We start from the raw sequence: 57132 nt of genomic DNA on the forward strand, positions 1-57132 counted from the left end.
CCGGGAGGGTGGCGGAAGGCGAGGCGGGACGCGAGCCGCTCCCGAAGCGGGACGAGGAGCGTGTCGCCCGCGAGCGAGAGCCCGCCGCCGACGACGACGAGCGCCGGGTCGAGCAGGAGCGTGTAGGTGGCCAGGGCGGCCGCCAGCGCCTCCACGGCCTCGTCCCACACGGACGTGGCCTGCGTGTCACCTGCCTCCACCCGGCGGACGACCGCCGCGGCCGAGGACTCCCCGCAACGGGAGGCGATCGCCGAGGCGGAGGCGTACGCGCCGAGACAGCCGCGCTGCCCGCACCCGCAGGGCAGGCCGTCCGGCCAGACCGGAATGTGCCCGATCTGCCCCGCCCAGCCGGACGCGCCACCGTACAGAGAGCCGGAGAGGACGATCGCGCCCGCGATGCCGGTGCCTATGGGGAGGTAGAGGACGTGTCCTCCACCCTCGCACTCACGTCCAGCGCCCCCGCCCTCAGGCTGGTCACCCTCGCGCTCACGTCCAGCGCCTTCGGCTTCGCGCTCGGCAGCACCGGCGAACGCGAGTTCGGCTTCTCCGGCCGAGCGGACATCGTGGCCGAGCGCCAGCGGCAGGTCTCCCCCGCTGAAGGCTTCGGCGGGGACGTCGCGCCAGCCGAAGGCGGCGGAGAAGATCGCGTGCGTCGGCGTGACCAGCCCGGGAACGGCCAGCCCGACCGCTACGGGAGTGAGGAGGCCCGCCGCGTGGGGCCGGGGCCGGGAGAGGTCGGCGATGAAGGACGAGATGGCGGCGATCACCCGATCCGGCCCCTCGGCGCGAGGGGTGGGGCGGCGTTCGGAGTAGAGGATGGTGCCGTCTGACGTGACGAGCCCGCCTTTGATGCTCGTCCCACCGACATCAACCGCCACAAAGCACTCCATCCTCCTATACTCCCCCAGATCCGACAGCAGGAGACCGTCGCTGCGACACCAGCGGCCGACATCCGACGACTCCGGCTGCCGGGCGCGACGCCCAGCGCCGCCCCGCGCACTGCTCGTCGGCGCGCCGCCATCCGGCAGGTCCGGCGACCCCACGCCGCCCTCCGGCAGTCCCGGGAACCCCACGCCGCCCTCCGGCAGTCCCGGCGACCCACCCCGCCATCCGGCGCTTCCGGGCGGAAATTCGGTTGGGCGCGTGGGGGTGCTGCCTGGATGATGTCCGGCATGGAGCCGCGCCGTCTCACCCTGGACGATCTCGATGCCTGCACGAAGCTCGCCGAGGACCGCCAGTGGCCGCCCGAGCGGCACAAGTGGACGCTGCTGTTCGAGGTCGGCGAGGTGTACGGCGTCGACGCGGCCGACGGCGACGGGCTGGCCGCGACGAACGTCCTGACCCGGTACGGCGACGACCACGCCGTGGTCAGCATGGTCCTCACCGCCTCCCGGTACGGCAGGCAGGGGCTGGCGCGCGGGCTCATGGAGCACGTGCTCGACCAGGCGTCCGGCCGTGTCGTGTCGCTGCACGCCACCGAGAACGGCCGCCCGCTCTACGAGCGGCTCGGCTTCCGGACGGTGGGACGGGTCGCCAAGCACACCGGCGTCTTCGAGGGCCGTCCTTCCGGCAGCACGCGCCCGGCCACCGTCGAGGACCTCGACGCCGTCCTCGCCCTGGACGCCGAGGTGTTCGACACCGACAGGTCGGCGCTGCTGCGGCGGATGTTCTCCTTCGGCGAGCGGGTGCGCGTCGCCGAGGGCGGGTTCGGGCACTGCTGGCGCAACGACGGCAACGTAGTGATCGGCCCGGTGGTGGCGCAGGACGAGCGGACCGCCAGGGCGCTCATCGGGGACCTGGCTCTGGACGTCGGCGGCGAGGTCCGCCTGGACCTGGACCTGGCGAAGGAGAGCCTGGTCGGCTGGGCGGGCGAGCACGGTATCGGCGCCCCGTGGCCGGTCTCGCTGATGGTCCGCGACGGCGAACTGCCCGGCGACCGCACCCGGCAGTTCCTGCCGTTCATGCAGGCCCTTGGATGATCACTGAACGGCGCAGCAACTCCCAGGGGCCCGGGTTCACCTGACGAGCGTGGGGCTGCCTCAAGCGGTTCCCCGATTGATCTCGTGAGCGTGGGGCCGCGCGGGTCCGCCTCAAGCGGTTGACCTGGTGAGCGGGCTCTCGTAGGGTCACCGCCAGAATGTCGTTCGGTCGAGGAGCGGCCATGACCTCAACGCACATCGACGTCAGCACCGTCGACCTCGACGCGCTCGGCGCCTGGATGGACGCCCAGGGCCTGCCAGGAGGCCCCGTCACCGGCGTCGCCCCGGTCCCCGGCGGCACCCAGAACGTCATGGTGAGGTTCGAGCGCGGCGGCGTCCCGTACATCCTGCGCAGGCCGCCGCTGCACGCGCGGCAGCAGAGCAACGAGGTGCTGCGCCGCGAGGCGCGGCTGCTCGCGGCGTTGCGCGACACGCCGGTGCCCGTCCCGAGGCTGGTGGCGGCGCAGACGGCCGAGGAACCGGTGTTCTACCTGATGGAGCCCGTCGACGGGTTCAACCCCTCGACCGGGCTGCCCGAGCCGCACGCGTCCGACCCGGCCATCCAGCACCGCATGGGGCTGGAGGCGGCCGCCGCGCTGGCCCAGCTGGGACGGGTCGCGCCCGAAACGCTGCCCGGCTTCGGCCGTCCGGAGGGCTTCCTGGAGCGGCAGGTGCCGCGCTGGCTGCGGGAGCTCGACTCGTACGGGCGGCTCGACGGCTACCCGGGCCCGGACATCCCGCACCTGGACGACACGGCCGCCTGGCTGGAGCGGAACCGTCCAGGGAGCTTCACGCCGGGCGTCATGCACGGCGACTACCACTTCGCGAACCTGATGTTCGCCCACGACGGTCCGAGGGTGGCGGCGATCGTCGACTGGGAGATGTGCACGATCGGCGACCCGCTGCTGGACCTGGGCTGGCTCCTGGCCACCTGGCCGTCGAACGCCGAGCACGTGCCGGGGCTGCCGTCGCCGGCGGAGCTGGTCGCCTACTACGCGGCGCTGTCGGAGCGCGACCTGTCGGCGGTCGACTGGTACGCCGTGCTGGCCTGTTTCAAGCTCGGCATCGTGCTGGAGGGCACGCACGCGCGGGCCTGCGCGGGCAAGGCCCCCAAGGAGATCGGCGACGTCCTGCACGCCACCACCCTGACCCTCTTCGCCAGAGCGCACGAGATCACGCACGGGCGCCTCGAACATCCCTGACGCACTCCCCGGCTGCCGGGTACGCCATATCCCCCAATGCGCCATTTTTCAGAAAACGATCACACAAATCCCTTCGAGACGTACAATTGCGCGCAATTGCAGCCCAATGTTCGGGGAAGGATCGTCATGCGCATGCGGTTCCTCGGCTCCACGTCTGAGGCGGGCGCCTGCCCCACCCTGTACGAGACCGACCGCGGCACCATCGTCGTGCAGGGTCTCCAGGTCACCGACCCCGAGGCGCTCGCGGACCTCCGGGACGTCCTCGACGGCGAGGCGGCGGTCGAGGTCCCCCGCGAGCTCATCACCGAGATCGCCCGCCGGGTCCTGCTGGACGCCCAGTAAGCGCTTTCTCCGCGCCGGGCCCGCCACCTACCGCGATCAATTGATCACGATTGCGTGACTGGGCCTGGCATGATCCTCTCCAGCGGGTCTAGCCTCTTTCGGCGTGACGTCCTTTCAGCAGGCGCGCATCGACCTCGGCAGCCAGTTACGCCAGTTGCGCGAGGCCGCCCACCTGTCCGGCAAGGAGCTGGCCGAACGACTGCACTGGCAGCCGTCCAAGGTCTCGCGCCTGGAGAACGCCAGGCAGACGGCCACCGAGGACGACGTCGTGGTGTGGGCGCAGGCCGTCCAGGCCGCTCCGGAGACGACGGACGAGCTGATCAGTCAGGCGATCACGCTGCTGGAGCGGCACGACGACTGGAAGCAGCGGCACCGCAGCGGCCTGGCCGCGCTCCAGGAGGACATCCGCGACCTGGAGGCCCGCACGAAGCTGTTCCGCGTGTTCGAGCCGGGCATCGTGGTGGGGCTGCTGCAGACGACCGAGTACGCGCGGCACGTGTTCCGCAAGGTCAAGCGGCTCTACAGCGCGGCCGACCAGATCGACGCGGCCGTCCGGGTGCGGATGCAGCGCCAGGAGATCCTCTACGACCGCAGCCGCACGTTCCGGTTCGTCGTGTTCGAGTCGGCGCTGCACACCCGGCTCGCGCCCGCCGACGTCATGCGCGGCCAGCTCGACCGGCTGCTCGCCGTCAGCACGCTGCCGAACGTGGAGTTCGGCGTGATCCCGTTCGACGCCGAGCTGCCGTCGTCGCCGATCAACGGGTTCTGGATCTACAACGACGCCATGGTCGGCGTGGCCACCATGACGAAGGACCTGGTCCTGCGCGATCCGGACGACGTCGCGCTCTACGTGCGCGCGTTCGACGACTACGCCAAGGTCGCGGCGTTCGACGAAGCCGGACGAGATGTCATCATCCGTATACTTCACGGCCACGGACGACAACCCTCACATTAATCCCCGCAATTGCTTGCCGCCCGCCCCAAGATCGTGCAATTCTGTCGCGAGACGTTGCGGAGGTGACGCATGATGCTGGATACGGCGCTCTGCCTCAAGCAGTTCGCATGGCACGCAGGTCGTCACGCTGACCTGTCGGTTCAGAGTCTGGCCCTGGCCTCAGACCCGGCCTACGTGGCGGTCCGCAACCGGTTTTCGGCCACACTGGCGGAGACGGTGACGTGCTCCGAAGAGGGGGCGTTCGTCACGTCCTGGGGCTATCGGCTCGGCAGCACCGACGACGTCGAGGCCGCCGCCGCCCGCCTCGCCTTCCTCCTCGCCGCGCTGCCCGCCTGACCCCGCGCACGCCCACCCGGCCCTCGGCTTGACGGACGGGTTCGCGCCTCAGGAGAAGGCGGTGACCGGGACTCCCGCCTCCTGGGCCGCGGCGGTTCTGGCGTGGGTGAGCAGGCGGCCGCGGGTCAGCACGTTGGGGTGCAGGGTGTAGCGGATGATCAGGCCGTCGAGCATGGCGTCGATGCGCTCCGCCGAGCCGGGCGGGTCCTCGCAGGTGAACTCCCCCGCTTCGGCGCCCGAGGCGAGGACCTGCGCCAGCGCCTCCAGCCAGGCCGTCTCCAGCTCCAGCATGATCGCGTTCACCGCCGGTTCGCGCAGCGCGGTGTTCCAGGCGTCGATCCACAGCAGCCAGCTCTGGTCGGAGCGCGACTCGGGGATGTAGTAGCGCAGCACCCGGTCCAGCCGCTCGACCGCCGTGCCGGGGCCGCCGGCCAGCTCGGCGAGCCGGGCGCTCTCGATGTCGAGAGTGGCCTTCAGCATGGCGACGATGAGCTCGTCCTTCGTCGCGAAGTGGTAGTGGATCAGCCCGCCGCTGACGTTGATCGACTTGGCGATGTCGGCGATCCGGGTGTGGGCCAGGCCCTTCTCCAGCACTACCTTGCGGGTGGCTTCGAGCAGTTCGGCTCTGCGCTGGTCTGCCTGCTCGGCCCTGGTCCTACTCGACACCGCCCAAGCTTATCCGCCTTCAGCAGCCCGCCTTGTAGAGGACCTGCTGAATCTCCGGGCTGTCCACGTTGTCCCTGGTGACGATCGTGGCGTCCGTCGGGATCGAGGGGGTGACCTGCCGGCCCTTGACGGCCGCCACCGCCTGCTCGACGCCCTTGGCGCCGATGTCACCGGGGCGCTGGGCGATCAGCGCCTGGACGACGCCGTCCTTGAGCTGCTTGACCTGGGCCGGGCCCGCGTCGAAGCCGACCATCTTGACCTGGCCCAGCTTGCCCGCCTGCTGCAGCGCCGAGCCGGCGCCGGTGGCCGAGTTGAGGTTGGTGGCGAAGACTCCGGCGAGGTCCGGGTCCTTGGCCAGGGCCGCATTGACGATCTTGCTGGCTTCTCCGACGTCGTTGTGCGAGTACTGGACGCCGAGGTACGAGATGTTCGGGTGGCCGGCCTTGATCTCCTGCTCGAAGCCCTTGATGCGGGCGTCCACCGTGCTGACGCCGGGGTCCGTCGAGATGACCAGGGCCTTGCCCTTGTCGCCGATCTGCTCGGCCAGGGCCTTGGCCGCCGCCGCGCCGCCCTTGAGGTTGTCGGTGCTGATCCGGGACAGGCCGATGCTCTGGTCCTCGACCACCGTGTCCACCAGGATGATCTTGATGCCCTGCTGCTTGGCCTGCGTCAGCGGGGCGATCATGGCCTTGACGTCCGTCGGGGCGATGAGCAACGCGTCGGGCTTGCCTGCGACGACCGAGTTGACGATCGGCGTCTGCAGCGTCGGGTCGAACTTCTGCGGCCCCTGGACGTCGAGCTGCACCCCCAGCTCCTTGGCCTTCGCCTTCGCGCCGCAGGCCATGGTCTCGTAGAACTCCTCACCCGCCAGGCCCTGGACGAGCGCGACCCTGGTCTGGCCACCGCCCCCTCCCCCCGACGCCTGGCCGCAGGCGGCGACCGTCAGCAGCAGCGTTCCCAGTGCCAGTGCCTTGCGCATGGTGCCTCCTCAAGTGTCGCGTCTGCCACGCTGCCGCTGGTCGGCGTAGACGGCGGCGACGAGCACGGCGCCCACCACCACCTGCTGCCAGAACGGCCGCACGCCGAGGATCTGGAACCCGTTCTGCAGCACGACCGGGATGAACACCCCGATGACGGTCCCGACGACGGTGCCGACACCGCCGAACAGGGACGTGCCGCCGATCACCACCGCCGCGATGGCCTGCAGGTTGTCGGTCGAGTGCGCGGACACGCCGGTGATGCCGTACTTGGCCAGCGACAGGTATCCGGCGAGCCCCGCGAGCAGCCCCGCCAGCCCGTACACCCTGACCAGGTGCCGGTTGACGGCGACACCGCCGCGGCGGGCCGCCTCGGCGTTCGACCCGATCGCGTACGTGTGGCGGCCGAAGCGGGTCGCCGCCAGCACGGCGCCGAGCACGGCGACGATGGCCGCGCAGATCCACACGATGAGCGGCACGCCGAGCGCGCGCGCCAGTCCCAGGCCCAGGTTGAGCTCGGTGGGCGCGCGCAGGTCGACGCCGCCGGTCAGCAGCAGCGCGCCGCCGAGTGACATGCCGAGCGTGCCCAGCGTCACGATCAGCGCCGGAATGCGCCCCAGGGCGACCAGCGTGCCGTTGACGACACCCCAGGCCAGCCCGGCGAGGACGGCGACGGCCGCGCCGAGCGGCAGCGAGCCGGTGGCGTCCATGGTCCTGGCGGCGGCCACGGCGGAGAACACCAGCACGCCGCCGACCGACAGGTCGATGCCGGCCGTGATGATCACGTACGTCATGCCGGTGGCGAGCAGCAGCAGGATGGCCGCGTCGCTGACCAGGTTCAGCAGGTTGAAGGGGGTCGCGAAGCTGCCGGGCCGTAACGCCGAGAACGCCGCCAGCAGGGCCGCGAGGACGACGGCGATCCAGAACACCTGCGCCCCAGCCAGCCGCCTCACTCGCCGCTCCCCTGCGCTCCCGCCCCGGACTCCCCGGGCGGCCGTTCCGGTAGGCCGGGTTCCGGGTCGGCCTGCGTACGGATCTCGGGCGGCCGTTCCGGTGGGCCGGGTTCGGGGTCGGCCTGCGTGCGGATCTCGGGCGGCCGTTCCGGTAGGCCGGGTTGCTGTTCGAGTGCGCCGGTCATGGCTCCGACCAGGTCCTCCATCGAGGCGGTCGCGGTGGCGAAGCGTGCCACCCGGCGGCCCAGGCGCAGCACCTCGACACGGTCCGAGACCGCTTTCACGTCCTGCATGTTGTGGCTGACCAGGACCACGGCGACGCCGGAGTCCCGCACGACGCGGATGAGGTCGAGGACCCGCTGGGTCTGCACCACGCCGAGCGCGGCGGTCGGCTCGTCCATGAAGACGACGCGGCGGGCCCAGGTGACCGCGCGGGCGACCGCGACCCCCTGCCGCTGACCGCCCGACAGCGCCGACACCGGCGCCGTCTGCGACTTCAGCCGGACGCCGAGCCGCTCGCACGCCTCGCGCGTGCGGCGGCGCATGGTCGCGTTGTCGAGCAGCCCGAGCAGCCCGAGCAGCCCTGGCAGGCCGGGCCTGAGCAACTCCCTGCCGAGGAAGAAGTTGGCGGCGGGGGTCAGGTGCGGGCACAGGGCGAGGTCCTGGTAGACGGTCTCGATCCCGGCGTTCCTGGCCTCCTCGACCGAGCCGAACGCGATCGGCCGGCCGTCGATCGCGAGCTGCCCGCCGTCGGGCCGCTCGACGCCTGAGAGGATCTTCGCCAGCGTGGACTTGCCCGCGCCGTTGTCGCCGATCAGGGCGACCACCTCGCCGGGCGGCAGCGTGAAGTCCGCGCCGCGCAGCGCCTCGACGTGGCCGTAGTTCTTGACGATTCCGCGGGCTTCGAGCAGCGGTGCGCCCATAGACCCATCAAGAGCGGGGCTGACATCGTTGTCAACCCCGCGATCTAGCCGGCCGAGCAGTCGTAGAGGCCGTCCTGGCCGTCCACGGCCTTGCAGTTGGCCTGAACCCAGGCCGTGACCTCGGTGTTTCCTCTGCCCGGCCCGCCCCTGCCGGCGCCCGGCAGGACGTAGCGGAGGCTGCCGGACGCGACAAGCTTCTTCAGCCGGTCCACGGTCATGGCGGGGTCGCCGCCGGTGAAGCCGCCCATGGCGATGACGGGTTCGCCGGTGGACAGGATGATCGACGACGCTTCCTGGGCGCTGCTCACCGCGACGAGCCAGGTGGCCTTGCCCTGGTTGGCCGTCAGGTAGGAGACGAGCGCGTCGCTGACCCGCCGTCCGGGGCCGCCGCCCATGGGGAACGAACGGCGGTCCTGTCCGGGAGGCCGGCCCAGGGCGCCGGGTCGCTCGTCGCCCATGGGCGGGAGTCCGGCCTGTGCCGGACGCATCTGGCCGCCCGGCCCGGACCCCATCCGTCCCGTGACCGGGCCGGCGGTCGGGTTGGCGCCGTTGACCTGCGACTGGAGCGGCGTGACCGCGTACGCGGCGGGCCCGGCGAGGGCGGCGAACACCGTGGCGACCAGGGCCGCCGTGGCGATCCTGACGGCGACGTCCGTCCGCAGCCTGGCCAGCAGCAGCCCTGCCGCCGCCAGCGCCGTCGCCGCGAGCACCGCCCACGCCAGCCACGGCACGAACTCGGGCGTCCGGCGCAGCACCGCGAACGACCACCCGCCGGTGACCGCGACCCCCAGCGGCAGCGCCCATGCCCAGGCCCGCGACCGGCGGTACAGCTGCCACATGAGCACGCCGCCCATCCCGGTCACGGCCGCGACCGCCGGGGTCATGGCGGTCGTGTAGTACGGGTGGAAGGTGCCGCTGGAGAAGCTGAAGACGACGACGTGCACGACCAGCCACCCGCCCCACACCAGCCACGCCCCACCGGGCACGCTCGCCGGGCCCCTCCCCAGGCGCGGCAGCAGCAGGGCGAGCACCAGCGCCAGCGCGCAGAACGGCAGCAGCCAGGAGATCTGACCCGCCATCGTGTCGTTGAACAGCCGCCCCGCGCCCGACTCGCCGCCGAACGAGGCGCCGCCACCACCACCGGGGCCGCCGCCCTGGCCGAAGATCCGGCCGAGGCCGTTGTAGCCGATGACCAGGTCCCGGACGGAGTTGTCGGTGGAACCGCCGACGTACGGGCGGGAGTCCGCGGGCCAGAGGTCCACGGCCACCATCCACCAGGCGCTCGACACCGCCATCACGACGCCCGCCGCCACCAGGTGCGCCAGCCGCCTCCCCAGGGGGTGCCGGGCGCAGAACAGGTAGGCGACGGCGAAGGCGGGCACGACCAGGTACGCCTGGAGCATCTTGGCGTTGAAGGCCAGGCCCACGAACAGCGCGCACCACAGCAGCGCGCGCAGCCGCCCGGTGAGCAGCGACTCCAGGCAGAACCAGGCGGCCAGGGTCAGCAGCAGGACGAGGATCGGGTCGGGGTTGTTGTCGCGGTTGATCGCCACGGTGATCGGCGTCAGCGTCATCACCACGGCCGCGACCAGCGCGGCGGCGTGCGCCCGCGCTACCGTCCCGTTGACGGTCCGGGTGCCCGCCTCCGGGAAGGTCCGTGGTCCCGTCCCCCGGGAGGCGGCAGGACGCTCCATGGCGCGGCGGACGGCGGAGAAGACCAGCGCCACGGCGGCCACGCCGGCGAGGGCCTGCGGGAGCAGCATGCTCCACGTCCCGAAGCCGAAGATCCGCGCCGACAGGCCCATCACCCAGAGCGCCAGCGGCGGCTTGTCGACCGTGATGAACGAGCCGGCGTCGAGCGCGCCGAAGAACAGCGCCTTCCAGCTCTCGGTGCCCGAGCGGACGGCGGCGGCGTAGTACTCGTTGGCGTTGCCGCTCAGCGCCCAGGTGTAGAGGACGAAGGCGGCGACGAGCACCGCCCACAGCGCGGGACGCGACCAGCGCGGGTCTCCGGAGGGGCCGAGGAGGAACCGGCGCCCGATGGGGGTGACGGTCATCGGGACGTCCTCCGGTTCGGGTGGAACACCCACACCCGGAGCAGGAGGAACCGGACGAGGGTCGCCAGCGCGTTGGCGACGATGACGGCGAACAGCTCGACGCCGTGCGAGACGCCGTCGGGCAGCAAGGCCAGCCCACCGGAGGTGAGCGCCAGCCCGACGAGGAACGCGATCAGCCCCTCGACCTGGTGCCGCACGGCCCCTTGCGGGCCGGTCACGCCGAAGGTGAAGCGCCGGTTGGCCGCGGTGTTGGCGACGGCCGTGCTGAGCAGCGCGATCGCGTTCGCGACGAGCACCGGGGTGACCTGCCGCAGCAGCGAGAACAGCAGCAGGTAGGCGAGCGTGCTGATCACGCCGACGACGGCGAACCTGGGCAGCTGCCTGGCCATGCCGCGCGGCAGCTGGGCCTGCTGGACCCTGGCCGGGACGGGCAGGCGGGCGGCGCCCGACACGGTCCTGCGGGCGACCCTGGCCAGGCCGCGCAGGTCGTCCAGCGCGGTCTGGACGATGTCCACCCGGCTGTCGGGATCGTCCACCCAGTCGACGGGCACCTCGTGGATGCGCAGCCCGTGCCGCTCGGCGAGCAGCAGCAGCTCGGTGTCGAAGAACCACTGCTCGTCCTCGACGGCGGGCAGCAGCGCCTGCGCGATCTCGGTGCGCACGGCCTTGAACCCGCACTGCGCGTCGGAGAAGCGCGCGCCCATGAGCGAGCGGAGCAGCAGGTTGTAGGTGCGGGAGACGAACGCGCGCTTCGGCCCGCGCACCACGCGGGACGCCCGGGCGAGGCGGGTGCCGATGGCCAGGTCGCTGTGGCCCGACAGCAGGGGCGCGACCAGGGGCAGGAAGGCGTCGAGGTCGGTCGACAGGTCCACGTCCATGTAGCTGACGACGTCCGCGTCGCTGCCGGACCAGACGCGGCGCAGGGCCCGGCCGCGCCCCTTGTCGTCCAGGTGCACGGCGCGGACGTGCGGTAGTTCGGCGGCCAGTTCGCCCGCGAGCTGCCAGGTGTTGTCGGTGCTGGCGTTGTCGGCGATGGTGATCCGGAAGCCGTACGGGAACGTGCTGGTGAGGTAGTGGTGCAGCCGGCCGATGCTGTCGCGCAGGGCCCGCTGCTCGTTGTGGACCGGGACGACCACCTCGACCAGGCGCGTCCTCACTGTAGTTTCCATGCCCCTTAGCTCACGGCTTGGGCATTTAATGCGACTTATCCGATTCTGAGCGTGGCGTGAGATTTCCCGGCAGCAGGATGCTCGCGATCGCGCCGCCGTCCGGGGCGTTGGCCAGCCGGACCGTCCCCCCTGCCTCGGCCACGGCCTGCGCCACGATCGCCAGGCCCAGCCCCGAACCGGGCAGGCCGCGCGCCGACGGGGAGCGCCAGAAGCGCTCGAAGACGTGCGGCAGCTCCTCCTCGGGGATTCCCGGGCCGTGGTCGCGCACGGTCAGCTCGCCACCGCGCAGCACCACCTCGACCTGGCCGCCCGGGCTGAACTTGGCGGCGTTGTCGACGAGGTTGAGCACGGCACGTTCCAGGGACGTGGCGCTGCCGACGACGTACCAGGCCCCGACGTCGGTCGTGACGTCGGCGCCGCGCAGCCGCGCCCGCTCGACCGCGGCCCTGACCACCTCGTGCAGGCCCAGCTCGACGTGCGGCTCGTGGTCGGTGTCGCCGCGGGCGAGCTGGAGCAGGTCGCCGACCAGCGTGGACAGCTCGGCGAACTGGGCCTTCAGGTTGACCAGGAGGCGCTCCTTGGCGCCGGGGTCGAGCCGGCGGCCGGTCTGCTCGCTGCGGAGCAGCAGGTCGATGTTGGTGCGCAGGGTGGTGAGCGGGGTGCGCAGCTCGTGCCCGGCGTCGGCGACGAGCTGCTGCTGACGGTCGCGCGACCCGGCGAGCGCCGTCGTCATGGCGTTGAAGGACGAGCTGAGCCGGGCGATCTCGTCGTTGCCCTGCACCGGGATGCGGGTGTTCAGGTCCTCGGTCCTGGCGATGTGCTCGACGGCCTTGGTGAGGCGTCCGACCGGGCGCAGCGCCGTCCGGGAGACGAGCAGGCCGGCCCAGACCGCGACGAGCACGCCCAGCACGGCCACACCGGCGAGCAGGACCGCCAGGCGGCCCAGCGTGCTCTGTAGCTCGTGCAGGGGTCTGGCGACCATGAGCGCGGTGTTCTTGTTGACGTTCGAGGTGAGCACGCGCATCGGGGTGCCGTCTGCGGCGTAGCCGTCGCGGAAGACGGCCTCACCGGGGTAGCCGGCGGCGACGCGTTTGTCGTCGTCGGTGACGTTGATCGCCACATTGCCCATGACGCACTGGCGGCCGTCGGCGAGGACGATCTGCACCGGCTCGAGGAAGGGCGGGCGGCCATGCTCGCCGCGGGGGGGCTCGGTCGGCTTCGGCAGGCAGTGCCGCTCCGCCCCCCACATGTCCTCCCGCGACGGGCGTATCGTCTTCAGCGACTCGTTGAGCTGCCAGGACAGCTCCCTGCGGACGAGGTACCAGCAGCCCACAGCCGAGATGGCGACCGCGATCGCCACGGCCGCCGCGACCAGCAGCGTCATCCTCGTGCGCAGGCTGCCCCGCTTCATGGTGCGGCCCGGAGCACGTACCCCACGCCGCGCACCGTGTGGATCACGCGCGGCTCGCCGTCGGCCTCGGTCTTGCGCCGCAGGTACATCACGTACACGTCCAGCGAGTTGGACGTCGGCTCGAAGTCGAAGCCCCACACCTCCGCCAGGATCTGGTCGCGGGTCAGCACCTGGCGCGGGTGCGCGAGGAACAGCTCCATCAGCAGGTACTCGGTCCTGGTCAGGTCGAGCCGCCTGTCGCCCCTGGTGACCTCCCTGGTGGCCGGGTCCATGCGCAGGTCGCCGTAGCTGAGCGTGTCCTCCTGGGCGGCCGCGCTGAGCGCGCTGCGCCGCAGCAGGGCGCGGACGCGGGCCAGCAACTCGTCCAGCTCGAACGGTTTGACCAGGTAGTCGTCGGCGCCCGCGTCGAGTCCGGAGACCCGGTCGCCGACCGCGTCGCGGGCCGTGAGCATGAGCACCGGCACGTGGTTGCCCGACGCCCTGAGCCTGCGGCAGGCGGTGAGCCCGTCGAGCCTGGGCATCATGACGTCGAGCAGCACCGCGCCGTACGCGTCCCGCGCCAGCTCCTCCAGCGCGGCCTGCCCGTCGTTGGCGGTGACGACCTTGTAGCCCTCGAACTCGAGGCTCGACTTGAGCGCCTCACGCAACGCGGGCTCGTCGTCCACCACCAGCAACCGTGCGAGCTCACTCATGCTCACAACCTAGAGGCCCATCATGAGAACCCCATGAGCGGCTCGGTGCTGTTCCAAGAGGAAGTCACCAGGTGACCGGCAGGGCGTGCAGGCCGAAGATGACGCCGTCGTACTTGAACGGCAGTTCCTCGTCGCGCACCGGCACGCGCAGGGTCGGGACACGTTCGAACAGGGTCCGGCAGGCGATCTCCACCTCGGCCCTGGCCAGGTTCTGGCCGAGGCACTGGTGGACGCCGTAGCCGAAGGCCACGTGGTTGCGGGCGCCGCGCTCGACGTCGAACTCGTCGGGACGCTCGAAGGCGCGCTCGTCGCGGTTGGCCGACGCGCCGAGCACCAGGATGGCCTCGCCCTTCCTGACGGGCTGGCCGCCGATCTCCTGGTCCTCGGTGGCGACCCGGTCGAAGGCGACCCAGTCGACGATCGAGTGGTAGCGCAGCAGCTCGTCGACCGCCAGCGGCCAGCGGTCCGGGTCCTCGCGCAGTCTGGCGAGCTGGCCGGGGTTGCGCAGCAGGGTGAGCACGCTGAGGGGGATCATGTTCGCGGTGGTCTCGTGCCCCGCGACGAGCAGCAGGAAGGCCATGCCGACCAGCTCGTCGTGCGTCGCCTCGCCCGCCGTGACGAGCCGTCCGATCAGGTCGTCCTGGGGGTTCTTCGCCACCTCGGTGACGAGGGCGTCGAGGAACTCCCTGATCTGCATGGCCGCGCGGTAGCCCTTCTCGGGGTCGCCGGCGGAGGAGACCAGCATGCGCGTCCTGGACTGGAAGAACTCGCGGTCGGCGTAGGGGACGCCGAGCAGCTGGCAGATGACCAGCGACGGCAGCGCCAGCCCGAACGCCTCGACCAGGTCGGCCTCGTCGCCTGCCGCGAGCATGTCGTCGATGAGCCGGTCGGTGGCCTCCTGGATGCCCGGGCGCATGTCCCTGACCCGCCGCACGCTGAACTCGGGGATGAGCATGCGACGGAAGCGGGTGTGTTCCGGCGGGTCGAGGTCGATGAACTGGCCGACCCTGAACCGTTCGGCCGCTTCGAGCTGCTCGGGGGTGGGTGGCTCCGGGCTGAGCAGGCCGTTGGGGTGGCCGGGGGTGGCCGGGTTCGTGCTGATGCCGGTGCCGACCAGCACCTGCTGGGCTTCGGCGTGCCTGGTCACCAGCCAGACGTCCCCGCCGGGCAGCGACGCCCGGACGAGCGGGGCCTGCTCGCGCATCCGCCCGTACTCCTCGGGGGGCGCGAACGGGCAGGTGCGCTGGATCGGGAAGGAAGGGGTCATAGTCTGCTCCCTACGAGCCGGGCTCCATTGCTTACTTACGTGAAAGTAAGCAATGACTCGGCTGGACGTCAAGGGAACGGGAGTGGAATGGCCGGGCGGCGGACCGACACGCGAGACCGGATCCAGCGCGTGGCGCTGGAGCTGTTCTCCGAGCGGGGATACGACAAGACCACCCTGCAGGAGGTCGCCGAGCGGCTGGACATCACCAGGCCCGCGCTCTACTACCACTTCCGCACCAAGGAAGACATCCTGGTCAGCGTCATGGAGGTGCTCGTCACGTCCGTCGAGGAGCTCATCGCCTGGGCCCGGGCGCAGCCCGCGACCGCCGAGGCCCGGCTGGAGATCCTGCGCCGGGTCGCCGACCTGCTGGAAGACCAGTGGCGGCCGCTGATGAGGTTCGCGCAGGTCAACCATGGCGTGATGGGAGATCTGCCGATGGGCGCGCGCATGCAGGAGAGCGTCGTCACCATGCTGTCGGTGCTGGCGGTGCCGGGCGCGGCCCCGGTCAGGCAGTTCGAGGCCAGGCTGGCCGTGTTCGCGGTGATCCTGGCCAGTGTGCCGACCATCTTCGGGATGGACGAGATCCCGGAGGACGAGCGCACGGCGGTGGCCCTGGAGGTGGCCGCCAAGCTGATCTCAGACCGGTAACCGCCCTCGCGCAGCCGACCGAGGCGGGCGGCGTCGCGAGGCGGCTCGTCTGGGCGGCGGCGCGGGCCAACGCCGAGCCGGGCTCAGCGCAGGAGGGCCATCGCGGCGTTGTGGCCGGGGATGCCGCTGACGCCGCCACCCCGGCGGGCGCCCGCGCCGCAGAGCAGGATGCGCTCGTGCTCCGTCTCCACACCCCAGCCGCCCTCGTCGGCGAACGGCCAGGTCAGGTCGCGGTGGAAGATGTGGCCGCCGGGCAGGCCCGCCTCGTTCTCCAGGTCCACCGGGCTCTTGGCCTCGACGCACGGCGAGCCGTCGGGGGCGCGCAGGAGGCAGTCCTCGATGGGCTCGGCGAGGACCTGGTTGATCGAGGCGAGGGTGGCGCGGAGGGCGTCCGCCCGCGCCCGCTCCGGGTCGGCGCGGAACAGGCGGGCGGGCATGTGCAGGCCGAACAGGGTCATCGTCTCCGCGTGGCCGCGCAGATCCGGCCCGAGGATCGACGGGTCGGTGAGCGAGTGGCAGTACACCTCGGCCGGCGGCAGCTCGGGGATCTCGCCCCTGGACGCCTGCGCGTGGGCCCTGGCGAGCTGGTCGCGTCCCTCGTTGATGTGGAAGGTGCCGCTGAACGCGGCCCGCGGGTCCACCGAGGCGTCCTTGAGGCGGGGCAGCCGGCTCAGCACCATGTTGACCTTGAGCTGCGCGCCCTCCGGCGTGCCCGGCTCCTTCCCCAGCACCCTGTCGAGGACCGCCGGCGGCAGGTTCACCAGCACGTGCCCCCCGGTGACGGTGTGCTCGCCGTCCTCCGCGCGGAAGGTGACCTCGCCCGACGGCGAGATGCCGACGATCTCCGCGCCGGTCCTGATCTCCGCCCCCGCCTGCCTCGCGGCCGTCTCCAGCGCCCCGGAGACCGCGCCCATGCCGCCCACGGGGACGTTCCACTCCCCCGTTCCGTCGCCGATCACGTGGTAGAGGAAGCACCGGTTGGCCAGCAGGTCGGTGGCGGGGTCGGCGAACGTGCCGATCAGCGCGTCGGTGAGGACGACGCCGCGCACGGTGTCGTCGCCGAACCGCTCGTCCACGACCTCGCCGATGGGCCGCTCGAACAGGTCCCGCCACGCCTCGGCGCCGACCAGCGTCTCGATCTCCTTCGCCGGACGCAGCGGCTCCAGCATCGTCCGGGCCAGCGCCTGGGCGACGTCCGCGGTCATGCCGTAGAAGGCGGTCCAGGCGCGATGGTCGGCGTCGCCACCGGTCACGTCCCTGAAGGAGGCCCTCGTCCGCTGCTCGTCGCCGTTGTCGACGAGCAGGCCCGTCGCGCCCTTCGGCGTGTAGGACGCGTAGCGCCTGCGGCGCAGCTCCAGCTTCAGCCCCAGGTCTCGGACGATCTTCGTGGGGAGGAGGCTGACCAGGTAGGAGTAGCGCGACAGCCGCACGTCCACACCGGGGAAGGCCCGAGCGGAGATCGCCAGCCCTCCGGCGTGGTCGAGCCGCTCCAGCACCAGGACCCGTCGTCCGGCGCCTGCCAGGTAGGCGGCGGCGACCAGCCCGTTGTGACCACCACCGGCGACGACTACGTCATATGACCCCATCCCGGCACCATACGACCCCACCACGCCCCACCGTCAACGCCTCCACAGGAGGCAGCGCACCAGGCCACCAGCGCCAACCCCACCCCGCACCACACCAGACGGCCTCACCTAAGGACCGGCCCAGGAGCGGGAACGCATCTGGGCACGCCACGACCTCCCCCGCACCTGACACCCTCACGCGAGGCGCGGGTGAGTGGGGGCGGGCGCGAGACAGGCAGCGGGTGAGGGCGGGCAGGGCAGCGGGCGGGGCGTGGTGGTGGTTGGCGTGGGTCAGGGGCGGCCGGCGACGGCCAGGAGGGTGGCGGCGGCCGGTGTGAGTCAGGGGCGGCTGGCGACGGCCAGGAGGGTGGCGGCGGGGCCCGTCAGGTGGCGGCCCCGGCGCCAGACCGCGCGCAGGTTCCTGACCAGGTTGAGGCCCGTCAGCGGCACCTCGACGAGGCGGCCGGTGGCCAGTTCGGCTTCCACCGCGTACCCGCTGAGGACCGCCGGGGCCGCGCCAGCCTGGGCGGCGCCCTTGACGGCCGAGTTCGACCCGAGTTCCAGGCGCGGGCTGGCCTGGTGGAGGCCGGTGAAGGCGACGTCCAGGGTCTCGCGGGTGCCCGAGCCGCGCTCGCGCACGACCAGCGGCGTGGCGGCCAGTTCCGCGCCCCTGAGCACCGTGCGGCGGCGCGCCCACGGGTGACCCGGCGCCACCACGACGACCAGCCTGTCGGTGCCGACCACCCGGCTGGCCAGCCCGTCCGGCACGTTCGGACCTTCCACGAACCCCAACTCCACGACGCCCAGCTCCGCGCCCCTCAGCTCCGCGCCCCTCAATTCCACGGGCTCGGCCCCCGACAGCACCAGCGCCGCCACGTCGGCGGAGTTCAGCACGTCCAGGCCGACCTGCACCCCGGGCTCGCGGCTCTGGAGCTCGCCGAGCCAGCGCGGCACCAGGTACTCGGCCACCGTCATGCTGGACGCCACCCGCAGGTGCGCCGCCTCGCTGTGCCGGACGGCCTCGGCGGCCCGCATGAGCTCCTGCGCGGCCGCGAGCACCTGCGCGGCCCAGCCCGCCACCATCTTGCCCTCGGCGGTGAGCGTGGAGCCGCGCGGCGTCCGCTCCAGCAGCGGCAGGCCGAGACGCCGTTCCAGCTGGGCGATGCGCTTGCTCGCCGACGGCTGCGCGATGCCCGCCATCTTGGCCGCCTGCCCGAGGCTGCCGAGCTCGCCCACGTCCACCAGGAGCTTCAGCGAGTCGAGATCAGGCAGCGCGGTCATAGCCACAGGCTATGACCTCCCAGGCAACGCGCGGCTACCGGGCCTCGCGAAGGCCCCGAAGACTGGGATCATGCTTCCTACCTCCTCCAAGACGTCCTTCCTGCCGGGAATCGCGGCGTGCGCGCTGGCGGTGGCGCTCTCCCTGGTGGTGAACCGGTTCGTGCCAGGGCTCAGCCCCGCGACGGCCGCGGTGGCCTTGGGGGCGGCGCTGGCCACCGCCGGGGCGATCCGCGCGCCGCTGCGTCCTGGGCTCCAGTTCGTCGCCAGGCGGGTGCTGCGCGCGGCGATCGTGCTGCTCGGGCTGCAGATCGCGGTGCCGCAGGTGCTCGCGCTCGGGTGGCAGGCGCTGGCGGTCGTCGCCGCCGCCACGGGGCTCACGTTCGTCCTCACGCCGCTGGCCGGCCGCCGCCTCGGCCTTTCGCCCGGGACGTCGCTGCTGGTCGGCACGGGCGTGTCGATCTGCGGGGCGGCGGCGATCGCGGCCATGCACGAGAGCGCCGACAGCACGGACGACGACGCGGCGAACGCGCTGAGCGTGGTGGTCCTCTACGGCAGCGCGGCCATCGTGGTGCTGCCGTTGCTGGCGTCCTGGCTGGGGCTGTCGCACGACCAGCTCGGGGTGTGGGCGGGAGCGGCCGTGCACGAGGTCGCCCAGGTGGCGGCGATCGGGGCGGCCTCGGGTGTCCTGGCGACGGCGGTGACGGTGAAGCTCGGCCGGGTCGTCCTGCTCGCCCCGATCGTCGCCATCACCACGTCCCTGCGCCGTCCGCACGGCACGCCCACCAGCGCACCCGCCGACAGCCGGGCGCCCGTGGCCGTGCCCGCGGGCACGACCGCGCCCGCGTCCCCGAACGGCGCCGTGGCGCCGCCTGCCGGTGCTCCCGTGGCGGGCGGCAACGGGAAGAGGCCGCCGATCGTGCCGCTGTTCGTGGCCGGGTTCCTGGCGATGGTGGCGGTGCGCAGCACGGGGCTGCTGCCGTCGGTGGTGACCGACAACGTGCCGGCGGTCACGAACGCGCTCATGGCCGCCGCGCTGTTCGCCCTCGGCACCGGGATCGACCTGCGAAAACTGCTCAAGGGCGGGCGGGTTATGCTGCTCGGGGGCATCGCCACCGGGCTCATCGGAGCGATTTCGCTGGCGGGGGTGTCGCTGCTCGGGTGATGTCCAGGTGGACGTGCGGGCGGCCGCCCCTTACCGTGCTCATTTGCAAGAAATATCGTGAAATGTACGGTTTATCGGGCAAGCCATGACAAGGAGCACGAGCCTCACCATGCACAGCACCGCCGCCCCTCTTCTCCAGCCGTCCGACGAGGTCGCCGAGGCCCTCGCCACCGGCGCGCCCGTGGTGGCGCTGGAGTCCACGATCATCTCCCATGGGCTGCCGCAGCCGCGCAACCTGGAGGTGGCCCGCGAGTTGGAGGGGATCGTCCGGGCCGCGGGAGCCGTCCCGGCGACGATCGCGGTGCTCGACGGCGTCGCCCGCGTCGGGCTGAACGAGGTGGAGTTGGAACGCATCGCCACCGAGTCGGGGCTGCGCAAGCTCGGCCAGCGCGACCTGCCCGTGGCCGCGGCGCTGAAGGCGAGCGGCGCGACGACCGTGTCGGCCACGTCGTTCCTGGCCGCCCGCGCGGGCATCCGGATCTTCGCCACCGGCGGCCTCGGCGGTGTCCACCGCGGCTGGACCGAGGACCAGGACGAGTCCGCGGACCTCGACACGCTCGCGCGCACCCGCATCACGGTGGTCTGCGCGGGCGTCAAGTCCATCCTGGACGTCCCCTCGACCCTCCAGCGCCTGGAGACCCGCGGCGTGACCGTCGCCGGATACCGCACCGACACCTTCCCCGGCTTCTACCTGCACTCGTCCGGCGAGCCGATCGACTGGCGGATCGAGACCCCGCAGCAGGCCGCGGACATCATGCGCGGCCAGGACGCGCTCGGCGGGCAGGAGACGGCGCTGATCGTCGCCAACCCCGTCCCGGTGGAGCAGCAGCTCGACCCGGCCCTGCATGACCGGGTGCTGAGCGAGGCGCTGGCCGCCGCCGAGAGCGAGGGCGTGACCGGCCAGGCGATCACCCCGTTCCTGCTCGGCTACCTGGTGCGCGGCACCGACGGCGCGTCGCTGGAGGCGAACCTGGCCGCGGTCCGCGGCAACACCGCCCTGGCTGCCCAGATCGCGCTCTCCTGGTCGCGGCCGTGACCGAGGCGGGCCTGCTGGTCATCGGCGATGTGGTCACCGATGTCGTGGCGATGCACAGCATGCCCGTCATGTCGGGCACTGACACAGCCGCCGACATCGTCCTCCGTCCCGGCGGCTCGGGGGCGAACACCGCGTCCTGGGCCGCCCACCTCGGCGCCGACGTGCGCCTGCTGGCCAGGCTCGGCTACGACAGCAGCGAGTGGCACACCGCCGAACTGGTGAAGACCGGCGTGCGGCCGCACGTCAGCGTCGACGCCGACCATCCGACCGCGGTCGTCATCGCCATGGTCGACGGGACCGGCGAGCGGTCGATGCTCACCAACCGCGGCGCGGGCGGCCGCATCTCCACCGACGACTGGGACCCCTCCCTGCTCGACGGCGTCCGACGGCTGCACCTGTCGGGCTACACGCTGTTCACCGAGCCGGGTCTCGGCCTGGCCAGGCTGGCCATGGCGGAGGCGACCGCCGCCGGGGTCGCGATCAGCGTGGACCCCGCCTCGACCGGCCCGCTGCGGGAGTTCGGCGTCGAACGCTTCCTGCGCGAGACGTCCCGGGCCGACCTGATCATTCCGAACCTGGACGAGGCCCTCGTGCTCACCGGGGCGCCCACGGCCGAGCGCGCCGCCGAGCTGCTCAGCGAGCACTACGGGCACGCGGTGGTGAAGCTGGGCGCGCGGGGCGCGCTGTCCGCGTCCAGGGGACGCGTGACGGCGACGGCTCCTGGAGCGCCAGCCGAGGTGGTGGACTCGACGGGCGCCGGCGACGCGTTCGCTGCCGGTTTCCTGACAGCCTCACTCAATGACGCCGACGAAGGCGCAGCTCTGAGGGCGGGTTGCCGCGCGGGAGCCGCGTGCGTGTCCCTGGTGGGCGGTCGTCCGCGATACGGTTTGAATCTGAAGCGTCTTTACCCTATTCACACTGATTGATAGCTTGCCGCGTAGGCTGCACCAAAGGCCACACGCGTTTCGATCAGCACCACGCGGCACTCTGGGGAGGATAAGGTCCGCCGATGGAAGTCGAGTCATCGATCTGCCTGAGCGACCTGGTCCCTGCCCTGCGCTGGAGCCGTCCCCAGCAGGTGGCGGAAGCGCTCGGCGATCCGCGCCTGCCGGCCGCGTGGTGGCATTCGGTGGCGTTGTCGCGGGCGCTCGGCCTGACGGGGCTCGACTGGATGTGCGAGCGGCTGGCGTCGCTGGCGTCGTCCAAGTGGGAGCACCTGCCGCTGGCCGACCTGCTGCCCGCGCTGACCGTCCACCACATCGACCCGGCGCTGCCCGGCTGGCCGGAAGCGACGCGGACGGCGATCATCGGGCTGGGCGGCTGGCAGCGGCTGCGCCGCCTGTCGCCCGCTGATCTGGGCACGCCGTCGGCGTCGCCGGAGGTGGTGATCGGGTCGGTCTTCCGCGAGGTGCTGGGACGGATCCTGGTCCAGCGCGACGCGGCGGCGAAAGGCGGCCACCCGGAGGTCACCCGGCCACTCCAGCGCGGCACCATCCCCGGGCAGCGCGAGAGCGGCCCGCTCGCGGCGGGCGGCCCGCAGACGGGCGGCTTCCCCGCGATCCAGCCCGGCGGCCCGTCACCGCGCCAGACCGGCTCCTTCCCCGCCCAGCCCAACGCCGCCCAGGCGGGCTCCCCAACGGCTCAGCCCCAGTCGGGCTCCTTCCCGGCTCAGCCCGAAAACGGCCGCCAGACCGGCTCCTTCCCCGCACAGCCCGAGAACCCCCGCCCCGGCGGCCCCTTCCCTCCGGCACCGGACTCCGGCCCCCAGACCGGCGGCTTCCCCGCCCAGCCCGAAAACGGCCGCCAGACCGGCTCCTTCCCCGCCCAGCCCGAAAACGCCCGCCCCGGCGGCCCCTTCCCTCCGGCACCGGACTCCGGCCCCCAGACCGGCGGCTTCCCCGCCCAGCCCGAAAACGCCCGCCCCGGCGGCTCCCTCCCTCCACCGCCGGACTCCGGCCCCCAGACCGGGGGGTTCGCAGCGCAGACCGGCGGCTTCCCCGCGCAGCCGGAGAGCGCCCGCCCCGGCGCTCCCTTCCCTGGCCAGCCGGGCTCCGGCCCGCAGACCGGAGGGTTCGCGGCGCAGCCAGGCGGGCTGCCCCAGCGGCAGACCGGCTCGCAGCCGGGAAGCCCCTCGCCCGCGAACGGCCCACACCCGGGGAGTCCCTCGCCTGCGGGTGGTTCGCACCCGGGGAGCCCGTCGCCCGCGAACGTCCCGCACCCCGGGAGTCCGTCGCCCGCGGGTGGCCCCCTCCCAGGCGCGGACGTCCCCGGTCAGGGCGGCGCCCAGTCCGGTGTCGGTCCGCACACAGGCCCCCATCCCGTCCCTGGCGGGCCCGCCCAGCGTGAGCCCGTGGCCGCGACGCCCGCGCCGTCCGAGACCGACCACGCGATGGTCCGGGTCGTCGACAGCCTGTTCCGCAGCCTGGACAAGAACGAGCTGGCCGTCGCCGTGCACCGCCTGTTCGCCGAGGACCCGATCAGCCTGCGCACGCTCGCGCACAAGATGCTCGTCGACCGCGACGTCCTCTCCCAGGCCCAGCGGACGGCGGAGGAACGCGTCCTGCACTGGCTGCGGTCGTCGGAGTCCGCGCCGGTCACCGGCCACATGTTCCGCCTGACCGAATGGCTCGGCACCGCAGCCACCCAGGACCAGCTCATCGGCGCCGACCCGGCACACCCGGTGATGGTCCCGTCGCTGCGCACCCCGCTCTGGCGCGTGCTCGTCACGCTCATGCCGGACCGCCGCCTCCAGGACGGCTGGCTCGTCGTCGGCGACATCCACGGACTCCAGGCCCGCACCAGGCAGCTCCTCACCTCGCACCCGGGCGAAAGCGACCCGGTCGAGTTGCTGAGCGAGCTGGGCATCCGCACTCACTCGGCCAAGGCCTGGCTCGACGCCCTCCCGCCGGAGTCGGCCGAACACGCCCCGCCCGCGCTGACCCCCGCCCAGCCGCTGCCCCGCCGCACCCCCGGAGCCAACGGCCACCACCACCGGGGCGGCCAGCCCATCCCGGCCGCGACGTCCGGGGCCATCGACCCGTCGGCGGCGCTCGCCACCCTGTCCGCCCTGTCGGGCAGCCGTCCCCCTGTCCGCCCTGGCGGCCTGGCGGGCGCCCCCGCCACCCCGCCGCCCCCGATCCCCAGCCCCTCGTCGGACCCGCGCCGTTGGCAGCGCATCGAGGTCACCCCCGAGCACCTCAGAGGCGGCCCCGTGCCGGTGCCGGAGGGCTACGCCGCCCAGCTCGGCATGCGCCCCGGCACGCTCCTGTCGGTGACGGGTCCCGGAGACAACGCGATCGTCCTCGTCTGGCAGGGCCACCAGCCGGTCTTCGACTCGCTCCAGCCGGTGCTGATGCGGCTCAACGCCCGCCCCGGCGACCAGGTCTACGTCACCGTGGACGGCTACCGCCTAGAAGCCCAGCTCACCGGCTGAGCCGCGACGCCACGCCGCGGCAGGCGCTCCGAACGTCACCACCCGGGCCTGGCAGCGGGCGCTGACCAGCCCGTCGGCGTGCGCTGACGTGCGAGTCGCCCTCCGCCGGAAGGCGGCGGTCTTTCTCCACGATCACCGCCAGGTAGCTGAGTCACCTTGGCGACCTGGGTGCTCACTCAGCACGATCAATCGGTGCCGGCATACAGGACTGGCTGCGTGAAGGGCAGCCGACTCGTGGCGACGGGCGTCTGGGTGCCAGCACGTGCGGCTCCCAGTCGCCCATGTCCAGCCGGAGCGGTCAGGAGCATGTGCTAAATTGGAGACGTTGCAGTTGTGGTACCCATAGAGACTTCTGTGCACCTGACGTGATGTGACCTTCAGGTGCACTTTTGTTTTTCCGATCATCTCCGGATGGGCTCATCGCGGCGACACGGGATTCGTAAGGTGCGGGTCCCTGCTCTGCACCTGTCAAAGGAGATCAACATGGCTACAGGAACCGTCAAGTGGTTCAACGCTGAAAAGGGCTTCGGCTTCATCGCCCAGGAGGGTGGCGGCGCTGACGTCTTCGCCCACTACTCCAACATCGTCTCCCAGGGCGGTTACCGGGAGCTGCACGAAGGACAGAAGGTGTCCTTCGACATCACCCAGGGCCAGAAGGGCCCGCAGGCCGAGAACATCGTTCCCGCCTGACCCGGCCAACGCCACAGGCGAGGCCCGCACCCTCAAGGGGTGCGGGCCTCGCTCGTTTTCCGGGGTTCCAGGGATGAGGCTGCTCTCACACGCCTGCGAGATGCTGCCGCGCTCTCCCAACCGGCCGCACCTCGCGCCACCCGCCCGAACTCCGCAGAACGCGGCCCGAGCTCAAAGTGCGGGAAGCGCCCAGCGCGAGGGCCTCGCCGTCACGTCCGCAGCCGCCCACGGTGAACGGTCAGCGGTCGCGGGCGAACAGGCCGAGGCGGTGGGCGGTGGCGGCGGCCTCACCCCGGGACGCCACCCCCAGCTTGGCCAGGATGTTGGAGACGTGGACGCTGACCGTCTTGGCCGAGATGAACAGCTCGGCGGCGATCTCGCGGTTGCTGCGGCCGTTCGTCACCTGCTGGAGCACCTCCAGTTCGCGGGCCGTCAAGCCGTGAGGGACGCTGTCGGGAGCCGGTTCGTCCGCGGCCGCGATGCGCGCCCGGCGGCCGAACGCGTCGAGCTCGGCCAGCAGCGGCGCGGCGCCGAGCTGGTCGGCCAGCGCCCTGGCCGCCGCCAGCCGGTCCCCGGCCCCCTGCCGGTCGCCGCAGACCACCGCGGCACGCGCGGCCTCGGCCAGCGACCGCGCCTCCGCGTACGGTTGGCGCAGCGCCGCCCAGGCCGCCGCGGCAGCGTCCCACTCTTTCAACCGCCAGGCGGCCATCTCGGCACCACCAGCAGCCGCCAGCCGAGCGCCGTCAGCCAACCCCGGATCACCGTCAGCAAGCTCCCGAGCGGACGCCTCCGGAGAGGGCTGCCCGTCAGGATGAGCGGGTTGGCCCGTGAGGGCGATGAAGGTGAGGTGCTGGGCCTGCTGGAGGTCACCCTCCACCTTCAACCGGGACGCCAGCGCGTGGAGCTCCGACAGCAAGGGACCGCCGAGCTGGGCGGCCGTCACCAGCAGCGGCCAGAAGTAGCGGGAGCTGCCCGTCGGCTCCTGCTCGCGCAGCGTGCGGGACACCAGCTCGCGGGCCTCGTCGTGCCGCCCGCGCGCCATCAGCAGTTCGACGTCCCTGCGGACGTGCGGCAGCACGTTCTGGTCGCGGTAGGTGCCCCTTGACAGCACGCTGCGCGAGGCCGCGAGCAGCGACTCGGCCCGGTCGAGCTGGCCGCGGGCGAGCGCGATGTCGGTGACGAGGCCCTGCAGGCTCGCCCGGTAGGGCGCCGGCGGGGCGAGGTCGAGGGCGTGCTCGATGACCTCCAGCGCCTCCTTCCAGCGGCCGAGCGACACCAGCGGCTCGGCCAGGTTGATCGACAGGAACGTGCCCGAGGTGCGCGCCAGGCCGTACTGGTCGGACTCCGTGACGCCGTCGCGGGCGACCTTGGCGGCCTGCTCGTGGCGGCCCGCGCCCTCCAGCGCGTCGGACTCGGAGATCGCGTTGCGCATGACCGCGTTGTACGCGCCGGCCTTGCGGGCGAGCCGCCGCGCCTCGGCGAAGGACTCGAGCTGTTCGTCGATCTCGGAGTAGCGGAAGCGCGCCCAGGTGAGGGTGATCATCGCGTGCGCCTCCGTGGCGGCGTCGCCCACCTGGCGGCCGAGCTCCATGGCCTGCTGCGCGATGGAGATCTTCTCCTGCCACGCGTCGGGCGCGTGCATCATGCGGGCCAGGGTTTCGAGCACCTGGCCGCGCAGCTTGCTCGGCGGCTCGGCGGGCACCAGGGCGGCGGCCTCGCGCAGGTCGTCGAGGTTGCCCGGCCTGCCGAGGTCGTAGCGGGTCAGGCCGCGCTGCCTGAGCAGGCGGGCGGCGGTGATCGGGTCGCCGGACGGGTCGACCTCGGCGAGCGCGGCGGTGGCGAGGGCGATGCTGCGCTCGTACTCGCCGGCCAGGTGGGCGGAGGTGGAGGCCTGCCTGAGGACGTCGATGTGGCCGATGGCGATGCGCTCGGCGGCGTCGGGCACCTGCTCCCACAGCTCCAGCACCCTGGACAGCATGCGGAGCTGCTCGTCGTAGGCGGCGGACTTGCGGGCGGCGGCGGCCGCGCGCCAGGCACTGACCAGCGCCCAGGTGCTGTCGTGGGCGGAGTGCCAGTGGTGGGCCAGCTCGATGGCGCCGCGCGGCGCGGGCAGGATCGACAGGTCCTGCTCCAGCGCCTGCGCGAAGCGGGTGTGCAGGCGGGTGTGCTCGCCGGGCAGCAGGTCGTCGTGGAGCGCCTCGCGGATCAGCGCGTGCCGGAAGGCGTAGCCCTCGCCGTCGACGACGAGCACGTTGCCCGCCACGGCCGGACGCAGTGCGCGGGAGAGCGCGCCCTCGTCGAGCCCGGCGACGGCGGACAGCAGGTCGTGCTCGATGCGCTGCCCGCCCGCGCTGGCCACGCGCATCAGTTCCTGGGTCTCGTCGGGCAGCCGCTCGACGCTGGCGAGCAGCAGGTCGCGCAGCGACTCGGGCAGCGCGTCGCCGTCGGGCTCACTGAGCAGCGCCTCCACGAACAGCGGGTTGCCCTCGCTGCGCGCGTAGACCACCTCCATGTCGGCGGCGGACGGCTCGCGTTCCAGGATGCTCGCCGCCTGGGCGACGACCTCTCTGCGGGTGAGCCTGCGCAGCTCCAGCCTGGCGACCCAGTCGACGCGGCCCAGCTCGGCGAGCAGCGGACGCAGCGGGTGGTTGCGGTGCAGCTCGTCGGTGCGGTAGGTGACGACGATCAGCAGGCGGACGTCGGAACGCTGGTAGCGGACGAGGAACGACAGCAGGTCGCGGGTGGACCGGTCGGCCCAGTGCGCGTCTTCGACGACCAGGAGCACCGGCTGGTCTTCCGCCAGCCGTTCCAGCAGGCCGAGCATCTGCTCGAAGAGCCGCGCGCGGGCCTCGGGGCCGTCTCTGTCGGGCTCGCCGAACTCGGGCAGCAGCCGGGCCAGCCCGCGAGTGGTGCCGCCGGGCACCAGCTCGGCCACCCGGTCGCGGCCGAGGCCGCGCACCAGGCCGCGCAGCACGGCGGTGAACGGCGCGAAGGGCAGACCCTCGGTGCCCAGCTCGAGGCAGCCGCCGACCAGCACCAGCGCGTCGTCTGCCTGGTCGGTGAACTCTCTGATCAGCCTGGTCTTGCCGACGCCCGCCTCGCCGCCGACGAGCACCGTGGACGCGGTTCCGGCGCGAGCCCGTGACAGCGCCCGCCCGAGCGCGGCGAGCTCGCCGGACCGGCCGACGAACAGGGGGCTCACCGTGTGGATGCTCACGCCCCAAGGATGCCATCCGGCAACGACAGAACGAGCCCTCGCCTGCCGGGGATCTCACGGACTGGAACGAGCGGCCTGCCGCGGCCGTCTCCGCGAGATCTCACGGGCCGGAACGAGTGGCCTGCCGCCGACCGTCTCCGCGGGATCTCGCGGCCGTAACGCGCGGCCAGCCGAACAGCTAGCGCAGGACCTTTCGGAAGAAGGTGGCCGACTCCTCGTAGCCGAGCGCGTGGTAGAACTCCGGCGCCCGGCGGGTGGCCATGGCGACGTAGCGGGCCTTGCGGGAGCGGGCCCACGCCTCGAACTCTTCGAGCAGCCCCCTGCCGATGCCCTGCCTGCGCGAGCCCGCCTGCACCATGGCCTCCTCGACCCAGGCGACGGGCCCGTTGGCGAACAGGGTCAGGTGGACGAATCCCAGCAGGTATCCGTGGAGACGGCCGTCGACCACGGCCGTGAGCAGCATGGCGTCGTCGTTCTTCAGCAGCTCGGGAAGCGCCAGGTCGAAGGCCTCGCGCTCGGGCTTGAACGTCAGGCCGAACTCCCGGGCCAGCGCGAACAGCTGGTCGGCGTCGGCCTTCTCAGCCCTCCTGTATTGAAGATCATCAGACGTCATGATGTACGACCTTAGATCGTCCGGTGAGGCCCGTCCAATCACGTTCAGCCTGTGAGCGCTTTGATCGCCTGCTGGGAGATCTCCTCGGCGCCCTTCAGGAGCACGTCCTCGGCGGCCGGGGTGGTGTCCTTGCCCTGGGCGAGGATGTCGTCACCCTTGTTGTCGGTGCCGAAGTATCGGACGTCGACCGTCGTGTTCCCCATGACCAGGTAGACCCAGACGTTGGTGGTTCCCTTCAGGTTCGAGGTGTACATGGCGTGCGCCTCGTCCCCGACGTCCGACAGGTCCTTCACCTGACCGTACGTGCTCAGGTACTTCAGGCCCGGGTTCTCCTCCTTGGTGCCGCCCATGTCCTTCATCGAGTCGAAGTTCCAGGCGGCGTCGCCCCTGGCGGCGTCCACGGTGGGCCAGACGTTGACGGCGAGGTGGATGGAGCGCAGCTCCAGATGGCCGTTCTTGAGGTTCTTGGTCTTCTGCGTCCACACGCAGCCCTTCCTGAGGGCGCCGTACCCGTCCTTCTGGACGCCCGGCTCGGACACGGCCTTGGGCGCGAGCCGGGACGTCAGGCTCGCCGGGAGCAGGTCGCACACCTCGGGCACCGCCTTCAGCGGCGCGAACGTGGACGTCGCGGTGGGCGTTTCGGACGCGGAGGCCGTTTCGGTCGGCAGCGACGTGGGCGGCAGCGTCGAGGGCGGGGCGGAAGAAAGGGCGGAAGGCAGAGCAGACGGCAGCTCGAAGGTCGGCCGGGCGAGCGGAGGGGGGCTCTCCTGCCCGACGTTGCGCACGGCGATGAGCCCGCCGCCCAGGACGGCCACCGCCGCGGCGCCGGCCATGACGCCCTTCGCCCACCCCGGCGCCCTGGACGTCGTGGGCCGCTCGCCCCCGGCGTCCGGCCAGTAGGAGGCTGGAGGGACGGGCGGCGCGCTCTGACCCTGCATGTCTGATCACTCCCGATCATTACAAATGGGAAGCTCTTGGCCCGTTGACCCGGGAAATATAGCGAACCGAAACCGGCAAACACTATGGTTCCGTCTCGTGCCTGGTCTGGGGGATTCGAAGATCGCAGGCCGCTATCGGGTGCTGCGCGCGCTCGGCCAGGGAGGCATGGGCACCATCTGGCTCGCCCACGACGAGCTGCTCGACCGCCAGGTGGCGATCAAGGAGGTGCTCCTTCCGCAGTCCCTCGGGCCGGCCGAGCGGGCGGAGGCGCTCCAGCGGGCCGTGCGCGAGGCGATGGCGGCCGCCCAGTTGCGCCATCCCGGCATCATCACCATCCACGACGTGCTGTCGCAGGACGGCAGGCCGTGGATCGTCATGGAGCTGCTCCGCGGCCGCGACCTGAAGGACGCGGTGGCCGCCGAGGGGCCGTGGTCGCCCGAGCGCACGGCCGAGCTGGGGTTGCGCGTGCTGGAGGCGCTGTCGGTGGCGCACGCGCACGGCATCCAGCACCGGGACGTGAAGCCGGCGAACGTGTTCCTGAGCGACGACGGCCGCGTCATCCTGACGGACTTCGGCATCGCCCGCCTGGAGGACCAGGCGACGATCACCGAGTCTGGGCTGCTGATCGGCTCGCCCGGGTACATCGCGCCGGAACGGCTGCGCGGCGAGCGCGGCGGCCCCGAGTCGGACCTGTGGTCGCTGGCCGCCACGCTGTACGCCACGGTCGAGGGCCAGGCGCCGTACGTGGGCACGTCCCCGATGTCGGTCCTGCGTGACGCGCTGACCCTGCCCCCCAGGCCGCCGCAGCGTGCCGGGCACCTCGGGCCGGTGCTGATGCTGATGCTGGCGCGCGAGCCGTACCAGCGGCCGGTCGCGCAGGCTGCCGAGCAGTTGCTGCGGCGGGTCGCGGACGGCGGCCCCGCGCTCGCCCCGCCGCCTCCGAGGCGGGGGAAGCTGCTGCCGGTCCTGGTCGGGGCCGGGGTGGTGGCGGCCGCCGCGGCGGCCGTCGGGTTCGTCGCGCTGCGTCCGTCGGGGCAGGAGGAGCAGGCGAGCCCGGCCGCCCGGCAGAGCACGCAGCAGGCCACCCAGCAGCCGGCTCAGCAGGCCACCCGGCCGGCCACGCCGCGCCCCGAGCAGACCGCCAGGTTCACCGTCCCGGTGGACATGTGCAGGCTGCTCACCGCCGGCCAGGTCGCCAAGCTCGCTCCCGGCGTGGGCAGGGGCCGGCGCGACGGCGACTCCTGCGAGTGGACCGCCCGCGGCAAGGGCATCAGCGTCCAGGCCATGGACCTCCAGGACCTTCAGGACAAGTGGGCCGGCGGGCCCGACGACGCCGAGCTGGAGTACGCCAACTACCGCAACCTTCGGGGCCAGCCCGCCAAGATGTCCTGGAGCTGGCCCGAGATCGGCCTCGAGAAGCCGGTCACCCAGCCGCGGGTGAACGTCGCCGACCTGGAGGGGATCGGCGACGAGGCGTTCACCTACGAGTACGCCGCCCCGCAGGGGAAGGCGGAGCACATCACGGTGATCTTCCGGCTCAGCAACCTGAACGTCGAGGTCGAGTACGTCGACGTGAGCAAGATCGGCGACAACGCGGCCATGCGGGAGGCGGCGAGGAACGCCGCACGGTGGGCCGCCCGGGCACTGAACGGCCAGGAGTGAGGCATGAACCAACCGCGACTCATCGGCGGCCGCTACCGGCTGATCGAACAGCTCGGCCGCGGCGGCATGGGCATCGTCTGGCGCGCCCAGGACACCGCGATCGGCCGTGAGGTGGCCGTCAAGCAGGTGCTGCTCCCGCCGAACCTCTCCCCCGCCGACCAGCACGCGCTGCGGCAGCGCACGCTGCACGAGGCCCGCTCGGCGGCCAGGATCCGGCATCCGGCCGTGGTGGCCGTGCACGACGTGGTCGAGGACGGCGGCGAGCCGTGGATCGTCATGGAGCTGGTGCGGGGGCGTTCGCTCGACCAGGTCATCAAGTCGGGCGGCCCGATGTCGCCGGCGTGGGCCGCGTCGATCGGGCTGTTCGTGCTGTCGGCGCTGGCCTCGGCGCACGCGCAGGGCCTGCTGCACCGGGACGTCAAGCCGGGCAACGTGCTGCTGTCCGACGACGGCCGCATCCTGCTGTCGGACTTCGGCATCGCCGCGCCCGCCGGAGCCGCCCAGCAGGGCGCGACCGCCCCCGTCGGCACGGCGGGGTTCACCGCGCCCGAATGCCTCACCGAGGGCGCGCTCCCCGGGCCGCCGTCGGACCTGTTCTCGCTGGGCGCGACCGTCTACACGGCGGTCGAGGGCGTCCAGCCGTTCCAGCGCAACACCGCGATCGCCACGCTCGGCGCGGTGATGACCGAGCCGCCGCGCCCGCCGCAGCGGGCGCGCACGCTGGCGCCGCTCCTGCTCGGCCTGCTCGCCAAGGACCCGGGAAGCCGTCCGGACCTGCGGACGCTGCGCCGGGCGTTGGAGCAGGTCGCGGGCCAGCCGGTGCCGACGGTCAGGGTTCCCGCGCCGGCGTGGGTGGTCCCGCGCGTGGCGGCGTTCGCGTCGGCGGCGGGTGTGGTCGTGGCGTTCGTCCTGGCGGTGACGCTGCTCCTGGTCACGTCGTCGTCCGCGGAACCGGCAGGCTCGACGTCGGCGGCGGCCACGACGGCCAGGCCCACCCCCAGCAAGCCCGCCCCCAGCAAGGCCCCGACCAGCGCGCCGCCGACCAGCGCCGCGCCCACGACGGCCGCGCCGGTGGCCAGCCAGGCGCCCACCCAGCCGCCGGGCAAGTTCTCCCGCATACCCAAGCCGTGCCAGCTGCTCACCCGGCAACAGGCCACCCAGCTCGTCGGCGCCTACATCACCACGTCCCGCAAGCCGTCGTTCCAGTGCTCGTGGAGCACGTCCGGGATCGCCCCCAAAGGCAAGGACCTGGCGCTCTTCCTCACCCTCTACTTCTATCCCCAGCAGGGCGACGGCTACGAGACCACACTCGCGCAGGAGCACGTGGCCGGGCGTAAGAAGGAGGGCGAGCAGAACGCGGGCAGGGGCGGCTCCGGCATGAGGCAGGGCGAGGTGTTCGACATTCCCGGCGCGGGCGACGAGGCGGTCGGCTGGGAGATCGAAGAGGACAGGGGCAGCAGCGGGAAGCGGTTCACCGTGAGCGCGACGTTCCGCACCGGCAACATGGTGGGCGACATCCGCTTCACCCACGACGTGGCCAAGGACCCCGCCCTGCGCGACAAGGCGGCCCAGGCCGCCAAGTGGCTCGCCGAGAACCTCGACAGCAAGGCGTCCTGACGCATGCGCGTGATCGCCGGACGCTACCAGCTCCTCTCGCCGCTCGGCGCGGGCGGCGCGGGCACGGTGTGGCGGGCCCGTGACGAGGTGCTGCACCGCGAGGTCGCGGTCAAGGAGGTGCGGCTGCCCCCGGGCGAGGACCGGCAGCGGGCGCTGGTCGACACGCTGCGCGAGGCGCGGGCGACGGCCGCGCTCAGCCATCCCTCGATCATCACCGTGCACGACGTGCTGTCGGAGGACGGCCGGCCGTGGATCGTCATGGACCTGCTGGCCGGACGGTCCCTGGGCGACCTGGTCAAGGAGCAGGGCCCGCTGCCGCCCGGCCACGTCGCCACAATCGGCCTGCGCGTGCTCGACGCGCTGGAGGTCGCGCACGGCCGCGGCATCCTGCACAGGGACGTGAAGCCGGGCAACGTCATGATCACCGACGGCGGCGAGGTCGTCCTGACCGACTTCGGCATCGCCGCGCACACCGGCGACATGCCGTCCGCCGACGCCGCGAACGGCGCGGTCGCCGGATCGCCCGGCTACGTCGCGCCCGAGCACCTGCGCGGCGAGCGCGCGGGCCCGGCCGCCGACCTGTGGTCGCTGGCCGCCACCCTCTACACCGCCGCCGAGGGCCGGCCGCCGTTCGCCCGCGAGTCGCCGATGGCGATCGTCGCGGCCGTGCTCACGATGCCACCGCCGCCGCCCGTCAACGCGGGCCCGCTCGGCGGGCTGCTCCTGGCGATGCTCAACGGGAACCCCGCCGCCCGTCCGGACCCGCGGCAGGTCAGGGCGCACCTACAGGCGGTGGCGGTGCGGCTGCCCGTGCGTCCGCGCGAGGTCGCGCCCGCCACGGTCCCGGTCAGGGCGGGACGCGGGCGCGCGCCGCTGGTGCTCGGAGCGGTGGCCGTCGTCGTGGCCGCCGGGGTCTCGGGCGCCGTCCTGCTCGGCAACCGCGCGCCCGCCACCCCGTCGCCGAGCGCCGTGGCCCAGTCGTCCGCACCGCCCGCCACCCCATCGCCCACCAGCACCGCACCGTCCACCGCGGCGCCGTCCACACCTGCCGCCACGGGCGACGGGACGTTCGCGCAACCGCCCGAGGCGTGCGAGCTGCTCACCACCGAGCAGGCCCAGCAGGTCCTGCCCGGCTCGCACAGCAGGCAGCCCGACTACTACGACACGAGCGAGTGCGACTGGACGGTCGGCGCGATCGGCGGGATCACCACCACCTCCATCAACCTCAAGGTCCGGCACTTCCCCCAGGTCGAGGCGGCCAGGCGCACCCTCACCCAGACCACCCGGTCCCGCGACGGGGCGGCGGGCACCGGCGAGTCCGTGACGACCCGGCGGACGCGGCCCGTCGACGCCGGCGACGGGGCCGTCGCCCAGGAGACCGAGGCGGGGATCACGCACACCTCGACCGTCACCGTGTGGATGCGGCTCAGCAACGTCATCGTGCAGATCACGGTCAGCACTCCCGAACGGACGAAGGTGACCCCCCGACTCCGCGCCACCGCCGACCGGGCCGCCCGCGCGGTCGCCGACACCCTCAGGAAGGCGACGTGACCTCCTCCCCATGCCCGGAGACCGGGGCCCGCACGCGCAAGGAGCTTCGATGAACGACTACCGGCGAGACGTCCCGACCCTGAGGATGCCGGACGCCGTCCCCACGCAGCAGTCGCGGCCGGGGCTGCTGGTGACGCCCGTGATGCTGGCCGGGGCCGCGGCCGCGGTGGTGGCGATGCTGTTCACCGTCCTGTTCCTGCTCACGCGTGTGCCGGAGAGGGCGGCGGCCGTCGCCGTGACCGAGCGGCCTTCGCACAGTGTGGCGCCCGTGGAGACGCCCAGCGAGCAGCCCGCCTCCAGCGCCCCCACCCCGAGCGACCCCGCGCCGACCGGGACTCCGGCCTACTCGCAGGCCGTCGACCCGTGCACGGCCGTCGGCGACGACCTCGTGCGGAAGCTCACCCTCTTTCCCGACAAGTCGCAGATCAGGGCGGACGAGTGCGAGTGGCGGACGCTGGACCCCGCGGCCGCGCTGCCGGGCAACGTCCAGTTCGCGCTCAAGGTGTCGGTGCGGGTGCTGCCCGGCGACCTGGCCGCGGCGCAGCAGCAGCTCCTCGCCCAGCGTCAGGACTCCGTCCTGCTCGCCAGGCAGTGGAGTCCGGCCGGCGTCGGCGAGGAGTCGTGGAGCACGCTCTACACGCTGGAACCCGACAACGCGGGTCCGACCGTCGCCACGGTCGGAGCCCGCGTCAGCAACGCCGTCATCCAGGTCACCTACCAGCGCCGGGTGACCGAGGACCCGTCAGGCCACCTCACCAAGGGCGCCGTGGAGGTGGCCAAGGCGGTGATCGCCAAGCTCGGCGCGGGCGGCTAGAGGTCACCGGGGGAAGCGGCCGCGCGTCAGTTGTACGGACGACGTACGTCGCTCAATACTAGAGTGGTACAAAAGGGGCCCAAAGGTGCCCCTGTGTCTGGATGAGGTTGACTGTTGGGCCGGGAGCTTGTCTTCGACCATGCGGTGCTGAGCGGCGCGGGACGACACATGAAGGACTCCGCCGCTCTGTTCAGACGCCACGCCGACAGCCTGCTCCTGACCGTGGGGGGCAGCGGCGGGGCGGCGTGGGGAGGCACCGCCCTGGGTGCGGCCGTCGACCAGCTCAACGACCTGGTCCAGCACGCCTGCGGGACGATGCACGGCAACCTCCACGCCACCGGCTCGGCCATCGAGGCGATGGCCGACGACCTGCGCGGGCGTATGGCCGCCGCCGAGGACGCGGTCGACGCCATCCGGCCGGAGGAGCCGTAGCGGATGGCGGTGACCCTCCCGGCCCACCTGGAGCCGGCGTTCCGCCTGCTCGGCGTGGAGTGGCTGCCAGAGGACGAGGACGGGCTGCGTACGTGCGCGGCCGCGTACCGTGCCTGCGCCACCTCGCTGCAGAGCGAGGTGCACCCCGCGGCGAACGGCGCGGTCGCGCACGCCGCCACGAACAACGCCGGTGACCACATCGACGCGGTCCAGACGCACTGGGTGCAGTACAACGAGCCGGACTCCGGGCACCTGGACGGCCTGGCGGCCTCCCTGCACGCCCTGGCCGACGCCCACGACCTGGCCGCCCGGCTCATCGAGATCGTCAAGGTGCTCCTGAGGCTGCTCGCGACGTACGTGTTCATCGCCCTGGCCTGGGCGCTGGCCACGGCGGCGATCTCCGGGGGGCTCGCCGCCGTGCGAGCGCGCGCCACCGTCGGGATCATGCGGGGCTTCGCTAGACGGGCCGTGGCGACCCTGCGCCGCAAGCTTGAGCGCTACTTCGGCCGCACCCTGATCCGGGCTGTGGAGACCCGCCTGCGCCGCCTGCTCGGCGCCAAGCCGCCCATGTTCGCCGCGGCGGCGAAGACCTCGCTGTTTCGCCGGGCACTCGGGCCCGCCGGCGTGCTGGCGGCGGCCGAGGGCGTCACCTTCCTGGACGAGGAACGGCCGGTGCGCCACCCGCACGGCCCGCCGAACCCGCCGAAGGGCGTCCCGTTCAACGGGGAGTACCGCATCGGCCCTCCCCAGGAGCCCGGGATCACCTTCGACGATCCCTGGCTGTTCGACCCCGATGCGAAGCCCACGGCGGCGGACTACGCGAACTGGTACAAGTGGCGTGGCCTCGCGCACGGCGAGGAGGCGATGCCGGGCTGGGACGACGCCGCCGCCGCGCTCAAGCACTATCTGGACGGCTCCGGAACCGACTTCGAGGTCGACTACGACAAGGCGTACAAGGAGGACAAGTCCGTCCGCGAGTCGGTCGACAGGGCGATCCGCCAGGCGCAGGAGCAGGCCGAGCGGCTCTCCAGGGAGAGCGGCCGGCAGGAGTTCCAGATGACCGGCCAGCCGCTCAAGGCCGGGGTGGAGACGGACAACTGGCGCGGCGCCCTGGGCCGCCACTCCATCTGGGGCAGCGGGAACGTCCGGATCGACGGGAACCAGGCGACCATGGACATCACCATCCACGCCCACGACCGGTACAACTTCAACAAGTACGACGACAACGGCGTCAAGACCGGGTGGACGAACCAGGAGAACGGCCGTTTCGAGGAGCTCGGCTGGGCCAGGTCGTACACCACCCGCGGGCAGTTGACACGCACGGTGACGTGGACCCTTCCGCCTGCCCGCGGTCGTTGACGGCTCCGCTACTGATCTGCGCAGGTCAGAGGTCGCGCAGGCCGAGCTGGCGGGCGATGAGCATGCGCTGCACCTCGCTGGTGCCCTCGCCGATCTCCAGGATCTTGGCGTCGCGGTAGAAGCGGCCGACGGGGAACTCGTTCATGAAGCCGTACCCGCCGAAGATCTGGGTGGCGTCGCGGGAGTTGTCCATGGCGGCGTTGGACGCGACCAGCTTGGCGATCGCCGCCTCCTTCTTGAACGGGACGTCCGCCAGCATCTTCTCCGCCGCGTGGTAGTAGGCCAGGCGGGCGGTGTGGACGCGGGCCTCCATGTCGGCGATCTTGAACTGGATGGCCTGGTAGTGGCCGATCGGGTGGCCGAACGCCTTCCTTTCCCTGACGTACTTGAGGCACTCGTCGACGCACCCCTGGGCCAGGCCCACGCTGAGCGCGGCGATCGCGATGCGCCCCTCGTCGAGGGTCTGCAGGAACTGCGCGTAGCCGCGTCCGCGCTCGCCCAGGAGGTTCTCGGCGGGCACCCGGCAGTCGGAGAACGACAGCTCGCGCGTGTCGGACGCGTTCCAGCCGACCTTGGAGTACTTCTTCGACACGGTGAACCCGGGGGTGCCGCTGGGCACCAGGATGGTGGAGATCTCCCGCTCGCCGGTGAGGGCCGCGACGCCCACCACGCCGGTGATGTCGGTGCCCGAGTTCGTGATGAACGCCTTGGTGCCGTTGATCACCCACTCCCCGCCGTCGAGCACGGCGGTGGTGCGCATGCCGCCGGGGACGTCCGAGCCGCCACCCGGCTCCGTCAGGCCGAACGCGCCCAGCATCTCGCCGCTGGCCAGCCGGGGCAGCCAGGCGGCCTTCTGCTCGGACGTGCCGAACCGGAAGATCGGCATCGCGCCCAGCGACACCGCGGCCTCCAGCGTGATCGACACGCTGGAGTCGACGCGGGCCAGCTCCTCCAGCGCCAGGCAGAGCGCGAAGTAGTCACCGCCCATGCCGCCGTACTCCTCGGGGATCGGCAGCCCGAACAGGCCCATCGCGCCCATCTGCCGGACGATGTCGTACGGGAACGCCTCGCGCTCGTAGTAGTCGCCGATCACGGGGGCCACGACGTCGCGGGCGAACGCCTCGACGGTCTTGCGCAGCTCTTCGTACTCGTCGCTCAGCATGGGGTGTCAACCTTTCGAGAGGGCCTGGACGACGCGCGAGGGGCTGGGACGGCCCAGCCTCCCGGCCAGCCAGGTGCTGGTGGTCACGAGCTTGTCCAGGTCGAGGCCGGTCTCGATGCCGAGCCCCTGCAGCATCCAGACGAGGTCCTCGGTGGCGAGGTTGCCGGTGGCGGACTCGGCATAGGGGCAGCCGCCGATGCCGCCCGTCGAGGCGTCCACGACGGTCACGCCGGCTCTGAGCGCGGCCAGCGTGTTGCCGAGCGCCTGCCCGTAGGTGTCGTGGAAGTGGACGGCCAGCCTTTCGGGCCCGCCGAACGCGTCGATGAGCGCGGCCACGTGACCGGGCGTGCCGACGCCGATCGTGTCGCCCAGCGACAGCTCGTAGCAGCCGAGGGCGAGCAGCCGCCTGCCGACCGTGACGACCTGCGAGATCGGCGTCGGCCCCTCCCACGGGTCGCCGAAGCACATCGACACGTACGCGCGGACCCTGACCCCGCTGTCCAGCGCCCTGGCCACGACCGGCTCGAACATCTCGAACTGGCTCTCCAGGCCGCGGTTGAGGTTCTTGGCGGCGAACGTCTCGGTGGCGCTGGCGAAGACGGCGATCTCGGCCACGCCGTGCTCCAGCGCCCTGTCGAGGCCGCGCTCGTTCGGGACCAGCACCGGGTAGCGGACCCCGGGCTTCCTGTCGAGCCTGGTGAGCAGTTCCTCGGCGTCGGCGAGCTGTGGCACCCATTTCGGGTGGACGAAGCTCGTCGCCTCGATCACCCGGTGGCCCGCGTCGGCCAGGCGGTCGATGAACTCGGCCTTGACCTCGACCGGGACGGTCACCGGCTCGTTCTGCAGGCCGTCGCGCGGGCCGACCTCGTAGATCGTGACCCGCTGCGGGAGTCCGTCCATCGGGTAGCGCATCACGCCTCCTGCCCGCTGTCCACGGCACTGACGACCGCCAGGACGGCGTCCATGTCGACCGGCTGGCCCGCCTGGACGGGCAGCTCGGTGACCAGCCCGTCGCGGGGGGCGGTCACGGTGTGCTCCATCTTCATGGCCTCCACGATGACGAGGGGCTGGCCCTCGCTGACCCGCTCGCCCGGCTGCGCCTTGACGACCAGGACGGTGCCGGGCATCGGGCTCCTGACCACGCCGTCGGCCGCGCCCGCCGCGCCGGGACGGTCGCCGGGGTCGCCGATCTTGTGCCTGGTGAAGGGCCAGGCCTGGCCGCCGCTGCCGAGCCAGAGGGTGTCGTCCCTGCGGGCCAGGGCGTAGTGCCGGGTGCGGCCGTCGAGGGTGACGGACAGCTCACCGTCGCCCTGGCGGATCCGCGCGGGGACGGCCCGTCCGTCCACCCGCACCTCGGCCGAGCGGTGGGGCAGGCCCCTGACGGCGATCGCGTGCACGCCGTCGCGGGACTCCAGCCGCCAGGTGGTCCACGCGGGCTCGCCGGCCCGCCAGCCGTCCGTGATCTCCCACGGGTCGGCCCCCTGGGGCATCGCGTGGAAGGCCAGGGCCGCGGCGGCGAGCACGTCGGACGGCGTCTCGGACGCGGGCACCAGCTCGGGCAGGACGCGCTCGACGAGCCCGGTGTCCAGCTCGCCCGCCCGCACGACGGGGTGCGCGGCGAGCGCCCGCAGGAACGGGACGTTGGTGGTGACGCCGAGGATCACGGTGGCGGCGAGGGCCCGGTCGAGCGTCCGCAGCGCGGTGTCGCGGTCGGGGGCCCAGGCGATCACCTTGGACAGCATCGGGTCGAACTCGCTGCCCACGACGCCTCCCTCGACGAGCCCCGAGTCGACCCGCACGACGGGCAGGCCGTACCCGGCGCGCTCGTCGGACGGCGACTGTGCGCGGGATCCGGGCGGCGGGCCGTCGGCGGGTTCACGGAGGGCGAGGACGGGTCCGCCGGTGGGGAGGAAGCCGCGGGCCGGGTCCTCGGCGTAGACGCGGGCCTCCACGGCGTGGCCGGTGAGGCGCACGTCGGCCTGGGTGAGCGGGAGAGCCTCGCCCGCGGCCACGCGGAGCTGCAGTTCCACCAGATCCAGGCCCGTCACCAGCTCCGTCACCGGGTGCTCCACCTGGAGGCGGGTGTTCATCTCCATGAAGTGGTACGCGCCGGTCGTGCCGTCGACGATGAACTCGACCGTGCCCGCGCCGGTGTAGCCCACGGCCCTGGCGGCCTCCACCGCCGCGGCGCCCATCGCGGCGCGGGTCTCGGCGGTGAGGAAGGGCGAGGGCGCCTCCTCGATGATCTTCTGGTGGCGGCGTTGCAGGCTGCACTCGCGTTCACCCAGGTGGACGACCGTGCCGTGGGTGTCGGCGAGGATCTGGATCTCGATGTGCCGCGGGTTCTCGACGTACCGCTCGATCAGCAGGGTCCCGTCGCCGAAGGCCGCGGCGGCCGTGCGGCGGGCGGACTCGAGGGCGTCGGGCAGCTCGGCGGCGGACCGGACGAGGATCATGCCCTTGCCGCCCCCGCCCGCCGACGGCTTGATCAGGGCCGGGAAGTCGCGCCAGGACGCCAGGTCGTCGCCCGGCTCGGCACCACCGGGAACGACGGGAACCCCGGCGGCCGACACGGTGGCCTTGGCGCGGATCTTGTCGCCCATCGCCTCGATGGCCTGCGGCGGCGGGCCGACGAAGGCGACGCCGGCCTCGGCGCAGCGGCGGGCGAAGGCGGCGTTCTCCGCCAGGAAGCCGTAACCGGGATGGACGGCCCCGGCGCCCGTCTCCTGGGCGGCCGCGATGATCGCCTCAATGTCCAGATATTTCGGGATCTGGAGGGCGATGTCGGCTTCCAGGACGTGCCTGGCGCCCGCGTCCGAGGGGGTGTGCACGGCCACCGAGGTGATGCCGAGGGCGCGCAACGTCCGGATGATCCGGACGGCGATCTCACCGCGGTTCGCGATGAGCACGCGGTCGAACACCGCGAGAGGGTGTGGCGAGTGTTCCATGAGCGCGATCACATCCGGAAGACGCCGTAGCCGACGGGTTCGAGCGGGGCGTTGGCCGCCGCGGAGAGCGCCAGTCCCAGGACGGTACGGGTGTCGAGCGGGTCGATCACGCCGTCGTCCCAGAGCCTGGCGGTGGAGTAGTAGGGGTTGCCCTGGTGCTCGTACTGGGCCCTGATCGCGTCGGCGTCGGCGCTGCCCACCGTGGTCAGGACGTTCGCCGCCTGCTCGCCGCCCATGACCGAGATGCGGGCGTTCGGCCACATCCACAGGAACCTGGGCGAGTAGGCGCGTCCGGCCATCGCGTAGTTGCCCGCGCCGAACGAGCCGCCGATCACCACCGTGAACTTGGGCACCCGCGCGCACGAGACGGCCGTGACCATCTTGGCGCCGTGCTTGGCGATGCCGCCCGCCTCGTACGCCTTGCCGACCATGAAGCCGCTGATGTTCTGCAGGAACACCAACGGGATCCGCCTCTGGTCGCACAGCTCGATGAAGTGCGCGCCCTTCATCGCCGACTCGCTGAACAGGATGCCGTTGTTGGCGACGATCCCGACCGGATGCCCGTGCAGGTGGGCGAACCCGGTGACCAGGGTCGGGCCGTACTCGGCCTTGAACTCCAGGAAGCGCGAGCCGTCGACCAGCCGGGCGATCACCTCGCGCACGTCGTAGGGCTGGCGGGTGTCGGCGGGGACGAGCCCGTAGAGGTCGCGCGGGTCGAGCCCGGGCTCCTCGGGCCGCACGCTCTCCCAGGGCCGCGGCGGGCGGGGCGCCAGCGTGGAGACGATGTCACGGACGATGGCCAGCGCGTGCGCGTCGTCCTCCGCCAGGTGGTCGGTGACGCCGCTGACCCGCGCGTGCAGCTCGCCGCCGCCGAGCTCCTCGGCGCTGACCTCCTCGCCGGTGGCCGCCTTCACCAGCGGCGGGCCGCCGAGGAAGATCGTGCCCTGGCCGCGGACGATGACGGCCTCGTCGCTCATGGCCGGCACGTACGCGCCACCCGCCGTGCAGGAGCCGAGGACAGCGGCGATCTGCGGGATGCCCCGCGCGGACATGGTCGCCTGGTTGTAGAAGATGCGCCCGAAGTGCTCGCGGTCGGGGAAGACCTCGTCCTGCTTGGGGAGGAACGCGCCGCCCGAGTCGACGAGGTAGACGCACGGCAGCCGGTTGTGCAGGGCCACCTCCTGCGCGCGCAGGTGCTTCTTGACCGTCATGGGGTAGTACGTGCCGCCCTTGACGGTGGCGTCGTTGGCCACGATCACGCACTCGCGCCCGGCGACCCGGCCGACGCCGGTGATGATCCCGGCGGCGGGCGCCTGGTCGTCGTAGAGGCCGTGGGCGGCGAGCGGCGACAGCTCCAGGAACCGCGAGCCGGGGTCGAGCAGGCTGTCGACGCGGTCGCGCGGGAGCAGCTTGCCCCGCGACACGTGCCGCTGCCGCGACCGTTCGGGGCCGCCCAGCGCTGCCACGGCCAGGCGTTCACGCAGCTCCGCCGCCAGGCGCTCGTTCAGCTCGGCGTTGCGCTTGAAGCCCTCACCGGCAGGGTCGGCGGCCGACTTCAGCACCGGCCAGTCGCTCATGTGTCCCCTCTCGTTCTGAGCGAGATGTTAGTCATCATTAACGAAACCGTCTACCATGTGAGACGTGATGACCCCGCGGACATCTACCCGCAATCGCAACCGGCGCACGGAGATTCTCGAGGCCGCCGCCGGGCTCTTCGCCGCACGCGGCTTCCACGGGGTCTCGATCGAGGACATCGGCGGCGCGGTCGGCGTCTCAGGCCCCGCCCTCTACCGGCACTTCAGCGGCAAGGACGCGCTGCTGGCCGAGATGCTGCTCGACATCAGCTCCCGGCTGCGCGAGTCGGCCGTGGCCGTCGTCACGTCCGCGAGCGGGCCGGCCGAGACGCTCGACGCGCTGCTCAACGTCCAGATCACGTTCGCGCTCGAGCAGCCCGCGCTGATCACCGTGCACGACAGGGAGCTGGGCAACGTCCCCGAGCAGGAGCGGCGGCAGATCAGGCGGCTGCAGCGGCTCTACGTCGAGGAGTGGGTGACGGTGCTGGCCGAACTGCACCCCCTGTGCCCGCCGCCGCGGCTGCGCGCCGCCACGCACGCCGTCTTCGGCCTGCTCAACTCGACCCCGCACAGCGCGGGCGAGCTTCCCGCCCAGGCGATGCGCCCCCTGCTGCACGCCATGGCCCGCGCGGCCATCGACGCCTCGGTTAACGTCCACTAACGCCCGGGCGAACTCTCCCCCGCCACGCGCGCCCCCGGCCTGCGCGGCGGACGACCTGAGGCGCCTTCAGCCCTTGCGCGGCGGCTCGGCCCCCTTCTCCCTCGACGCCCCACGAGCAGGGCACGGCCGTGTCTCCTCCTCTTCCAACAAAAGGATTGCTTGCCTCAAATATCTAGATATATCGTCAAGCTATCTCGATAGTAGAGATTGGGGCGAATATGCACGATCCACACATCTGGCACGAAGAGCACCCGTTCCCACCAGGTCCCCCGGCGCCGCCCGGCGTTCCGCCACACCACTTCCCCCCGCCTCCCGGCCCTCCGCTCCCACCGATGCCCCCGCCCGGGTGGGAGGGGGCGGCCCCCAGGATCCGGCGGGGCGACGTGCGGGCGGCGCTGCTGAGCCTGCTCAGCGAGGAGCCCAAGAACGGCTACCAGATGATCCAGGACATCGAGGTCCGCAGCCGCGGCGTCTGGCGGCCGAGCCCCGGATCGGTCTACCCCGCCCTCCAGCAGCTGGAGGACGAGGACCTGGTCAGGAGCGACGAATCAGGCGGGAGCCGTACGTACCGGCTGACTGAGGCGGGACGCGAGCACGCCCTGCGCCACCTCGACGGCGAGGCCCCCTGGGACGAGGTGGCCCGCACGGTCCCCGAGGACCGCCACGAGCTGCGCCTGCTCTGGGCCCAGCTCAACGAGGCGTGCATGCACCTCGTCCGCACGGCCAACGACCACCAGGTCGCCCAGGCCAAGAAGCTGCTCAAGCAGACGCGCAAGGCCGTCTTCCAGATCCTGGCGGAGGACTGAGATGGCAGCGGAGACCGCGGTGGCCGTCCGGGCTCTGAAGAAGACCTACGGGAAGGTCGAGGCCGTCAAGGGCGTCGACTTCGAGGTCGCGCCCGGCGAGGTGTTCGGCTTCCTCGGCCCGAACGGCGCCGGAAAGACCACCACGATCAGCATGCTGTGCACGCTCGTCAACCCGACGGGCGGCAGCGCCACGGTCGCCGGGTACGACGTCGTCAAGGAACGCGACGAGGTGCGCAGGAACATCGGGCTCGTCTTCCAGGACCCCACCCTCGACGGCTACCTGAGCGCCGAGCAGAACCTGCGCTTCCACGCCGAGTTGTACGGCGTCCCGAAGAGCGCGGTGGACGACCGCATCAGGCAGGTCATGGAGATGGTCGCCCTCTGGGACCGCAAGGACGCCAAGGTCATGACGTTCTCCGGCGGCATGAAACGACGGCTGGAGATCGCCCGCGGCCTGCTCCACTCCCCCAGGGTGCTGTTCCTGGACGAGCCGACGGTCGGACTCGACCCGCAGACCCGCGCGGCCATCTGGGGTTACATCAACCAGCTTCGGCTCATGGAGGACATCACCATCTTCATGACCACCCACTACATGGACGAGGCCGAGTACTGCGACCGGATCGCGATCATCGACCACGGCGAGATCGTCGTCATCGACTCGCCGGAGAGGCTGAAGGCCAGCGTCGGCAAGGACCGCGTGCAGATCCAGACCGGCGACGACGAGGCCGCCATCACGGCGCTGCGCGACCGGTTCGGCCTGGACGCCGCCGTGCACGAGGGCGCGGTGACGTTCGCCGTGGCCTCCGGCGAGGAGTTCGTGCCCAGGCTGTTCGCCGAGCTCGGCATGCCGATCAGGTCCGTGAGCGTCTCGCGGCCTTCGCTCGACGACGTCTTCATGTCCTACACCGGCTCCACGATCCGCGACGCCGAGTCCGGCACCGACGGCAAGGCGTGGATGAGAGCGATGGCGAGGCGATGAACGTGGCGACGGAGGCGATCGGCGTCCGCGTGCCCGTGCGCAGCACCGGGCACGACCTGCGGGCGATCAAGATAGTCCTGCACAGGGAGATGCTGCGGTTCGTCAACGACCGCACCCGCATGCTCTCGATGCTGCTCCAGCCGGTGCTCTGGCTCTTCGTCATGGGGACGGGGCTGGGCTCACTGGTGCGCGGATCGATCCCCGGGGTCGACTACCGCACGTTCATGTACCCCGGCATGATCTCGATGACCGTGATCATGACCGGTATGTTCTCCGCCGCCTCCATCGTGTGGGACCGCGAGTTCGGCTTCCTGCGCGAGATGCTCGTCGCACCCGTCTCGCGCGGGGCGATCGTGGTGGGCAAGTGCCTGGGCGGCGCGCTCGTGGCCACCGGCCAGGGCGTCGTCATCCTGGCCATGGCCGGGCTGGTGGGGGTGCCCTACTCGCCCACCCTGATCATCACGCTGCTGGCGGAGATGTTCCTGGCGGCATTCACGATCACCGCGTTCGGCGTCATGCTGGCTGCCCGGATGAAGAACATGCAGACCTTCTTCGGGCTGATGCAGATGGCCATCATGCCGATGATGTTCCTGTCGGGGGCGATGTTCCCGCTGGCGAACCTGCCCTCGTGGCTGCACGTCCTGACGGTGGTCAACCCGATGACGTACGCCGTGGACCCGATGCGCGAGGCGGTCTTCTCCCACCTGGACGTGCCGGCGCCGGTCGACGCGGTGCTCAACCCCGGGGTGCGGTGGTTCGACTTCCAGGTGCCGGTGGCACTGGAACTCGGCCTGGTGGCAGCCCTCGGGCTGGCCCTGCTCGCCGTCGGCATCGCCCAGTTCAGGCGGGCCGAGTAGACGTCCGTGCTGGTCCGGATATGCCCGCGTCCGTACCAGCACACGTTTTCGCATTCCCCTGCGCCGCTTCAGTCACGGAGGGTAGCTTTCCCGATACGGATGCCAACCCCCCTGTCGAAAAGGAGCATCCCATGCTTGATTCCCAAGCGGAGTTTCACGACGTGCATGTCCGGCTCTCAGCCCTCGAGTCATCTACAGTGAGCGGCATGCCCGAGACGACCGTCGCAGAACGCTTCACCTCGCTCCACGACCGCGTTGACGTAGTCGGCAAGAACATCATCGACCTGATCAACAAGCGATCGAACAAGCTCGATGAGCAGATCCACGCCCTCCGCATCGACACCCTCCAAGGGCTGGGTCAGGTGAAGGGCGAGATCTCGAGGGTCGAACTGCGAATCGACAAGATCTACCACCGGCTGGACATGCACGACGGCCGCTTCAACGAACTCGAAGCGAGCATGTCTGAGCAGTTCATGGCCGTGGACGAGAAGTTCAGGCAGGTAGACAAGCGATTCGAGCAGATCGACCGACGCTTCGAGCAGGTGGACCAGCGCTTCGAGCAGATCGACCGACGCTTCGAGCAGGTCGACGACCATCTCACTCAGATCGACGAACGGCTCGTCAAAATCGACGAGCGGTTCGAAGCGGTCGACGCGCGCTTCGAGAAGATCGACAAGCAGTTCGACAAGGTCGACGGCGACTTGGGCGACCTCAAGGCGATGTTGGTGAGTCTGGGGGCGAAGGTTCCCGAGAAGGCGTAGGAACGGCGGGCGAGGCTCGGGGCCCCGTGCCTCGCCTTACATTTGGCCCTGGATCGGGGCCTATCGGACCGGCCCCGACAACCTGTCACCACCGACGGGAAGACGAAGGCGGCTCCTGGGAGACATAATCGGGCTTGTGGCGCGCGACACTGTTGAGACTCACTTCACCCAGGCCGTTGCGACGCTGAAGGGAGGCGTCGCCAGAGACCCAGGTCAGCCGATCCGCGAGGGCACCTCGCTGACGGGCGGGCAGTGTCGCACCCTGTTCCGGAGCCAGCTCGACAGCCGCCTGCTCGACATCGCCGCCCGCTGGCTGCGCGAGCAGGACGAGGGCTTCTACACGATCGGCTCCGCCGGGCACGAGGGCAACGCGGCCGTCGCCGCCGCGCTCAGGCCCGACGACCCCGCGCTGCTCCACTACCGTTCCGGCGCCTTCTACCTGGCGCGGTCCGAGCAGGCGGGCCGGCTGCCCGAGCAGGGCATCCGCGACGTCCTCCTGGGGCTGACCGCCTCGTCGGAGGAGCCGATCGCGGGCGGTCGGCACAAGGTGTTCGGCCACCCCGACCTGGCGATCATCCCGCAGACCTCGACGATCGCCAGCCATCTGCCGCGCTCCGTGGGCGTGGCGTTCGCCATCGAGCGCGCCCGCGCGCTGGGCGTCCCCTCTCCCTGGCCCGAGGACGCGATCGCGGTGTGCAGCTTCGGCGACGCCTCGACCAACCACGCGACGGCGCTGTCGGGGTTCAACACGGCCGCCTACGCCACCCATCAGGGGCAGGCGCTGCCGCTGCTGTTCGTCTGCGAGGACAACGGCATCGGCATCAGCGTCCGCTCGCCCAAGGGGTGGGTGGAGGCGGCGGCGCGGCGTCCGGGCATCGAGTACTTCGCCGCCGACGGCTGCGACCTGGCCGAGGCGTTCGACGCGGCGACGCGGGCCGTCCAGCACGTGCGCGAGCGGCGCTCCCCCGCGTTCCTGCACCTGAGCACGGTCCGGCTGATGGGCCACGCGGGCTCCGACGTCGAGTCCGCGTACCGCACGCAGCGCGAGATCCGCGCCGACCTGGAGCGCGACCCGCTCCTGCGTACCGCGCAGCTGCTCGTCGAGGCGGGCCTGATCACGCCGGACGACCTGCTCAAGCAGTACGAGTCGGCGCGCGAGCACGTGCTGCGCATCGCGCTGGAGACGACCCGCAGCCCACGGCTCCGCTCGGCCGAGCAGGTCATGGGGCCGATCGCACCGCGCAGCGCCGACATGATCGCCAAGATCAGCCCGGTCGCGGCGGAGGCGTCTGACAGGGACCGGGCCTTCGCCGGCACGCTGCCCGAGAACGAGAAGCCGCTGACGCTCGGCCAGTCGATCAACCGCACGCTCGCCGACGCGCTGGCCGTGTACCCGGAGATGATGGTCTTCGGCGAGGACGTCGCCAAGAAGGGCGGCGTCTACGGCGTGACGCGGGGCCTGCAGAAGCGCTTCGGCGCCACCCGGGTCTTCGACACCCTCCTGGACGAGCAGGCCATCCTGGGCCTGGCCCTCGGCTCCGGCGTGTCGCGGCTGCTGCCGGTGCCGGAGATCCAGTACCTGGCCTACCTGCACAACGCGCTCGACCAGATCCGTGGCGAGGCGTCGACGCTGTCGTTCTTCTCACAGGGCTCCTACACCAACCCGCTGGTCGTGCGGGTCGCCGGGTACGCCTACCAGAAGGGGTTCGGCGGCCACTTCCACAACGACAACGCGGTCGGGGCGCTGCGCGACATCCCCGGTCTGGTGATCGCCTCGCCGTCGCGTCCCGACGACGCCTCGGCGATGCTGCGCACCTGCCTGGCGGCGGCGCGCACCGAAGGGTCGGTGTGCGTGTTCCTGGAGCCGATCGCGCTGTACCACACGCGTGACCTGTTCGACGAGGGCGACGGCAAGTGGCTCGCGCCGTACGTGCCGCCGTCGCGCTGGCGGGAGGCGCACGTCCCGATCGGGCGGGCCCGCTCGTACGGCGACGGGCGCGACCTGACGATCGTGACCTTCGGCAACGGGGTGCGGATGAGCCTGCGGGCGGCGGTCAAGCTGACCCAGGAGGGCTACAGCTGCCGGGTGCTGGACCTGCGCTGGCTGTCGCCGCTGCCGGTGGAGGACCTGCTGCGGGCGGCGGAGCTGACGGGCAAGGTGCTGATCGCCGACGAGACCCGGCACTCGGGCGGCGTCTCGGAGGGGGTCGTGGCGGAGCTGGTCGACGCGGGCTTCTCGGGGCCGATCGCCCGGGTGACGTCCGCTGACAGCTTCATCCCGCTCGGTGATGCCGCCAACCTCGTGCTCCTGTCCGAGGAGGAGATCGAGCAGGCCGCGCGCAAGCTGCTCGGCTGACACGCGGCACGGGTCAGTAGGGGCTTGGGGCGCCGAACATCTCCGGGACTCGGGAGGCCAGCGCGACGTCCCCTGTCACCTTCAGCCGTCCCGACACGAGGAGCGCCGCCGGGTTGGACGTGCCCGCGAGGATGCGGAGCAGGTCGGCGGCGGGCATCGAGAGGGTCAGCCTCGCGTTCCGGGCGTGTCCGGGACGGGCGCGGGCGCGGTCGCCGCTGATGGCGACGGTCCACGTGGCCCGCGGCCCGAGGCGGAACTCGATCAGGCCGCGGAAGCCCGCCGCCCTGGCTGGGTCGAACGACCTGGCCATCAGGGTGAACAGCAGCCGCTGCGCGGCGGGGCCGAACCAGCGGGCCAGTTCCTCGTCCGTCCGGTTCGCCACGAGCCGGGCCAGCAGCCGCCGCCCGCTCCGCCGGGCGTTCCTGCGAGCCGCCGCGAGGACGTCGCCAGGAGCCGGGACCGGGGCCCGCGGCCGCGTGACCCGGGCGAGCTCCGCCTCCTCGTCGATCGGGTACGGCTCGGCCATGGTCCTGGCGGGAGCCCGCCTGGCCAGGGCGGATTCGACGGCCGGGGCGAGCCGGTCACGCCTGGCCCGCTCGCGCTCCTCCCGTCCGTCGGCGAAGACCGGCAGGACCTTCTCGCCGAACAGCTCCAGGCTCTCGCAGATGTGGTCGTGGCGGTTGGGCCCGGCCTGCAACACGAAGATCATCTGGTCGACGCCCGCCGCCTCGTAGCGTCGGATCAGGTCGATGAGGTGCTGTGGCGTGCCGAGCGCGCCACCCAGCGGGTCCCCGCCCCGCAGCTCCGGGGCCTGTTCCAGGAAATCTCGCCAGATGTCGCCGTGGCCCGGTAGGTGCCCGGACGGCCCGTAGTAGTGCGCCAGCGCGTACGCGAAGAACCCCGCCCCCATCGCCCCTCTCCGGCGGGCCTCCTCCGCGTCCTCGTGGCACATCATCGGCAGCACGACGGCGAGGTTGGCGTTCACCGCGAACCCGGCGGGCACGCACTCCTCCGACGCCAGCAGCCGGTAGTAGTCGCGCGACCACGCGGCCGCGTCCTCCGGGTGGATGAACGCGAACGACAGCGCGCCGATCCCGTTGCGCGCCGCCAGGTGGATGGTCTCCCGGCGCGAGCAGGCCACCCACAGCGGCGGGTGCGGCTTCTGCACGGTCTTCGGGATCACGTTGCGCGGCGGCATCCGCAGGTAGGGCGAGTCCCATCCGGCGAACGGCTCCTCCACGAACATCCGGGTGACGGCGTCGATGGAGTCCTGCCACATGTCGCGCTTGCGGTCGCGGACCACGCCGAACCCGCCCAGCTCGGCGGCCGAGCTGGCCTCGCCGGTGCCGAAGTCGACCCGTCCGCCCGAGACCAGGTCGAGTGTGGCGATCCGCTCGGCGACCCGCGCCGGGTGGTTGACGGGCGGCGGGAGCTGCACGATGCCGTGGCCGAGCCGGATGTTCCTGGTGCGCTGCGAGGCGGCGGCGAGGAACACCTCGGGCGCGGCCGAGTGCGAGTACTCCTCCAGGAAGTGGTGCTCGACCTCCCAGACGTAGTCGAAGCCCACCCTGTCGGCGAGTTCGACCTGCTCGAGCGCGTCGGCGTAGAGCCGCTGCTCGCTGTCGGCCTCCCACGGCCTGGGCAGCTGGTGTTCGTAGAAGATTCCGAACCGCACACTCCGGACGCTAGGCGTCCGCTCGGCGCCAGGCAACGTTCGCGTCGGCGCGTTCCGCCGGGAACTGTGCGCGCCCGCCTCACCGGGCGCCGGTCCTAATCTTGGATTTCAACTCGCCGTGAAAGTGATCCGGCGGATCGGGAGATAAGTGATTGACCGCTGATCGCGTCCGAAGGGTTGCACATGACGGGGGAAACATCGTGACGGCGATGTCGTGGGCCGCTGAGGACGCCGGGCCCATCCAGTACGGCCTGGACGACGCCGAGGCGTTCGGCACCGTGTTCGACGCCTACTTCGGCGAGATCCACCTCTACGTCGCCCAGCGTCTCGGCGCCGACAGCGCCGAGGACGTCGTCGCCGACACCTTCCTCATCGCCTTCCGCAAGCGCGCCCAGTACGACCCGGCCCGCGCCACCGTGCGTTCCTGGCTGTACGGGATCGCCACGAAGCTCGTCGGCAAGCACCGCCGCCAGGAGGCTCGGACGCTGCGCGCGCTCGGCAGGCACGGGCCCGACCTCGACGCCCCCGGCCACGAGGACCGGGTGAGCGCGCGGGTCAGCGCGCAGAGCCTGCGTCCGAGCCTGGCCGCCGCGCTGGCGGAGCTCCACCAGCGCGACCGCGACGTCGTGCAGCTCGTCGCCCTCGCCGGGCTGAGCCACGACGAGGTCGCCGCGGCGCTGGGCATCCCGTACGGCACGGTGGCGTCCCGGCTGAACCGGGCCAGGAAGAAGCTGCGCGCGGCCCTGGGCGGCGCCAACCCGATGCTCGCCCTGGAGGAGGCCGATCATGGATGAGCCGGGCCGGCTGATGGGGGGCGACCCCGCGTCCGCGGATGAGCTGGGCCTGCTCCGTGAGCTGCACGGCAGGCCGGAGGCCGATCCGGCGTTGCGGGCCAGGGTTCGCGACCTGCTCGTGGCCGAGCCGCGCCGGGCCCGGCGCAGGCGGCTGGGCTGGTCCGTGGCGCTGGCGGGGCTCGCGGCGGCGCTGGTCGCGGGGGTGCTCGTGCTGCCCGGCGGGCGGGCGCCGGACCAGGTGGTTTCCGGGCGGTCGATCCTGCTGGCGGCGGCCGCCTCGGCCGCGTCCGGGCCCGCGTCCAGGGACGGCTACTGGCACGTCAGGAAGCAGTCGGGCACGACGATCAGCGAGCTGTGGGCGACCCGGGACGGGCGGGCCTGGCGCAGCGAGGGGACTCTGGGGGCGCGTCCGAGGATCACCGAGGTCACCGGCAGGGCGCCCTTCAGCATGGCCGGCCGGGACCTGACCTTCGCCCAGATCCAGCGCCTTCCCGCCGACGCCGGCGCGCTGAAGGAGCGGGTGGCCGGGGTGCTGCCGGCCGGGTCGGCTGACGGCGTCCTGGCCGACGCGCTCAGCGGCCTGCTGTGGAGCAAGCCGTCGCCGCCCGGCGTGCGCGCCGCCGCCTACAGGCTGCTCGCCGACCTGCCGAACGTCCGCTACCTGGGCAGTCGCGCCGACCAGCGGGGCAGGCAGGGGGACGCGTTCTCCTTCGCGCCCGGCGATCCGGACGTCCAGCGCACCCTGATCATCGACCCGGCCAGCTCGCAGGTGCTGTCGTCCACCGACAGCGGCGGGCCGGACGGCCCTGGGGAACGGGTCGAGCTCGTCCTTGAGGCCGGATGGACCGACAAGGGGCCGCCCGCAGGTTCGTAACCCCGCTTGGCGCGCGTACGGGGGCGGTCCGGTTCCGCGCGGCCTTCGTGAAGGCCATCGGACGGGCATAGGAGCCACGCGCCCGCGCTAGGTCCGTGTCGGCGCCGGCCGCCGCGCGTGCGTGCCGCATGCCCGGGTCCGCCCCCGCACATCGAACGCCTTTCACCGCGCGGGTCCGGCCGCGCACATCCGCAGTTTCCGCCGCGCGGGTCCCGCCGCGCACGTCCTTTCCGCCGCGCGTGGGTTTCGCGCGCCCGAAATCAGGAGCGACCTCGTGTTCTGGCGTGTCCGGAACGGCCGGGCGATCTGCCTCGCCGACCAGTTCCCCACCATCAACGTGCCGGAGGTCATGGACGGGCGGGTGACGTTCGCGGGCCTGCCGCCGGTCGATCTCGGCACGGACGCGGACATCGACTGGCGGCAGAACCCGCACGGCAACCGCTCCTGGGCGCTGAACCTGCACGCGCTGCGCTGGGTGGGACGGCTGGTCGCCGAGTACGAGCGGTCGGGGCGGCGGGACCACCTCGACCGGGCCGCCGCGCTGATCGACGACTGGCTGCGCGCGAACCCCCGACGCGGCCGGGACGTCAGCCCCTGGGCGTGGTCCGAGCACGCCGTGGCGCTGCGCGCGCCCGTCCTCGTCTGCCTCAGCGCGCACGTGCGCACCCCTCGCCTGTGGGACGGGCTCGCCGAGCACGGCGCGGTCCTCGCCGATCCCGCGCTCTACCGGGAGGGTCACAACCACGGGCTGGACCAGGACATCGCGTTGCTGGTGGTCGGCTGCAGGCTGGGCCGCGACAGGTGGCGGGACCTGGCGATCCGGCGGATGACCCGCTCGGCCGAGCTGGCCGTCGACGCGCAGGGCGTGCTGCACGAGCAGGCCCCGAGATACGGCCTGTACGTGCACCGGCGGCTGGGGGCGGCCCTGCGGGCGATCGAGGCGAGCGGCGCCGACGTGCCCGCCTCGCTGGCCGCCCGGCGCGCCGCGCTCGAGACGTACGTCGTCCACGCCACCCAGCCCGACGGCCGCCTGGCGCCCATCGGCGACAGCCCCGCCGACACGCGGCCCACCGGCTTCCCGCCCGGCGGCGGGCCCCTGGTGCGGGTGTTCGACGGCGGCTACGTCTTCGGCCGGACCGCTTGGGGCAACGCGCGGTCGGCGTACTACTCGATCCGGTTCGGCCCCGGGCGGCGGTTGCACGGGCACGAGGACCACCTGGGCGTCACGTACTACGCGCACGGCCGTCCGATCCTGGTGGAGGCCGGGTTCCACTCCTACGAGAAGACGGCCTACCAGGAGTGGACCCGCTCGCCGGAGGCGCACAACGTCCCCGTCGTGACAGGCGCGGAGTTCCGGCCGGGCACGGCGACCCGGCTGGCCGGTTCCACGGTGGAAGCGGCGCGGGAGTCGTTCCGGCTGGCCGACGACGCCTACGGCGTCCGACGGACGCGCGAGGTGCTGGTCAGTCACGGGGCCGACCTGATGGCGGTGCTGGACGAGGCGCCCGCCGGGCACACGATGCGCAGCCTGTGGCACTTCGACCCGTCCCTCCGGCTGGTGTCGCGGTGCGACGGCGTCGTGGTGCTCGGCGACGGCGACTGGCGGGTGAGCCTCCTGCAGCTGGCGGTCCCGCAGGCGCGGCCCGTCGGCGGTCAGACGGTGCGGCCCGGCCGGGTCTCGCCCGGGTACCTGCGCACGGAGGAGACGGTGACCGTCGAGTCCCCGGACGCGGCCCGCCTGCTCACCCTGATCGTGCCGGGCAGCGCGGACCCCGAGGTCTCGGCCGACGGCGACCTGGTCACCGTGCACACCCCCGGCGGCCCGGTCACCCTGCGCGCGACGCGGCTGTGCCAGGCGCGATAGACCTGTGGATCGTTCCCGAGGCGACACAGCGCCGGCCCCGGACACGGTTGCCTGATCGCCGGGGGTGTCAGAGCCAGTCGCGGCGTTTGAAGACCATGTAGAGGACGAGGCAGACGGCGGCCATGAGCAGGATGGCGAACGGGTAGCCGAACACCCAGTGCGTCTCGGGCATGAAGTCGAAGTTCATCCCGTAGATGGTGCCGACCAGCGTCGGGGCGAACAGGATGGCCGCCCAGGCGGAGATCTTCTTGACCTCCTCCCCCTGCCGGATGCTGGCCTCGGTCATCCTGGCCATCTCGGCGTTCTGCTGCTGGGTCACCATCGTCGCGTTGACCAGCAGGATGTCCTGGAGCAGCAGGCGGAAGGAGGCCACCCGCTCCATCACGGTGATCGCGTGGTCGGCGACGTCCCGCAGGTAGCTCTGCAGCTCGTCGTTGACGCCGTACTTGGCGGCCCCGGCGATGAACCCGTCGATCATCCGCACCAGCGGCGCGGTGGCCCGCTGGAACTCGATGACCTCGCCCGACAGCTCGTAGACGCGGCGCGAGACCGTCGGGTCGCCGCCGAACACCTGGGCCTCGATCTCCTCGATGTCCTTCTGCAGCCCGGCCACGACGGGGGCGTAGCCGTCGACCACGGCGTCGAGGATCGCGTACAGCACGGCCTGCGGGCCCTGCCGCAGCAGCTCGGGGTCGGACTCCATACGCCTGCGCACGCTCTGCAGGTCGGGAGCCTCGGCGTGCCGCACGGTGATCACGAAGTCGGGGCCGACGAAGACGTGCAGTTCGCCGAAGGCGACCTCCTCGACGTCGTCGAGGTAGCGGGCGGCGCGCAGCACGACGAACAGCGTGTCGCCGTACCGGTCGGCCTTGGGACGCTGCGAGCCGACGATCGCGTCCTCGAGCGCCAGTTCGTGCAGCTCGAACTCTTCGGCGAGCTTGCTGAGCTCCCACTCCTTCGGCCGGTAGAGCCCGATCCAGGCCATGCTGCCCGGCGTCTGCTTGAGCCGTTCGAAGGCGTCGGCGAGCGAGCCCGGATTGTCGACGCGCTCGCCGTCCTGGTAGATGGCGTTGTCGATGACGGTCGGCTGGTACGGCGGCTCTTCGGGGGCGCGCGGGTCCATCGACAGTTCGGGCGCCGCCTCGCGGGAGCCGCTGTCGCGCCTGAAGCCCTTCATCCGTGCCATACCACTCCGCCCTCCTCTATGCCTTGTGGAGGTTGTCCAGCTGCCGGGCCGCGCCGTCCCGGATCGTCTTGCGCCACATCGGGGTCCAGCCGAACAGCGCGCTGTGGGGTCTGCCGAGCGCCCGCCTGGACCAGCGCTTGAAGTCGAAATCGTCGCGGTGCCTGATGATCAGGCCGCCGTCGAACCTGAACAGCGCGTCGACCTCGTTGGCGACCTCGCGTCCGGTGCTGGAGAAGGTGTAGCGGGACGTGCGGTGGGCGGTGCCGGTGAAGTCGTCGGCTGTCACGTCACGGTACTCGGACCTGAGGCCCTCGCGCACCCCCAGCTGGAGCCGCCACATCGCCATCACCCGGTCGCGGCCCTCCACCTCCTGGAAGATGGGGTCGCTGAAGCTCACGTCCGGGTGGTAGCAGCGTTCCATCGCGGCGAAGTCCGCCCGGCCCAGGGCGTCGAAAAAGTCGTTGATGAGCGCTACGTGCCGATCGTTCACTGCTCTATCAGATCATGGTCTGGCCGTTGCCCCAGCACACGGCCCTCAACCAGTCGTCACCCAGATCGAGCCGGTCGAGCGCGCGGAGCTGGTGCGCGTACGGGTAGGGGATGGTCGGGAAGTCGCTGCCGAGCACCACCTTCCCCGCGAGACCGAGATCAAGCAGGGCAGGTCGCAACGTGTCGGGAAATGGCATGCGGAGCTGCGAGAAGTCGGTGAAGGCCATCGTGGTGTCGAGGGCGACGCGCTCGTACCGCTGGGCCAGCGCGAAGAACGGCTCGTACTCCGGCATGCCCAGGTGCGCGATCACCAGGCGCAGACGGGGGTGCCTGCGCAGCACCTCGCCGATCGGCTCGGGGCCGACGCAGCCCCCGGGCACCGGCACCGAACTGGCGTGGACGACGACCGGCACGCCGGAGTCGGCCAGCATGCCCCAGACGGCGTCGAGCTCCTCCAGCCGGGGGTCGAAGCCGCCCACCTGAAGGTGCACCTTGAAGATCCTGGCTCCGTCAGTCAGCGCCTGCCGGACGTAGTCCACCACTCCAGGCTCGGGGTAGAAGGTCGCCGACGGGAGACATCCAGGTGTACGGCGGGCGAAGTCCAGGGTCCAGGCGTTGAGGTCGGCGGCCATGTCCGGCCGGTGCGCGTAAGCGAGGGCGGAGAAGGTCCGCACGCCCAGCTCGCGCAGCCGGGCCAGCCGCTCGTCGACCGGCCACTGGTACTCGATCTTCCAGCCGTCCCCCATCAGCGGCCCGCCGTGGTCGAAGTGGTGCCAGACCCGGCGCTCCATCCGCTCGGGCAGGAAGTGGACGTGCAGGTCGATCAGGCCCGGCACCCCGAGCGCCGCCCACCAGCCGGGCACGTCGGCGTCAGAATCATGTTCTGTGAGCACGGTCGTGACTTTACCTCGATAGGCTCATTGCTTGATGGACAAGCTGTGGGCCCACCTGATCAAGGTTCAGCCTGACCCCGACCCCTGGGTCGTGGTGGTCTCGGCACTCGTCGCGCTCGCGATCGTCTCCTTCGGCGTGACCTGGCATCTGTCCAGGGGGCTGATCACGATCGCCCACGAGGGCGGGCACGCGCTCATGGCGCTGCTCACCCGTCGCAAGCTGGAAGGCATCCGGCTGCACTCCGACACCTCCGGCGTGACCGTCACCAGGGGCAGGCCCACCGGCCCCGGCATGGTGCTCACCG

At 72.1% G+C, this 57132-nt stretch carries 50 protein-coding genes (2 of these 50 only partly in view); 27 read left to right on the forward strand and 23 right to left on the reverse strand.

What is annotated here, in order from left to right; genetic code table 11:
* Window positions 1-878, reverse strand: the 5' portion of a protein-coding gene (locus ABT294_RS31805; protein ID WP_350809989.1) for an ROK family protein. 73 nt of this gene lie to the left of the window's left edge; the window shows 878 of its 951 coding nt (coding positions 1-878); the start codon lies at window positions 876-878; its stop codon lies beyond the left edge, outside the window.
* Between the two features lie 294 nt (window positions 879-1172).
* On the opposite strand from ABT294_RS31805, the gene ABT294_RS31810 reads away from it, so the two are divergent.
* From ABT294_RS31810 to ABT294_RS31830, 5 genes are all read left to right on the forward strand, one after another.
* Window positions 1173-1979 (forward strand): GNAT family N-acetyltransferase, encoded by an 807-nt coding sequence (locus tag ABT294_RS31810; protein WP_350809990.1) that lies wholly within the window; start codon window positions 1173-1175, stop codon window positions 1977-1979.
* A gap of 182 nt (window positions 1980-2161) precedes the next feature.
* Entirely contained in the window at window positions 2162-3181 is a 1020-nt protein-coding gene (locus ABT294_RS31815; RefSeq protein ID WP_350809991.1) for a phosphotransferase family protein, read from the forward strand.
* A gap of 126 nt (window positions 3182-3307) precedes the next feature.
* On the forward strand, window positions 3308-3523 hold the full coding sequence (locus tag ABT294_RS31820) for a hypothetical protein (protein ID WP_350809992.1): 216 nt from the start codon (window positions 3308-3310) through the stop codon (window positions 3521-3523).
* 103 nt (window positions 3524-3626) lie between these two features.
* The gene (locus ABT294_RS31825) at window positions 3627-4478 is read left to right on the forward strand and encodes a helix-turn-helix domain-containing protein (RefSeq protein ID WP_350809993.1); all 852 of its coding nucleotides are present in this window, start codon (window positions 3627-3629) and stop codon (window positions 4476-4478) included.
* A 69-nt stretch (window positions 4479-4547) separates the two neighbouring features.
* The gene (locus ABT294_RS31830; protein ID WP_350809994.1) at window positions 4548-4814 is read left to right on the forward strand and encodes a hypothetical protein; all 267 of its coding nucleotides are present in this window, start codon (window positions 4548-4550) and stop codon (window positions 4812-4814) included.
* Window positions 4815-4862: 48 nt separating this feature from the next.
* On the opposite strand, the gene ABT294_RS31835 is transcribed toward ABT294_RS31830, so the two are convergent.
* The 9 genes from ABT294_RS31835 to ABT294_RS31875 all read right to left on the reverse strand — a co-directional run bounded on the left by ABT294_RS31835 (window position 4863) and on the right by ABT294_RS31875 (window position 14929).
* Window positions 4863-5480 (reverse strand): TetR/AcrR family transcriptional regulator, encoded by a 618-nt coding sequence (locus ABT294_RS31835; RefSeq protein WP_350809995.1) that lies wholly within the window; start codon window positions 5478-5480, stop codon window positions 4863-4865.
* 19 nt (window positions 5481-5499) lie between these two features.
* Window positions 5500-6459: an ABC transporter substrate-binding protein gene (locus ABT294_RS31840; protein WP_350809996.1), complete on the reverse strand. Its 960-nt coding sequence runs from the start codon at window positions 6457-6459 to the stop codon at window positions 5500-5502.
* 9 nt (window positions 6460-6468) lie between these two features.
* On the reverse strand, window positions 6469-7410 hold the full coding sequence (locus ABT294_RS31845; RefSeq protein ID WP_350809997.1) for an ABC transporter permease: 942 nt from the start codon (window positions 7408-7410) through the stop codon (window positions 6469-6471).
* Window positions 7407-8333: an ATP-binding cassette domain-containing protein gene (locus ABT294_RS31850; RefSeq protein WP_350809998.1), complete on the reverse strand. Its 927-nt coding sequence runs from the start codon at window positions 8331-8333 to the stop codon at window positions 7407-7409. The genes ABT294_RS31845 and ABT294_RS31850 overlap by 4 nt, the downstream gene beginning before the upstream one ends.
* A 44-nt stretch (window positions 8334-8377) precedes the next feature.
* Window positions 8378-10390: an ArnT family glycosyltransferase gene (locus ABT294_RS31855; protein WP_350809999.1), complete on the reverse strand. Its 2013-nt coding sequence runs from the start codon at window positions 10388-10390 to the stop codon at window positions 8378-8380.
* Window positions 10387-11547: a bifunctional glycosyltransferase family 2/GtrA family protein gene (locus tag ABT294_RS31860; RefSeq protein WP_350810000.1), complete on the reverse strand. Its 1161-nt coding sequence runs from the start codon at window positions 11545-11547 to the stop codon at window positions 10387-10389. Before ABT294_RS31860 ends, ABT294_RS31855 begins: the two co-directional genes overlap by 4 nt.
* A gap of 37 nt (window positions 11548-11584) precedes the next feature.
* Complete coding sequence (locus tag ABT294_RS31865; protein ID WP_350810001.1) at window positions 11585-12970, reverse strand: HAMP domain-containing sensor histidine kinase; 1386 nt, start codon at window positions 12968-12970, stop codon at window positions 11585-11587.
* Window positions 12967-13662 (reverse strand): response regulator transcription factor, encoded by a 696-nt coding sequence (locus tag ABT294_RS31870; RefSeq protein WP_350810002.1) that lies wholly within the window; start codon window positions 13660-13662, stop codon window positions 12967-12969. Before ABT294_RS31870 ends, ABT294_RS31865 begins: the two co-directional genes overlap by 4 nt.
* Window positions 13663-13726: 64 nt before the next feature.
* Window positions 13727-14929, reverse strand: a complete 1203-nt coding sequence (locus ABT294_RS31875) for a cytochrome P450 (protein WP_350810003.1) — start codon at window positions 14927-14929, stop codon at window positions 13727-13729.
* 87 nt (window positions 14930-15016) lie between these two features.
* On the opposite strand from ABT294_RS31875, the gene ABT294_RS31880 reads away from it, so the two are divergent.
* Window positions 15017-15577: a TetR/AcrR family transcriptional regulator gene (locus tag ABT294_RS31880; RefSeq protein WP_350810004.1), complete on the forward strand. Its 561-nt coding sequence runs from the start codon at window positions 15017-15019 to the stop codon at window positions 15575-15577.
* A gap of 83 nt (window positions 15578-15660) precedes the next feature.
* Here the strand turns inward: ABT294_RS31880 and ABT294_RS31885 are convergent, their stop codons facing one another.
* A complete protein-coding gene (locus ABT294_RS31885; RefSeq protein ID WP_350810005.1) occupies window positions 15661-17163 on the reverse strand; it encodes a phytoene desaturase family protein in 1503 nt (500 codons plus the stop codon).
* A gap of 318 nt (window positions 17164-17481) precedes the next feature.
* A complete protein-coding gene (locus ABT294_RS31890; protein WP_350810006.1) occupies window positions 17482-18423 on the reverse strand; it encodes a LysR family transcriptional regulator in 942 nt (313 codons plus the stop codon).
* A gap of 70 nt (window positions 18424-18493) precedes the next feature.
* On the opposite strand from ABT294_RS31890, the gene ABT294_RS31895 reads away from it, so the two are divergent.
* The 5 genes from ABT294_RS31895 to ABT294_RS31915 all read left to right on the forward strand — a co-directional run bounded on the left by ABT294_RS31895 (window position 18494) and on the right by ABT294_RS31915 (window position 24744).
* Window positions 18494-19585, forward strand: coding sequence for a YeiH family protein (locus tag ABT294_RS31895; protein ID WP_350810007.1), 1092 nt, complete (start codon window positions 18494-18496; stop codon window positions 19583-19585).
* 85 nt (window positions 19586-19670) lie between these two features.
* On the forward strand, window positions 19671-20621 hold the full coding sequence (locus tag ABT294_RS31900) for a pseudouridine-5'-phosphate glycosidase (RefSeq protein WP_350810008.1): 951 nt from the start codon (window positions 19671-19673) through the stop codon (window positions 20619-20621).
* Complete coding sequence (locus tag ABT294_RS31905; protein ID WP_350810009.1) at window positions 20618-21547, forward strand: carbohydrate kinase family protein; 930 nt, start codon at window positions 20618-20620, stop codon at window positions 21545-21547. The genes ABT294_RS31900 and ABT294_RS31905 overlap by 4 nt, the downstream gene beginning before the upstream one ends.
* Before the next feature lie 83 nt (window positions 21548-21630).
* A complete protein-coding gene (locus ABT294_RS31910; RefSeq protein WP_350810010.1) occupies window positions 21631-24054 on the forward strand; it encodes a hypothetical protein in 2424 nt (807 codons plus the stop codon).
* A 483-nt stretch (window positions 24055-24537) separates the two neighbouring features.
* Window positions 24538-24744, forward strand: coding sequence for a cold-shock protein (locus ABT294_RS31915; RefSeq protein WP_350810011.1), 207 nt, complete (start codon window positions 24538-24540; stop codon window positions 24742-24744).
* Between the two features lie 238 nt (window positions 24745-24982).
* On the opposite strand, the gene ABT294_RS31920 is transcribed toward ABT294_RS31915, so the two are convergent.
* The 3 genes from ABT294_RS31920 to ABT294_RS31930 all read right to left on the reverse strand — a co-directional run bounded on the left by ABT294_RS31920 (window position 24983) and on the right by ABT294_RS31930 (window position 29512).
* On the reverse strand, window positions 24983-27961 hold the full coding sequence (locus tag ABT294_RS31920; protein WP_350810012.1) for a helix-turn-helix transcriptional regulator: 2979 nt from the start codon (window positions 27959-27961) through the stop codon (window positions 24983-24985).
* 178 nt (window positions 27962-28139) lie between these two features.
* On the reverse strand, window positions 28140-28574 hold the full coding sequence (locus ABT294_RS31925; RefSeq protein WP_350810013.1) for a GNAT family N-acetyltransferase: 435 nt from the start codon (window positions 28572-28574) through the stop codon (window positions 28140-28142).
* A 44-nt stretch (window positions 28575-28618) separates the two neighbouring features.
* A complete protein-coding gene (locus tag ABT294_RS31930; protein ID WP_350810014.1) occupies window positions 28619-29512 on the reverse strand; it encodes a hypothetical protein in 894 nt (297 codons plus the stop codon).
* Window positions 29513-29609: 97 nt separating this feature from the next.
* On the opposite strand from ABT294_RS31930, the gene ABT294_RS31935 reads away from it, so the two are divergent.
* From ABT294_RS31935 to ABT294_RS31960, 6 genes are all read left to right on the forward strand, one after another.
* Window positions 29610-31175: a serine/threonine-protein kinase gene (locus ABT294_RS31935; protein ID WP_350810015.1), complete on the forward strand. Its 1566-nt coding sequence runs from the start codon at window positions 29610-29612 to the stop codon at window positions 31173-31175.
* 3 nt (window positions 31176-31178) lie between these two features.
* On the forward strand, window positions 31179-32792 hold the full coding sequence (locus tag ABT294_RS31940; RefSeq protein ID WP_350810016.1) for a serine/threonine-protein kinase: 1614 nt from the start codon (window positions 31179-31181) through the stop codon (window positions 32790-32792).
* A 3-nt stretch (window positions 32793-32795) separates the two neighbouring features.
* Window positions 32796-34343, forward strand: a complete 1548-nt coding sequence (locus ABT294_RS31945; RefSeq protein WP_350810017.1) for a serine/threonine-protein kinase — start codon at window positions 32796-32798, stop codon at window positions 34341-34343.
* Window positions 34344-34392: 49 nt separating this feature from the next.
* Window positions 34393-35157: a DUF3558 domain-containing protein gene (locus ABT294_RS31950; protein ID WP_350810018.1), complete on the forward strand. Its 765-nt coding sequence runs from the start codon at window positions 34393-34395 to the stop codon at window positions 35155-35157.
* A 114-nt stretch (window positions 35158-35271) separates the two neighbouring features.
* A complete protein-coding gene (locus ABT294_RS31955; RefSeq protein WP_350810019.1) occupies window positions 35272-35589 on the forward strand; it encodes a hypothetical protein in 318 nt (105 codons plus the stop codon).
* A gap of 3 nt (window positions 35590-35592) precedes the next feature.
* Window positions 35593-36948 carry a WXG100-like domain-containing protein gene (locus ABT294_RS31960; protein WP_350810020.1) on the forward strand — a complete coding sequence of 452 codons (1356 nt, stop codon included), beginning with the start codon at window positions 35593-35595 and terminating at the stop codon, window positions 36946-36948.
* 25 nt (window positions 36949-36973) lie between these two features.
* On the opposite strand, the gene ABT294_RS31965 is transcribed toward ABT294_RS31960, so the two are convergent.
* Genes ABT294_RS31965 through ABT294_RS31980 form a run of 4 tightly spaced genes read right to left on the reverse strand, consistent with a single transcriptional unit; the run spans window position 36974 to window position 42635 of the window.
* Window positions 36974-38110 (reverse strand): acyl-CoA dehydrogenase family protein, encoded by a 1137-nt coding sequence (locus ABT294_RS31965; RefSeq protein ID WP_350810021.1) that lies wholly within the window; start codon window positions 38108-38110, stop codon window positions 36974-36976.
* Window positions 38111-38116: 6 nt separating this feature from the next.
* Entirely contained in the window at window positions 38117-39022 is a 906-nt protein-coding gene (locus ABT294_RS31970; protein ID WP_350810022.1) for a hydroxymethylglutaryl-CoA lyase, read from the reverse strand.
* Window positions 39022-41058: an acetyl/propionyl/methylcrotonyl-CoA carboxylase subunit alpha gene (locus tag ABT294_RS31975; RefSeq protein ID WP_350810023.1), complete on the reverse strand. Its 2037-nt coding sequence runs from the start codon at window positions 41056-41058 to the stop codon at window positions 39022-39024. The genes ABT294_RS31970 and ABT294_RS31975 overlap by 1 nt, the downstream gene beginning before the upstream one ends.
* Window positions 41059-41066: 8 nt before the next feature.
* Window positions 41067-42635: a carboxyl transferase domain-containing protein gene (locus tag ABT294_RS31980; RefSeq protein WP_350810024.1), complete on the reverse strand. Its 1569-nt coding sequence runs from the start codon at window positions 42633-42635 to the stop codon at window positions 41067-41069.
* 67 nt (window positions 42636-42702) lie between these two features.
* On the opposite strand from ABT294_RS31980, the gene ABT294_RS31985 reads away from it, so the two are divergent.
* The 6 genes from ABT294_RS31985 (at window position 42703) to ABT294_RS32010 (ending at window position 49052) form a co-directional block, all read left to right on the forward strand.
* On the forward strand, window positions 42703-43293 hold the full coding sequence (locus ABT294_RS31985) for an SACE_7040 family transcriptional regulator (protein WP_350810074.1): 591 nt from the start codon (window positions 42703-42705) through the stop codon (window positions 43291-43293).
* Window positions 43294-43625: 332 nt separating this feature from the next.
* On the forward strand, window positions 43626-44099 hold the full coding sequence (locus ABT294_RS31990; protein WP_350810025.1) for a PadR family transcriptional regulator: 474 nt from the start codon (window positions 43626-43628) through the stop codon (window positions 44097-44099).
* Between the two features lies 1 nt (window position 44100).
* Entirely contained in the window at window positions 44101-45078 is a 978-nt protein-coding gene (locus tag ABT294_RS31995; RefSeq protein WP_350810026.1) for an ATP-binding cassette domain-containing protein, read from the forward strand.
* Entirely contained in the window at window positions 45075-45935 is an 861-nt protein-coding gene (locus ABT294_RS32000) for an ABC transporter permease (protein WP_350810027.1), read from the forward strand. Before ABT294_RS31995 ends, ABT294_RS32000 begins: the two co-directional genes overlap by 4 nt.
* A gap of 206 nt (window positions 45936-46141) precedes the next feature.
* Window positions 46142-46696: a hypothetical protein gene (locus tag ABT294_RS32005; protein WP_350810028.1), complete on the forward strand. Its 555-nt coding sequence runs from the start codon at window positions 46142-46144 to the stop codon at window positions 46694-46696.
* A gap of 136 nt (window positions 46697-46832) precedes the next feature.
* Window positions 46833-49052, forward strand: a complete 2220-nt coding sequence (locus ABT294_RS32010; RefSeq protein ID WP_350810029.1) for a dehydrogenase E1 component subunit alpha/beta — start codon at window positions 46833-46835, stop codon at window positions 49050-49052.
* Between the two features lie 13 nt (window positions 49053-49065).
* On the opposite strand, the gene ABT294_RS32015 is transcribed toward ABT294_RS32010, so the two are convergent.
* Entirely contained in the window at window positions 49066-50727 is a 1662-nt protein-coding gene (locus ABT294_RS32015; protein WP_350810030.1) for an LLM class flavin-dependent oxidoreductase, read from the reverse strand.
* A 209-nt stretch (window positions 50728-50936) separates the two neighbouring features.
* Between ABT294_RS32015 and ABT294_RS32020 the strand changes: the two genes are divergently transcribed.
* The 3 genes from ABT294_RS32020 (at window position 50937) to ABT294_RS32030 (ending at window position 54259) form a co-directional block, all read left to right on the forward strand.
* The gene (locus ABT294_RS32020; RefSeq protein ID WP_350810031.1) at window positions 50937-51521 is read left to right on the forward strand and encodes an RNA polymerase sigma factor; all 585 of its coding nucleotides are present in this window, start codon (window positions 50937-50939) and stop codon (window positions 51519-51521) included.
* A complete protein-coding gene (locus ABT294_RS32025) occupies window positions 51514-52395 on the forward strand; it encodes a CU044_5270 family protein (RefSeq protein ID WP_350810032.1) in 882 nt (293 codons plus the stop codon). Before ABT294_RS32020 ends, ABT294_RS32025 begins: the two co-directional genes overlap by 8 nt.
* Before the next feature lie 274 nt (window positions 52396-52669).
* Window positions 52670-54259: a heparinase II/III domain-containing protein gene (locus ABT294_RS32030; protein ID WP_350810033.1), complete on the forward strand. Its 1590-nt coding sequence runs from the start codon at window positions 52670-52672 to the stop codon at window positions 54257-54259.
* A gap of 67 nt (window positions 54260-54326) precedes the next feature.
* Here ABT294_RS32030 and ABT294_RS32035 read toward each other — a convergent pair whose 3' ends face one another.
* Genes ABT294_RS32035 through ABT294_RS32045 form a run of 3 tightly spaced genes read right to left on the reverse strand, consistent with a single transcriptional unit; the run spans window position 54327 to window position 56827 of the window.
* Window positions 54327-55445, reverse strand: a complete 1119-nt coding sequence (locus tag ABT294_RS32035; RefSeq protein WP_350810034.1) for a magnesium and cobalt transport protein CorA — start codon at window positions 55443-55445, stop codon at window positions 54327-54329.
* Between the two features lie 16 nt (window positions 55446-55461).
* Complete coding sequence (locus ABT294_RS32040; protein ID WP_350810035.1) at window positions 55462-55935, reverse strand: nuclear transport factor 2 family protein; 474 nt, start codon at window positions 55933-55935, stop codon at window positions 55462-55464.
* A 7-nt stretch (window positions 55936-55942) separates the two neighbouring features.
* Window positions 55943-56827, reverse strand: coding sequence for an amidohydrolase family protein (locus ABT294_RS32045; protein WP_350810036.1), 885 nt, complete (start codon window positions 56825-56827; stop codon window positions 55943-55945).
* Window positions 56828-56861: 34 nt separating this feature from the next.
* On the opposite strand from ABT294_RS32045, the gene ABT294_RS32050 reads away from it, so the two are divergent.
* Window positions 56862-57132, forward strand: partial view of a M50 family metallopeptidase gene (locus ABT294_RS32050; protein WP_350810075.1) — the 5' end (the start) only. 428 nt of this gene lie beyond the right edge of the window; 271 of the gene's 699 nt are visible here — the first part of the coding sequence; the start codon lies at window positions 56862-56864; its stop codon lies off the right edge, out of view.

This window comes from Nonomuraea sp. NPDC000554 (assembly GCF_040300065.1).
Taxonomy (GTDB): Bacteria; Actinomycetota; Actinomycetes; order Streptosporangiales; family Streptosporangiaceae; genus Nonomuraea.

Coding starts and splice junctions, on each gene's coding strand:
- ABT294_RS31810 (WP_350809990.1), top strand. CDS start 1,173: ATGGAGCCGCGCCGTCTCACCCTGGACGATCTCGATGCCTGCACGAAG.
- ABT294_RS31815 (WP_350809991.1), top strand. CDS start 2,162: ATGACCTCAACGCACATCGACGTCAGCACCGTCGACCTCGACGCGCTC.
- ABT294_RS31820 (WP_350809992.1), top strand. CDS start 3,308: ATGCGCATGCGGTTCCTCGGCTCCACGTCTGAGGCGGGCGCCTGCCCC.
- ABT294_RS31830 (WP_350809994.1), top strand. CDS start 4,548: ATGATGCTGGATACGGCGCTCTGCCTCAAGCAGTTCGCATGGCACGCA.
- ABT294_RS31840 (WP_350809996.1), bottom strand. CDS start 6,459: ATGCGCAAGGCACTGGCACTGGGAACGCTGCTGCTGACGGTCGCCGCC.
- ABT294_RS31850 (WP_350809998.1), bottom strand. CDS start 8,333: ATGGGCGCACCGCTGCTCGAAGCCCGCGGAATCGTCAAGAACTACGGC.
- ABT294_RS31855 (WP_350809999.1), bottom strand. CDS start 10,390: ATGACCGTCACCCCCATCGGGCGCCGGTTCCTCCTCGGCCCCTCCGGA.
- ABT294_RS31865 (WP_350810001.1), bottom strand. CDS start 12,970: ATGAAGCGGGGCAGCCTGCGCACGAGGATGACGCTGCTGGTCGCGGCG.
- ABT294_RS31870 (WP_350810002.1), bottom strand. CDS start 13,662: ATGAGTGAGCTCGCACGGTTGCTGGTGGTGGACGACGAGCCCGCGTTG.
- ABT294_RS31875 (WP_350810003.1), bottom strand. CDS start 14,929: ATGACCCCTTCCTTCCCGATCCAGCGCACCTGCCCGTTCGCGCCCCCC.
- ABT294_RS31880 (WP_350810004.1), top strand. CDS start 15,017: ATGGCCGGGCGGCGGACCGACACGCGAGACCGGATCCAGCGCGTGGCG.
- ABT294_RS31885 (WP_350810005.1), bottom strand. CDS start 17,163: ATGGGGTCATATGACGTAGTCGTCGCCGGTGGTGGTCACAACGGGCTG.
- ABT294_RS31890 (WP_350810006.1), bottom strand. CDS start 18,423: ATGACCGCGCTGCCTGATCTCGACTCGCTGAAGCTCCTGGTGGACGTG.
- ABT294_RS31895 (WP_350810007.1), top strand. CDS start 18,494: ATGCTTCCTACCTCCTCCAAGACGTCCTTCCTGCCGGGAATCGCGGCG.
- ABT294_RS31900 (WP_350810008.1), top strand. CDS start 19,671: ATGACAAGGAGCACGAGCCTCACCATGCACAGCACCGCCGCCCCTCTT.
- ABT294_RS31910 (WP_350810010.1), top strand. CDS start 21,631: ATGGAAGTCGAGTCATCGATCTGCCTGAGCGACCTGGTCCCTGCCCTG.
- ABT294_RS31915 (WP_350810011.1), top strand. CDS start 24,538: ATGGCTACAGGAACCGTCAAGTGGTTCAACGCTGAAAAGGGCTTCGGC.
- ABT294_RS31925 (WP_350810013.1), bottom strand. CDS start 28,574: ATGACGTCTGATGATCTTCAATACAGGAGGGCTGAGAAGGCCGACGCC.
- ABT294_RS31930 (WP_350810014.1), bottom strand. CDS start 29,512: ATGCAGGGTCAGAGCGCGCCGCCCGTCCCTCCAGCCTCCTACTGGCCG.
- ABT294_RS31940 (WP_350810016.1), top strand. CDS start 31,179: ATGAACCAACCGCGACTCATCGGCGGCCGCTACCGGCTGATCGAACAG.
- ABT294_RS31945 (WP_350810017.1), top strand. CDS start 32,796: ATGCGCGTGATCGCCGGACGCTACCAGCTCCTCTCGCCGCTCGGCGCG.
- ABT294_RS31950 (WP_350810018.1), top strand. CDS start 34,393: ATGAACGACTACCGGCGAGACGTCCCGACCCTGAGGATGCCGGACGCC.
- ABT294_RS31960 (WP_350810020.1), top strand. CDS start 35,593: ATGGCGGTGACCCTCCCGGCCCACCTGGAGCCGGCGTTCCGCCTGCTC.
- ABT294_RS31965 (WP_350810021.1), bottom strand. CDS start 38,110: ATGCTGAGCGACGAGTACGAAGAGCTGCGCAAGACCGTCGAGGCGTTC.
- ABT294_RS31970 (WP_350810022.1), bottom strand. CDS start 39,022: ATGCGCTACCCGATGGACGGACTCCCGCAGCGGGTCACGATCTACGAG.
- ABT294_RS31975 (WP_350810023.1), bottom strand. CDS start 41,058: ATGGAACACTCGCCACACCCTCTCGCGGTGTTCGACCGCGTGCTCATC.
- ABT294_RS31980 (WP_350810024.1), bottom strand. CDS start 42,635: ATGAGCGACTGGCCGGTGCTGAAGTCGGCCGCCGACCCTGCCGGTGAG.
- ABT294_RS31985 (WP_350810074.1), top strand. CDS start 42,703: ATGACCCCGCGGACATCTACCCGCAATCGCAACCGGCGCACGGAGATT.
- ABT294_RS31990 (WP_350810025.1), top strand. CDS start 43,626: ATGCCCCCGCCCGGGTGGGAGGGGGCGGCCCCCAGGATCCGGCGGGGC.
- ABT294_RS31995 (WP_350810026.1), top strand. CDS start 44,101: ATGGCAGCGGAGACCGCGGTGGCCGTCCGGGCTCTGAAGAAGACCTAC.
- ABT294_RS32000 (WP_350810027.1), top strand. CDS start 45,075: ATGAACGTGGCGACGGAGGCGATCGGCGTCCGCGTGCCCGTGCGCAGC.
- ABT294_RS32005 (WP_350810028.1), top strand. CDS start 46,142: ATGCCCGAGACGACCGTCGCAGAACGCTTCACCTCGCTCCACGACCGC.
- ABT294_RS32020 (WP_350810031.1), top strand. CDS start 50,937: ATGTCGTGGGCCGCTGAGGACGCCGGGCCCATCCAGTACGGCCTGGAC.
- ABT294_RS32025 (WP_350810032.1), top strand. CDS start 51,514: ATGGATGAGCCGGGCCGGCTGATGGGGGGCGACCCCGCGTCCGCGGAT.
- ABT294_RS32035 (WP_350810034.1), bottom strand. CDS start 55,445: ATGGCACGGATGAAGGGCTTCAGGCGCGACAGCGGCTCCCGCGAGGCG.